This window comes from Archangium sp. (genome assembly GCF_045802675.1).
Lineage (GTDB): Bacteria > Myxococcota > Myxococcia > Myxococcales > Myxococcaceae > Archangium.
Map to the genome: position 1 here is coordinate 1 of NZ_JBJMQO010000045.1, position 45960 is coordinate 45960.

The 45960-nt window shown below is 69.9% G+C and carries 37 protein-coding genes; 25 read left to right on the forward strand and 12 right to left on the reverse strand.

The features are described 5' to 3' along the window. Positions 1–570: SLATT domain-containing protein (locus ACJ8AN_RS13710; protein ID WP_407755777.1), on the forward strand; the 570-nt coding region annotated here is incomplete at its 5' end. Here ACJ8AN_RS13710 and ACJ8AN_RS13715 read toward each other — a convergent pair. Both ACJ8AN_RS13715 and ACJ8AN_RS13720 read right to left on the reverse strand, forming a co-directional pair. Continuing rightward, the gene (locus tag ACJ8AN_RS13715; RefSeq protein WP_407755778.1) at positions 567–2033 is read right to left on the reverse strand and encodes a hypothetical protein; all 1467 of its coding nucleotides are present in this window, start codon (positions 2031–2033) and stop codon (positions 567–569) included. The two genes, ACJ8AN_RS13710 and ACJ8AN_RS13715, sit on opposite strands and share 4 nt — an antisense overlap. Positions 2034–2147: 114 nt before the next feature. Next, positions 2148–3455: an OmpA family protein gene (locus tag ACJ8AN_RS13720; protein ID WP_407755779.1), complete on the reverse strand. Its 1308-nt coding sequence runs from the start codon at positions 3453–3455 to the stop codon at positions 2148–2150. A gap of 188 nt (positions 3456–3643) precedes the next feature. Between ACJ8AN_RS13720 and ACJ8AN_RS13725 the strand changes: the two genes are divergently transcribed. The 3 genes from ACJ8AN_RS13725 to ACJ8AN_RS13735 all read left to right on the forward strand — a co-directional run bounded on the left by ACJ8AN_RS13725 (position 3644) and on the right by ACJ8AN_RS13735 (position 9263). Continuing rightward, positions 3644–5029 carry a hypothetical protein gene (locus ACJ8AN_RS13725; protein ID WP_407755780.1) on the forward strand — a complete coding sequence of 462 codons (1386 nt, stop codon included), beginning with the start codon at positions 3644–3646 and terminating at the stop codon, positions 5027–5029. A 20-nt stretch (positions 5030–5049) separates the two neighbouring features. Then, the gene (locus ACJ8AN_RS13730; protein WP_407755781.1) at positions 5050–6432 is read left to right on the forward strand and encodes a hypothetical protein; all 1383 of its coding nucleotides are present in this window, start codon (positions 5050–5052) and stop codon (positions 6430–6432) included. A gap of 230 nt (positions 6433–6662) precedes the next feature. Continuing rightward, the gene (locus ACJ8AN_RS13735; RefSeq protein ID WP_407755782.1) at positions 6663–9263 is read left to right on the forward strand and encodes a response regulator; all 2601 of its coding nucleotides are present in this window, start codon (positions 6663–6665) and stop codon (positions 9261–9263) included. 28 nt (positions 9264–9291) lie between these two features. Here ACJ8AN_RS13735 and ACJ8AN_RS13740 read toward each other — a convergent pair whose 3' ends face one another. Then, complete coding sequence (locus ACJ8AN_RS13740) at positions 9292–10971, reverse strand: pseudouridine synthase (protein WP_407755783.1); 1680 nt, start codon at positions 10969–10971, stop codon at positions 9292–9294. 139 nt (positions 10972–11110) lie between these two features. Here ACJ8AN_RS13740 and ACJ8AN_RS13745 point away from each other — a divergent pair, with 139 nt between their 5' ends. Continuing rightward, positions 11111–11830: a 4'-phosphopantetheinyl transferase gene (locus ACJ8AN_RS13745; protein WP_407755784.1), complete on the forward strand. Its 720-nt coding sequence runs from the start codon at positions 11111–11113 to the stop codon at positions 11828–11830. A gap of 20 nt (positions 11831–11850) precedes the next feature. On the opposite strand, the gene ACJ8AN_RS13750 is transcribed toward ACJ8AN_RS13745, so the two are convergent. Then, entirely contained in the window at positions 11851–12645 is a 795-nt protein-coding gene (locus ACJ8AN_RS13750; protein WP_407755785.1) for a hypothetical protein, read from the reverse strand. Positions 12646–12719: 74 nt separating this feature from the next. Between ACJ8AN_RS13750 and ACJ8AN_RS13755 the strand changes: the two genes are divergently transcribed. Together ACJ8AN_RS13755 and ACJ8AN_RS13760 are read left to right on the forward strand one after the other, a co-directional pair. Next, positions 12720–13142, forward strand: a complete 423-nt coding sequence (locus tag ACJ8AN_RS13755) for a hypothetical protein (protein WP_407755786.1) — start codon at positions 12720–12722, stop codon at positions 13140–13142. Between the two features lie 126 nt (positions 13143–13268). Next, positions 13269–13724 carry a hypothetical protein gene (locus ACJ8AN_RS13760; RefSeq protein WP_407755787.1) on the forward strand — a complete coding sequence of 152 codons (456 nt, stop codon included), beginning with the start codon at positions 13269–13271 and terminating at the stop codon, positions 13722–13724. Positions 13725–13924: 200 nt separating this feature from the next. On the opposite strand, the gene ACJ8AN_RS13765 is transcribed toward ACJ8AN_RS13760, so the two are convergent. After that, on the reverse strand, positions 13925–14317 hold the full coding sequence (locus ACJ8AN_RS13765; RefSeq protein ID WP_407755788.1) for a hypothetical protein: 393 nt from the start codon (positions 14315–14317) through the stop codon (positions 13925–13927). Positions 14318–14614: 297 nt separating this feature from the next. Between ACJ8AN_RS13765 and ACJ8AN_RS13770 the strand changes: the two genes are divergently transcribed. The 5 genes from ACJ8AN_RS13770 to ACJ8AN_RS13790 all read left to right on the forward strand — a co-directional run bounded on the left by ACJ8AN_RS13770 (position 14615) and on the right by ACJ8AN_RS13790 (position 20424). After that, positions 14615–15568 carry a hypothetical protein gene (locus tag ACJ8AN_RS13770; RefSeq protein WP_407755789.1) on the forward strand — a complete coding sequence of 318 codons (954 nt, stop codon included), beginning with the start codon at positions 14615–14617 and terminating at the stop codon, positions 15566–15568. Positions 15569–15646: 78 nt separating this feature from the next. After that, positions 15647–16636 carry a tRNA dihydrouridine synthase gene (locus ACJ8AN_RS13775; protein ID WP_407755790.1) on the forward strand — a complete coding sequence of 330 codons (990 nt, stop codon included), beginning with the start codon at positions 15647–15649 and terminating at the stop codon, positions 16634–16636. 82 nt (positions 16637–16718) lie between these two features. Beyond that, positions 16719–18083, forward strand: coding sequence for an MBL fold metallo-hydrolase (locus ACJ8AN_RS13780; RefSeq protein WP_407755791.1), 1365 nt, complete (start codon positions 16719–16721; stop codon positions 18081–18083). A 69-nt stretch (positions 18084–18152) separates the two neighbouring features. Continuing rightward, positions 18153–19334 (forward strand): acyltransferase family protein, encoded by a 1182-nt coding sequence (locus ACJ8AN_RS13785; RefSeq protein WP_407755792.1) that lies wholly within the window; start codon positions 18153–18155, stop codon positions 19332–19334. 13 nt (positions 19335–19347) lie between these two features. Beyond that, a complete protein-coding gene (locus ACJ8AN_RS13790) occupies positions 19348–20424 on the forward strand; it encodes a hypothetical protein (RefSeq protein ID WP_407755793.1) in 1077 nt (358 codons plus the stop codon). Positions 20425–20484: 60 nt separating this feature from the next. Here ACJ8AN_RS13790 and ACJ8AN_RS13795 read toward each other — a convergent pair whose 3' ends face one another. Further along, entirely contained in the window at positions 20485–22068 is a 1584-nt protein-coding gene (locus ACJ8AN_RS13795; protein ID WP_407755794.1) for an acyl-CoA carboxylase subunit beta, read from the reverse strand. A gap of 75 nt (positions 22069–22143) precedes the next feature. Here ACJ8AN_RS13795 and ACJ8AN_RS13800 point away from each other — a divergent pair, with 75 nt between their 5' ends. Both ACJ8AN_RS13800 and ACJ8AN_RS13805 read left to right on the forward strand, forming a co-directional pair. Beyond that, a complete protein-coding gene (locus tag ACJ8AN_RS13800; RefSeq protein ID WP_407755795.1) occupies positions 22144–23196 on the forward strand; it encodes a hypothetical protein in 1053 nt (350 codons plus the stop codon). 557 nt (positions 23197–23753) lie between these two features. Continuing rightward, on the forward strand, positions 23754–24554 hold the full coding sequence (locus ACJ8AN_RS13805; RefSeq protein WP_407755796.1) for a hypothetical protein: 801 nt from the start codon (positions 23754–23756) through the stop codon (positions 24552–24554). 53 nt (positions 24555–24607) lie between these two features. Here the strand turns inward: ACJ8AN_RS13805 and ACJ8AN_RS13810 are convergent, their stop codons facing one another. Next, on the reverse strand, positions 24608–25150 hold the full coding sequence (locus ACJ8AN_RS13810) for a hypothetical protein (RefSeq protein ID WP_407755797.1): 543 nt from the start codon (positions 25148–25150) through the stop codon (positions 24608–24610). A gap of 6 nt (positions 25151–25156) precedes the next feature. Beyond that, complete coding sequence (locus ACJ8AN_RS13815) at positions 25157–26707, reverse strand: ChaN family lipoprotein (protein ID WP_407755798.1); 1551 nt, start codon at positions 26705–26707, stop codon at positions 25157–25159. Positions 26708–26812: 105 nt separating this feature from the next. Between ACJ8AN_RS13815 and ACJ8AN_RS13820 the strand changes: the two genes are divergently transcribed. After that, positions 26813–29737: a TonB-dependent receptor domain-containing protein gene (locus ACJ8AN_RS13820; protein ID WP_407755799.1), complete on the forward strand. Its 2925-nt coding sequence runs from the start codon at positions 26813–26815 to the stop codon at positions 29735–29737. Further along, positions 29737–30579 carry a 5'-nucleotidase C-terminal domain-containing protein gene (locus ACJ8AN_RS13825; protein ID WP_407755800.1) on the forward strand — a complete coding sequence of 281 codons (843 nt, stop codon included), beginning with the start codon at positions 29737–29739 and terminating at the stop codon, positions 30577–30579. The genes ACJ8AN_RS13820 and ACJ8AN_RS13825 overlap by 1 nt, the downstream gene beginning before the upstream one ends. A gap of 24 nt (positions 30580–30603) precedes the next feature. Here ACJ8AN_RS13825 and ACJ8AN_RS13830 read toward each other — a convergent pair whose 3' ends face one another. After that, positions 30604–30822, reverse strand: a complete 219-nt coding sequence (locus tag ACJ8AN_RS13830; protein ID WP_407755801.1) for a TIGR04563 family protein — start codon at positions 30820–30822, stop codon at positions 30604–30606. Between the two features lie 5 nt (positions 30823–30827). Continuing rightward, on the reverse strand, positions 30828–31040 hold the full coding sequence (locus tag ACJ8AN_RS13835) for a TIGR04563 family protein (protein ID WP_002628981.1): 213 nt from the start codon (positions 31038–31040) through the stop codon (positions 30828–30830). A gap of 450 nt (positions 31041–31490) precedes the next feature. On the opposite strand from ACJ8AN_RS13835, the gene tilS reads away from it, so the two are divergent. The 9 genes from tilS (at position 31491) to ACJ8AN_RS13880 (ending at position 42710) form a co-directional block, all read left to right on the forward strand. Next, entirely contained in the window at positions 31491–32861 is a 1371-nt protein-coding gene (tilS, locus tag ACJ8AN_RS13840) for a tRNA lysidine(34) synthetase TilS (protein WP_407755802.1), read from the forward strand. 181 nt (positions 32862–33042) lie between these two features. After that, complete coding sequence (gene ftsH / locus ACJ8AN_RS13845) at positions 33043–34962, forward strand: ATP-dependent zinc metalloprotease FtsH (RefSeq protein ID WP_407755803.1); 1920 nt, start codon at positions 33043–33045, stop codon at positions 34960–34962. Positions 34963–35052: 90 nt separating this feature from the next. Further along, entirely contained in the window at positions 35053–36309 is a 1257-nt protein-coding gene (folP, locus tag ACJ8AN_RS13850; RefSeq protein ID WP_407755804.1) for a dihydropteroate synthase, read from the forward strand. Positions 36310–36501: 192 nt separating this feature from the next. Further along, positions 36502–37896, forward strand: coding sequence for a phosphoglucosamine mutase (glmM, locus tag ACJ8AN_RS13855; RefSeq protein ID WP_407755805.1), 1395 nt, complete (start codon positions 36502–36504; stop codon positions 37894–37896). A gap of 90 nt (positions 37897–37986) precedes the next feature. Then, positions 37987–38712, forward strand: coding sequence for a pyridoxine 5'-phosphate synthase (locus ACJ8AN_RS13860; RefSeq protein WP_407755806.1), 726 nt, complete (start codon positions 37987–37989; stop codon positions 38710–38712). 27 nt (positions 38713–38739) lie between these two features. Beyond that, the gene (locus tag ACJ8AN_RS13865) at positions 38740–40272 is read left to right on the forward strand and encodes an NAD(P)H-hydrate dehydratase (protein ID WP_407755807.1); all 1533 of its coding nucleotides are present in this window, start codon (positions 38740–38742) and stop codon (positions 40270–40272) included. Next, positions 40269–40754, forward strand: coding sequence for a tRNA (adenosine(37)-N6)-threonylcarbamoyltransferase complex ATPase subunit type 1 TsaE (tsaE, locus tag ACJ8AN_RS13870; RefSeq protein ID WP_407755808.1), 486 nt, complete (start codon positions 40269–40271; stop codon positions 40752–40754). The genes ACJ8AN_RS13865 and tsaE overlap by 4 nt, the downstream gene beginning before the upstream one ends. Then, on the forward strand, positions 40754–41380 hold the full coding sequence (locus tag ACJ8AN_RS13875) for a YigZ family protein (RefSeq protein WP_407755809.1): 627 nt from the start codon (positions 40754–40756) through the stop codon (positions 41378–41380). Before tsaE ends, ACJ8AN_RS13875 begins: the two co-directional genes overlap by 1 nt. Before the next feature lie 133 nt (positions 41381–41513). Beyond that, positions 41514–42710, forward strand: a complete 1197-nt coding sequence (locus ACJ8AN_RS13880; protein ID WP_407755810.1) for an alpha/beta hydrolase — start codon at positions 41514–41516, stop codon at positions 42708–42710. A gap of 9 nt (positions 42711–42719) precedes the next feature. On the opposite strand, the gene ACJ8AN_RS13885 is transcribed toward ACJ8AN_RS13880, so the two are convergent. Both ACJ8AN_RS13885 and ACJ8AN_RS13890 read right to left on the reverse strand, forming a co-directional pair. After that, entirely contained in the window at positions 42720–44096 is a 1377-nt protein-coding gene (locus ACJ8AN_RS13885) for a cytochrome P450 (protein ID WP_407755811.1), read from the reverse strand. Between the two features lie 112 nt (positions 44097–44208). Next, positions 44209–45735, reverse strand: coding sequence for a glycosyltransferase family 39 protein (locus ACJ8AN_RS13890; protein ID WP_407755812.1), 1527 nt, complete (start codon positions 45733–45735; stop codon positions 44209–44211). Positions 45736–45960 lie beyond the last annotated feature (225 nt).

Sequence of the window (45960 nt, forward strand, 5' to 3'; positions counted from 1 at the left end):
GGGGCCTCGTCCGGGTGGATGCGCTACGTGTCCGCCTATCAGGAGCTCAACTCGCGGCTGGAGGCGTTGCAGCTCGGGTGGGTCCGGCTGGCGATGGCGGGTCCCGCGCTGAGCAAGGAGCAGCGCCTCTCCTCGCTGATGGATCTGCTCCAGGGCTTCATCACCAGCGTGGGGGAGATCATCAAACAGGAGACCCAGGACTGGATGGCCGAGTTCAAGGGCCACCTGGCGGTGCTGGAGCAGCGGGCCGATGCCCAGCGCACCGCCCTGGCCACGGCGCCCTCCGTCATCTACGGCGCGCTCAAGGTCCTGGTCGAGGGCACGGACACGCTCCGGGAGGGCAGGTGGACGGTGGTGCTCGGCACGGGGCGGGACCTCAGCGGAACCGGGAGCAACGCCGCGGTGGCCACGGCGCTGGGCCCGGGGCTGTTGGGACTCCGCCTCGAGGCCGTGCTGAAGGACGGCACTCCCTGGGTGACCGAGGATGTGGCGACGATCAAGCCCAGCGAGGTGACGACGCACGTCTTCCGCGTACCCGGCCCAAGGCCTGACGAGCCAGGCCATGGCTAGAAGACGCGGACGCCGTTGGCCGCGTCCCAGAGCATGTAGCCGCCCTGGAAGTTCTGGCGCGTGCCCGAGCCGTAGGCGAACTCGTCGCTGGTGGGGAACTGCAGCCGGGTGTGATTGCTGCCCTGCAGGTACGTGGTCCAGAAGCCGTTGCGCACCTGGAAGGTCCCCGCCGAGCTGCTCATGATGGCATTGCGGCCGGCGGAGCCACCGTCGAGGTCCTGCACGTAGCCGTAATCCCAGGAGTGGACCCAGGCCGTGCCCCCGTTGTCATAGGGCGAGCCGTTGGTCGCGATGCCCCCGTGGCTGTTGTAGTAGTTCAGGATGCCCGTGTGGGTCGTCAGGTCGGAGTAGCGGCCCTGGTAGGACGTCGCGTTGCTGTAGTTGGTGTAACCCGTCTTCCGGTCCGTGCTGTTCAGCCCGGAGGAGCGGTAGATGCCGTAGTTCAGGCCGGGCGCGTCCTGCAGGTAGAACCAGACGGCCGAGCCGACATACGACGTCCCGCGCATCACGTTGTAGGCGGTGGTGATGTTGCTGGCCTGCACGCTCTCGCTGACCGAGTCAGTCGTCCAGCCAAGCTCCGTCTCGAAGATCTTCTTGGGCGTCGTGCTGCCCTCGTAGGCCACGTATGCGTTGCGGATCCACCCCAGGTACTGGGTGAGCGTGTTGCTGTTCACGAGGCCGCCCTGGTCCACGTACAGGTGGTGGCCGATGTGGTCGAGCGGGTAGCTCCCGGCGTTCGCGCGGATCCAACTCCAGGAACTGACGTTCACGCCCGTCGAGTAGGTATTGGACAGGTAGGTGGCGCCCGCGCTGTCCGCGTTGTTGCCGTACAGGTTGTGGCTCAGCAGCCCGCCGCTGATCACCTGCACGTCGAAGCGGTTGTAATACTTCATCTGCGTGTAGGCGTGGCCGAGCAGCGCGGCGAAGTTGGACGGGTAGATGTATGAGCAGCCCTCGTAGCGGCCCGGCGACGGAGACGTGGAATAGCAGTTGGGCTCGTTCCAGAGCTCCCAGTATTTGATCTTCCCGTTGAAGTGGCCCGCGACCCGGCCCGCCATGTAGCCGAACTGGTCGATGTAGGCGTTGTAGCCGCTGCCGCCCGTGTTCTCCCAGTTGTTCTCCTGCCATTGCCACTGGGCACCGGGCCAGGACTCGTTGGACAGCAGGCCAATCACCTGCAAGCCCTTGGAGCGCAGCCGGTTCACGATGGTGTCGTAGGTGCTGTAGAACTGGGCCGTATCCGAGCCGTAGGGCCCAAGCCGGAAGTTGACCCGGACGAACCCGGCTCCGCTGTTGGCCATCGCCGTGGCCACCGCGTCCGTGAGCAGGATGTTGCCCGCGTCATCGATGGGCGCCCCGGCCTGGATTCCCTGGGGACCGGCGGCACTCGCGCTCCCGGCGAGCATCAAGAAGGGCAGCAACAACAGCGTCCGGACGGCTCCCCGCAGTCGAGACTGGTGCATGCGGCTCTCTCCGAGCTTTCTCTTGAATCGTGAGAAGCCGTTAATACACGTATTCCACTGGACCCGCAATGGGCATGAAAGTCCGTTTCCGGACAGTCTTTGGGGCGCGGCGCGTCAGTGCTCGAGGATGACGAGCTCCACGCGGCGGTTGAGATCCCTGCCGCGCGGCGTGAAGTTGGGGGCCTTCGGGCGGGTGCCGCCGAGGCCCACCGTCTCGATGCGCGAGGGCTCCACTCCGGCCTCCACGAGCAGCTCCGCCATCGCGCGGGCGCGGGCCTCGGAGAGCTGCTGGCGCGCGCTGTCCTCACCGCCCTCCTGGCTGTCGGTGTGGCCCTCGATGCGGATGCGCCGGGCAGGGCGCCGCACGAGCGTGTCCACGAGCTCCTGGAGGAACGCGCCGCCGCCCGGCAGCGGTGTCGGCTTGCCCTCGGCGAAGCGCGGCGGCTTCACCAGCTCGAACCGGTCTCCCTTCTCCGTCAGGAGCTTCTTGCTGGGCGCGCGCGCCAGCGTGAAGTCCAACGGCTGCGCGGCGCCACCGGAGAGCCGCACCTGGCGCGTCTGTGCGAGGAAGCCGGGGGCGAACACGTCCACCGTGTAGTTGCCCGGAGCCAGCTCCACCGCCAGGGGCGCCCGCGCTCCCTTCTTCAGCGCCACCGTCTGGTTCGAGGCTCCGCGCACGGAGAGGGTCGCCGCCACGGCCTTGCGGCTCGCCAGCGCGCGCACCAGCAGCTTCGCCTTCTGGGCCTGGGCGGTGGGCGCCGGGGCGGTAGGCGTCTGGGTGGTGGCGGCCGGCGGCGGCTCCACGGGGCGGGTGGGCTCCGGCGCCGGAGTCTTCTGGGCGAGCGGCACTCCAGCATCGGGCGGGGCGGCGGGAGCGTGGGGCTCGAGCGTGCCGTCCTCGAGCTTCGCGATCATCTCCGCCGTCACGTCGTGCGCCACCTTGATTTTCAGCCGCGGATCCTTCGCCTCTGGCAGCACGAAGGCCATGGCCTTCACGTCCACGCGCAGCCCGCGCTGGGCCTGGAAGTTGAGCGTGGAGGTCACGTTCCACAGCAGGCCGGAGGTCGGGCTGAACATGTTCCACGACGCGTCCATGTAGACGATGTTCGTCACGAGCGTGTGCGGGCCGTCCTTCACCTGCCGCGTCGTCAGCACATGGGGGCCGGGCGAGGTGAGGTCCTCCACGTCGGGCACCTGGAGTGACTCGCCATCCAGCATGAAGTGGACCTCGGCGAGCTTGTACTCGGTGGGGTCCAGGCCCGCGAAGAGCAGCCGCACCTCGGGCTCCGGGCTCTTCACCAGCTCCTGCAATTGCCGGTCGAGCTCCGCGCGCACCTGATCGACGGACGGAGCCTCCGCGGCGCGTGGGGCGCCAGCGAGCAGCAGTACCGTGAACAGGCCAAGCTTCTGCGGGGAATCCAAGAGAGGGGTCCGGACCGGGGGGCGCCCACAGCATCGCATACTGGCGCCGAAGCGCCCGTTTCGCGCCGCGCTCGCCTCCCTGGTGCCCAGGCGCGAGGGCATGTCAGTTCTCCGCTTATTCTGGTATAGCCTTTGTTCCGGCCTTGAAGCGGAGGCCGGCCTACCCCCCAGTCCTCAAGGAGGTTTCCATGCACTTGTTCCCCAGGTCAGGCCTGGCGCTCGCCGCGGCCTGCGCCGTGGTGCTCGGCGCGAGTGGTGAGGCCCGCGCCGCCGTCGGCGTGGTCTTCGTCCACGGCACGGGCGACCAGACCCAGAGCTCGGCCAAGAGCGGTTACTGGACGCAGAGCTCTCTCGACACGATGCGTAACGGGTTGCCCTATCTGGTCGTGGGCTATCCCGGTGCCACCTGCGCCGGCTTCAGCCAGTGCAGCTGGGGCTCCATCGTGGATCAGATCGTCCCGTGGGCGAATGCCAACGGCATCACCAGCTTCACCGTCATCACCCACTCCAATGGCTCGAGCCCCGTGCGCTACATGCTCGGCCATACGGGAGCGGTGAGCGCCAACGGCAACGCCGTCAGCGCGGTGACGAGCAAGATTTCCCAGGTCATCTTCGGCGCGCCGGACCTCACGGGCACGCCGCTGGCGAACCAGGTGACGACGAGCGGCTCGTTCCTCAACATCGCCAACAGCGTCGTCGAGTTCTTCGGCGGTGGCAGCTACAACAACCCGGCCGTGGTGCAGCAGCGCACGGACAACATGAGCGTGTACAACTCGAACGGCACGTTCGCCGGCGGGCTGGGCGCGACCACGGTGGGCGGCAAGCCCGTGTCCGTGGTCCGTGGCAACAAGGTCTACGCCAACCTCTTCTCCAGCGACGCGCACTGCGCCGGCTACCTGTACACCATCGGCCTCAAGGCGGCGGCGCTGCTCGGCTGGGGCAGCTTCAACGCCAGCACGGACGGCTTCATCGGCACGGACAGCTCGGGCTACTTCGGCAACATCATCATCGACGACAGCCGCCTGAACCACAATCAGTCGCGCCGCAGCTGCCACAACAGCGGCGACATCATCAAGCAGAAGGTGGCCAACGCCCCCATCCCCGCGCCCTCGCAGCAGACGTGGACGCCCGAGACCAACGTCCAGGCCGCGGCGCTGGCCTGCAACAACTACTACTCGGGCTACGCCACGGACTACATGACGGATGACACCGTCTGGAAGTACGGCTGCACCACCACCCAGCTCAACGACGGCTCCATCCAGCCCGACTGCCTCATCTCCTACGGCTACTCGAGCAGCTACAAGATTCCCAGCACCGCGAGCTGGAACCCCTTCATCAACCCCGCCTACTACCCGACCTGGAGCGCCAGCGACGTGTGCCCCGACTCGTGGCAGGGCGATGGCATCTGCGACGCGTGCCTGGTGGCCAAGTACGGCTTCGACGCCACCACCGGCTCGTCGGGCTCCAATGATTGCGTGCAGGCGCCTCCGGGCGGCTCCAACTGGTGCGGGGACCTGGCCTGGGACACCTGGTATGGCTTCCACAACTACGCCGTCGTCCAGGCGCTCCACTGAGAGACAGAGAGAGAACGAACATGAGCTTCCATCGTCCCTTCGTGAAGTCCGCCGGCATGGCGCTGGCGGTCGTCCTCCTCGGGGGTTTCACCCAGGAGCCCGCCGTGTCCTCCACGCTGCGCAGCGCCTCGGGCGCCCCGCTGGCCCCGGGAGACGTCGCCCCCGGCCGGCTGTACTCGCGCGATGCCACCGAGAACCTCGGCAAGGGCCTCGTGTCGGTGTCCAACCCCGCTTCCCCCAAGCAGCCGCTCCCGGCGCCGATCGCGCCCGAGACGCGGCGCTCCAAGTCCACCGTGCTCCACGTGGCGCCCCGCTCGGCGGCCACCGAGCTGGTGCTCCCCATCGACACGCCCGAGGACGCGTGGGTGATGGTCATCCCCAAGGCCAATGACCCCAAGGTGGGGGAGGAGGCCCTGCGCGACGTGAAGATGTTCGACGCGCGTGGCCTGCGCGCGGACCAGCGCGCGGCCCGTGCCGGCAAGGATCAGCTGGGCATGGACGCGGCGCGCACGAAGGCCGAGGCCATCTCCGCTCCCATCGCCATGATGCGTCTGAACAAGGAGATGGGCCGCGGCGGCTACAAGCTGCAGGTGGGCGCCAAGGCGGCCGCGGTGGGCATGGCCGTCGAGGTGCGCGTGCCCTCCTCGTCCATCGAGCTGTCGCTCACGTCGTCCGCCATGCAGCTCTTCCCCGGCGATGACGGCTACGTGACGGTGGGCCTGCAGTCGGCGGAGAAGGTGGACCACGTGCGCTACGAGGCCACGCTCTACACCCCGCGCTTCGAGCGCGACCGCACGGTGCCCGTGGTGAAGGTGGGCAACGAGTACCGCGCCCAGGTCTCGCGCGCGATGAACGAGAAGGACGAGCCGGGCGCGTGGGTGCTCGAGGTGCGCGCGGTGGGTTCCGCGGGCGGCGTGGACTTCGATCGTCTGGCGCAGACGGCCTTCGGCTTCGCGGTGCCGACGGCGCGCATCGCCTCGGCCGGCAAGGCGCGGCTGGTGCGTGAGCCGGGCGGCAAGGTGACGGCGCTCGAGCTGGACGTGGTGCTCGACAGCGTGGCGCTCGACCGTTACGAGGTCTCCGGCACGCTCGTGGCGGCGGATGCCCAGGGCGTCGAGCGCCCGGTGGCCGAGGCGCAGGTGACGGACCTGCTCGGCGCCGGCACGCACACGCTGACGCTGCGCTTCGAGGCGGGCCACGCGGGCCTGTCCAAGCTCGACGGCAGCTACTCGCTGCGCGGGCTGCAGCTGTACTCGCTCGGCACCAACACGCTGTACCACCGCATCGGCAAGGGCCTCGACCTCCGCATGCCGGCGGTGCGCGCCTCCGAGCTCGCGGCCGCCGAGCTCACCCCCGCCATCGAGAGCATGAAGAGCGCGGGCGAGTTCGACCTCGGCCAGTAGCCTTCGCCGTCTCCACGTCTGCTCTGGCCGTACGGCCGCTCGTTGTGTTCACGAGCGGCCGTGCGGCCATCTGCTTTTGAAGGGGGCAGGCGGCGAGGCTTCCGGGTTCGAACATCCGGCTCCGTCGAATGTTTGTAGACCAGCGCCACACCGCCGATACATCCGGAGCTCATCACCCCGGATCCATCAGGCGAGCCAGGGAAGGGGAGGGCGCTCAACCGTTGATCACCATGCCGGACACCATCGATTTCAAGACGCTCTTCGAGCTCTCGCCCAATCCCTACATGCTGCTGGACCGGGAGCTGCGGTACGTCGCGGCCAACGAGGCCTATCTGCGCGTCACGGCGAGCCGGCGCGAGGAGCTGCTCGGGCGGGGCATCTTCGATGCATTCCCGCATGACCCCGAGGATCCCAACAACCGCAGCGCGCGCATGCTCCGGGAGTCCTTCGAGCGGGTCCTGAAGAAGCACGTCCCGGACACACTGGCGTTGATTATCTACCGGGTCCCGCGCCAGACGGACGCGGGCGTGGTCGTCGAGGAGCGCTACTGGAGCGCCACCCATACGCCCGTCCTCGACGGCCAGGGCGAGGTGGCCTTCATCCTCCAGCACACGGTGGACGTGACCGAGCTGCAGCGGCTCAAGCAGGCCATGCGGGCCGCGGAGGTGGCCCGGGAGCCGGCCGTGCCCGCGGAGCAGGTGGAGGCGGGCATCCTCCAGCGCGCGCGGCTCGTCCAGGAGACCAACACCACCCTGGATGCCGAGCGGCGTCACCTGCGCCGGCTGTTCGAGCAGGCGCCCGGCTTCGTCGCCTTCCTGCGCGGGCCCGAGCACGTCTTCGAGCTGGCCAACCCCGCCTACTATCAGCTCGTCGGCCACCGGGACATTCTGGGCAGGCCGCTCCCCGAGGCCATTCCCGAGGTCCGGGACCAGGGCTTCATCGAGCTGCTGGATCGGGTGTTCACGTCGGGAGAGCCCGTCGTGGGCCGGGGCGAGCGGCTCTTCCTCCAGCGGCAACCCGGCGCGCCGCTCTCGGAGGTGTATGTCGACTTCGTGTACCAGCCCGTCTTCGAGACCGACGGAACGGTGTCGGGCATCTTCGCCCAGGGCCACGACATCACCGAGCAGAAGCGCGCCCAGGACGAGCTTCGCCGGTACCGGGAGCACCTCGAGGAGCTGGTCCATGAGCGCACCCGCGCGCTCGAGGAGAGCGAGTCCGAGCGGCGTCAGGCCGAGGCCGCGTTGCGCCAGTCCCAGAAGATGGAGGCGGTGGGCAAGCTCACCGGCGGCGTGGCGCACGACTTCAACAACCTGCTCCAGGTCATCGGCGGCAATCTCCAGCTCGTGCTGGGGGACGTGGCCGGCAACGAGCGGGCCCAGCGGCGTTTGCGGACCGCTGTCAGCGCCGTCGAGCGCGGTGCGAAGCTCGCCTCCCAGTTGCTTGCCTTCGCGCGGCGCCAGCCGCTCGAGCCGGTAGCCATCAACCTGGGCCGCCGGGTGCGCGGCATGGGGGACCTGCTGCGCCGCGCCCTGGGCGAGGGCATCGAGATCGAGACGGTCATCGCCGGGGGCCTCTGGAACACGTTCGCCGATCCCAACCAGCTCGAGAACGTCATCCTGAACCTGGCCATCAATGCCCGGGATGCCATGGAGGGGGAGGGCAAGCTGACCATCGAGGCCGGTAACGCCATGCTCGATGACCACTATGCCCAGCTTCATTCGGAGGTCGAGCCGGGCCAGTACGTGCTCCTGGCCATCTCGGACACCGGCAGCGGCATGTCACCGGAGGTCATGGAGCGCGTCTTCGAGCCGTTCTTCACCACCAAGCCCGAGGGCCGCGGCACGGGGCTGGGCCTGAGCATGGTGTATGGCTTCGTCAAACAGACGGGCGGTCACATCAAGATCTACAGCGAGGTCGGGCACGGGACGACGATGAAGATCTACCTGCCGCGCTCGTTGCAGGCCGAGGTGGTGGCCACCGAGACCGTGACGGCCCCCGTCGAGGGAGGCACCGAGACCATCCTGGTGGTCGAGGACGATCCCGAGGTGCGGGCCACGGTCGTGGAGCTGTTGACGGAGCTGGGCTATCGCGTGCTCAAGGCCTCGGACGGACAGAGCGCGCTGGCGGTCATCCAGAGCGGCCTGCACGTGGATCTGCTGTTCACCGACGTGGTCATGCCCGGACCGGTCCGCAGCCCCGACCTTGCCCGGCGGGCCAAGGCGCTCGTGCCGGACCTCGAGGTGCTGTTCACCTCGGGCTACACGGAGAACGCCATCGTCCACGGGGGCCGGTTGGATGCCGGCCTCAGCCTGCTGAGCAAGCCCTATCGCAAGGAGGACCTGGCGCGGAAGCTCCGCCACCTGCTGCGCAACCGGCAGCAGCGGAGCGCCGCCCGGGAGGCCCGCGCCGCCGGAGTGCGCACCGCGCCCGAGCGCCCTCCCGTGCCACCGAGGAGCTCCGCCCTGCGCATCCTGCTGGTGGAGGACGATGAGGACATCCGGGAGTCCGTGTGCGAGCTGTTGGAGTCGCTCGGGCACGACGTGCGGGCCGTCCCGAGCGCGGAAGCGGCCCAGGAGGTGCTCGCCTCGGGCGGCGGCCTCGACGTGTTGTTCACGGATGTGACCCTGCCCGGCATGTCGGGAGTGGAGCTGGCCCAGGAGGTGCTCCGCCAGAGGCCCGGGCTGCGCGTCATCATCGCTTCCGGCCATGGCGCCGAGGTGACCGCCGGGGCCGGCGATGCGTTGGCGGGCGCCGTGCTGCTGCCCAAGCCCTACGTCCTCTCGCAGATCCAGAGCGCGCTGGAGCAGCCGGAGGTCTCCGCCTCGCCTTGATGGGCGAGTGAGCGGTCTGGCGCGTGGCTCAGAAGGGCGCGGACCGCTCGAAGGAGACGCGCCGTCCCGTCTCCGGATGCAGGAAGGAGAGCGACTCCGCGTGCAGCATCAGGCGGCCGTCCGGGTGTCCGTAGAGGCGGTCCCCGACGATGGGGGCGCCGAGGCCGAGCGGATGTGCCGCATGGACTCGCAGTTGGTGGGTCCTCCCGGTGAGCGGAAAGAGGGCCACGCGGGTGCGCTCCCCCCGCCGCTCGAGCACCTGCCACCGGGTGACCGCGGGCTTTCCGTGCACCGGATCATGAATCTGCCGGGGCCGGTCATCGAGGTCGACGCGCATCGGGAAGTCGATCGTCCCCTCCTCTCCCCGGACAGTGCCGTCGAGCCAGGCCACGTAGCGCTTCTGGACGTCGCGGTGGAGGAACTGCCGCTGAAGGGCCGCGTGCGTCCGTGAATCCAGCGCCGCGACGAGCAGGCCCGAGGTGTCCAGGTCGAGCCGGTGCGCGAGGAGCGGGCCCTCCGCGTGGGGATGGCGCGCTCGCAGCCGGGCGAGCACCGAGTCCGTCACCGAGGTGTCCCTGCCGGGCACGGAGAGCAGCCCGGAGGGCTTGTCGACCACGATGATCCACGCGTCCTCGAAGACGATGGACAGGTCTTCGTTCACCACGGCCGGAGGTGAGAAGGCCCTCGGGGCGGCGACCCGCAGGCCCTCCAGCATGAAGGGGAGGAGGGGAGCGCACTTGTCGCGGCAGGCGGCGTAGAACGCGCCGGAGACGCGTCCGCCCGAGGACGGTGGAGCGCCCCACCAGAACTCGGCGAGCGCCAGGGGACGCAGGCCGTGCGTGAAGGCATGGGCGAGCAGCTTCGGTGCCGCGCAATCGGCGGCGCCCGAGGGCGGCTCACCGGGTGCGAAGAGGGCCCGCAGGGGACCGCGCTCGCCCCGTGCGTTGGGTACTTCGTAGGTGTCGTGGAGCCGCTTCATGAGCGCGCGGCAGACGATCCGCCGCAGACGCTCGAGGGCCTGGAGCCGTCTTTCGAGCCGTGCCCGCTTCGGCTCGAGGGCCCGCCGTTCCTCGTCCTGGGCCGCGTCCAACCGGCGCCGCTCCGCCTTGTCGCCCCGGCTCTCCTGGTCGAGTGCGTGGAGGGCCTCGCGCCGCGCGGCTTCCGTGAGCGAGCCCGACGCCGTGAGCCCGGCCCGCAGGGCGTGGCGCCGCTGCTTGCGCTGTTCGTGCCGGGCGCGCATCGCCTCGCGCTCCTCCGCGTGGCGGACCTTCTGGGCCTCATGCGCGGTCCGCAGCGAGACGAGCTCCGGTGAAGTGTCGAGCGCCTCGGCACGGGCGAGCAGGCCCTTCACCACGGCCTCGCCCGCGGGCTCCACCCGGGTGCGTGCCTCGCGGTCGAAGAGCGGCGGGACGAAGCCCGGAAGCTCCCATTGCCCGGCGAGCATGCCGGAGAACGAGCGGAGGAACCCGATGCGCCCGTCGGGCCGCTGAACGACGAGCACGCCGAACATCTTGCCGCCCTCGGGGCCGTCGAGCGTCGCGGAGGGAATCCCCGGGACGATGAAGCCCGCCCGGAGCTCCGCCTGCATCACCTCCGCGGCCCGGCGCGCCAGCGCGTGGGGACCGGGCTCATCGAAGGGGCTCGGGAAGGCCTCCGGGATGCCGTGAGGGGCCGGCTGCGGCTCGATGGGGGTGATCCACGTCTCCACGGCTCTCCGGTAGCACGAAATCGCGGCGTCGAGACAACCCGCTGGTGGCGGGGTTCCCTGGAACCCACCTGCTCGGATGCCGGGCGGGCGCCGGGCTGGATCGTTCTCCACCCCTCTGGATGGTAAAGCAGGGCCCGCCATGGACCTCCTGTCCCCGAGCAGCCCCTTCACCGTCGCATTCGAGCGCACGCTCCCGTATGGCTGGTGCGTGGGGGTCTGGCTGGGCCCGGCCTCCGGCGAGGGCTGGGACGCGGCCGTGTCCCGGCTGCACGCCGATGAGCGCCACCACCTCGCCACGCTCGGCGCACGGCGTCAGAGCAGCTGGTTGGGGGGACGCCTCGCCCTGCGGCGCGCGCTCGAGGGCCTTGGGGTGCTCGCGCCCGGGCCGCTGTTGTCGACGGCGCGCGGGGCCCCGCGACTGCCTCCGGGCGTGGTGGGCTCCATCACCCACAAGGACAGGCTCGCCGTCGCGCTGGTGGCTCGCGACGAGGGCTGGACGATGGGCGTGGACCTGGAGGAGGAAGGGGCGCGCGGCTACCTCCACCTGGCCCGGCGCATCCTGACGGAGCGCGAGCAGGAGCAGGTGTCTGCCCTCGAACCGGCCGCGCGCGAGCGCGAGTTGCTCCTGCGCTTCTCGGGAAAGGAGGCCGTCTACAAGGCCATCGATCCCTTCGAGCAGCGCTACGTCGGGTTCCACGAAGTGGAGCTCGAGACGCGCCCCGGAGGAGGCTTCGCCGTGCACCTGCTGCTCACGAGCCAGGGGACTCCCCTCACGGTCGAGGCGGGCTGGAGCGGTGGGGACGAGCTCGCGCCCTTCCTCCTGACCTTCGCGCGAGCGGCGCCTCGGCGCCACGGCTGAAGCCCGCGGGGAAGGGCAGCCTACGCCCTTCCATGGGCCCACTGCTCCAGTTGGCTCCGGACGGCCTGCACCGCCCGGGCCGGATAACGCTCCATCCGGTGCGCGAGCTGCTCCTCCGCGAAGCAGAGGAGTTGCCGGGCACAGAGGCCCGGCTCCAGCAGCAACAGGTGGTGGAGCGTCCGCGCCTGCTCCGGGAAGACCCGTTCGAAGCGGCGGTAGGGGTCGAGGTTGTCGAGCTGCGCCTCGTTCTCCTTGGGCAGACAGTGCGTCAGGAGCCGCAGCAGATGGCTCAGCGCATGCCCCTTGATGAAGGAGGACCCACTGAGCACCTCGCCGCGCGCGGTACGTCCCGCGCCGACCAGCACCGCCGACAGGAAGAGCGCGAAGGCGTGCTCCACGTCGACGGAGGCGGCCTCGGCGGCGGAGCTCGCGCGCAGCTGCCGCAGGTCGGCCTCGACGTGCGCGCGATCCAGCAGCACGCGGTAGTCGTTCACCCGGGCCAGGTGCAGCTCGGCTTCATCGAAGAGGGCGAACTCCAGCAGGTGCCCATCGTCATAGAGCACCTTGAGCCCATGCGCCGTCTCGCGCACCCTCAGCACGATGCGCTCGCTGTCGGGCAACCAGCCCAGGTCCTGGCGGAACGGCTCCTGCGCCCCCGGGACCGTGATCACGAAGAAGTCATGGTCCGACCACGCGTCTGGCGTCCGCCCCAGCTCGGCCATCGAGCCCACCGCGACCAATCCCAGTACACGCCCATCCGCCTCCAGCCGGGCTCGCAATCTCTGGGTGAAGGAGCGGTAGAGGTCCAGGTCCATGGCGGCTACCCCATCGACAACGGCGGGAAGAGGCCAGCATACTGTGCCGCGTCAACTTCACCCCCGAGGTTCGAATGAGCAACCCCAGTGACATCGAGCAGCTCGACGCCCCCCCGCCGATCTCCGCCGCGCTGCGCGCGAAGATCCTCGCCGATCCGAACGTGGCGAAGATGGCCGCGGAGCTCGAGATGGAGCTCGACGAGTTCGTCAACACCGTCGGCTACTACATGAACAACCCGGGCGTGGAGCCCGCGTTCCTCGTCGTCAGCGACGAGAACCTCAAGAAGATGGGCGTCAACCCGCCCTCCCAGGAGGCCATCGAGGCCAACGTGCGCGCCAGCGTCGAGGCCATCAAGGCCGGCCAGGCCCCCAGCGGTTTCGATGACTCCCGCAAGAAGGGCGTGGACCTGACGGGCGCGAGCGGCGAGGCCGTGAAGACCCGCGCGGACGGCCTCGATGACGCGCTGAAGAAGGGCCGGAGCAACGTAAAGCCCTGATTCCACGGGGGTTTCTGGAAAAAGCCCGAAGAAATTCATCGGCAGGAAACTTCCAGCGGCGGCCCCCGATAATCAGTTCAAAGCAGCATTCATCTCCCACTCCACAAAAAAACAGAGGGTACGTCCATGGGCTTTCTCGGTGGCATCGGCAAGGTCTTCAAGTCGATCGGTAGCTTCGCGAAGAAGGCGGTTGGTTTCGCGAGCGGCATCCTCAACGGTCCCCTCGGGAAGATCGCCTCGTTCATCCCGGGCATCGGGCCCTTCGTCGCGGGCGCCGCGAAGATCGCCGGCATGGCGAACAGCGTCCTCAACGGCGGCGGCCTCAAGGGCATCATCGGCGGCCTCGTGGGCAACCTCGGTGGCGGCCTCCTGGGCCAGGCCGGCTCGCTCCTGAGCAAGACGGGTCTCGGCTCCGTGATCGGCCTGGGCTCGCAGGCCAACAGCACCGGCGGCGTCCTGGACATGGTCTCGGGCCTGATGAGCTCGCGCAAGGGCAACACCACCCCCGCGGCGCAGGGCGACAAGTACAACCTCGCGCAGTTCGCGGCCTTCAAGGTCGCCGACCTGCTCAAGGCCGCCTGATCAGCTCGCTTCCGCTTCAATCCACGGGGTGCACGTCCACGGGCGTGCGCCCCGTTTTCTTTTCCAGCCCCGGCGCCCCGCCGCGAGGACGGCTTTTCCTCCAGCAGCCGGCCTGGCGCCTCGCCGAGACGCTCGGGCTCATCGACGACGCCGGGAAGATGGCGACCTGTCGGGACTGGTGAGCCGCGCGCCGCGAGCCTCTAGAGGGAGAGACTCTGGGAGACCCGGGTGCCCTCGAGGATGACGGCGCCCTCGGGAGCGGGCATGGCCTCCAGCCGCCGGGGGGCGAGTCCCCCCTCGGGCAGTGCGTAGTCCTGATCCACCACGCGCAGCTCGAGCGGAGTCCCCGCCGGAAAGCGCAAGGTCAGCTCCACGCCCTCGGCGGGAGGCGCCCAGTAGCGGAAGACCGAGGCCTCGCCCTCGCTGAGCGGCCCGAGCTCCGGTCCCGTGGGCAATTCAGCGGCGGAGAAGGCCTCCGGGGGCGTGTCCTCACCGCGCGGCGCTGGCGGGTTCTGGGAGCCGAGGGCCAACACCCACCCGGCCCCCAGCACCAGCAGGCCGAGGACCCGGGACCACACGTCTCGCTGATTCACCGCGCCAGCTCGCAGGACATGTCCCCCAATCTACCGGGAGCTCGACGCGTCCGGGGAGCGGTGAGTCAGGGCTGTACCACCCGCGACCCGGTGACGGCGTGCAGCCGCTGGTACGCCCCCATCCCGCGAACAGGGGGAGGAAGCGGCGGAGCGAGGGCTGGTTGAAGGCGGGACTGAACTGACGAGAGTCGAGTTTGACTTTTGTACGGCCGTGGTATGGCCAACATGTTTTCCGTTCCCGACGTATCTTGATCGGCCCCCGCACCCCTGGGGACCTTCCGAACCTAGGAGACCTGCATGCCCGTTACCGCCACTCCGACCCTCTTCACGCTCGAGAGCCAACCTTCCTGGGGTCGTGCGACCCTGCTGGAGGATAAGGACGGCAAGCTCGTCCTCTTCTTCGAGCACGGGGGGCGGCGCGTCTTCATCAAGTCCCAGGTAAAGGGGCTCCAGGCCGTCGAGCTGAGCGCGGAGGAGGCTCGGACGGTGGATGCCCGGCTGCGCGGGAAGCGCCCGCAGGGGGCCGTGGCGAAGAAGTCAGCCAAGGCCAAGGCGGCGCGCCCGCTCGTCGCCGTGTACCCCTCCTTCGAGGCCCAGGTGCGCTGGTTCGAGACCTTCTTCCCCGGTGGCTTCGCGGGGGAGAAGTTCGTCTCGGAGGAGAGAGGAGCCCCCGAGGCCAAGGGCAAGAAGGGGTACAAGACCGCCGCCATCAAGCTCGCCCAGGAGCAGCTCTCGCCCGCGCGACTGGCGAGCGCCACGCCTGAGGAGACCTTCGAGATTTCCAAGAAGTTGCTGGGCTTCACCAACCTCGTCTTCCCCATGGAGGGCCCCATCCCCTTCACCACCATGAAGGAGGAGGACCGGGCCGCGTTCGTGGCGGCGCTGGGCGAGTTGCTGCACGGAGAGGGCGCGTACGGGCCGCGCTTCGAGAAGTTCGCGGGCTCGGTCCGCATCTGGGACGCGGACGGGCGGGGCCGCAAGGTCACCTGGCCCCTGGCCACGTTGCTGCAGGCGCTGTACGCCCCCGCGCAGCACACCTTCGTGAAGCCCACCGTCTTCGAGCAGCAGGCGCTCCTCTTGAATCTCACGGCCGACAAGCACGCATCCGTTACCAGCGCCGCCTACGAGCGTTTCCTGGACGTGGCGCGCAAGACGTCGGAGCGGCTGACGGCCGCGGGGCATCAGCCTCGCGACCTGATGGACGTCTATTCGTTCATCTGGCGCTCCCATAAGGAGAAGCCCGCCGCGTAGTCCAGGATGCCTGGTCACCGAGCCACGGTGCTGCACCGTGAGCCCTCTGCCCGGGTGCACCGGGCACGAGGCTGTGGCATGCAGTCGACTCGAATGCCGTCCGACACCTTCTCCACGCTCTTCGCTGCCCGGCCCGTCCTGCTCGCCCCGATGGAGGACGTGAGCGATCCCATCTTCCGGCGCATCTGCCGGGGGCTGGGGGCGGACGCGTGCTACACCGAGTTCGTCAACGTGGACTCGCTGTTGCTGGGCTGCCAGCGCAACAAGCGCAAGCTGGTGCTGGCGGAGGACGACCGGCCCACCGCGATTCAAATCTATGGAGCGGATCCCGCGCGGCTGGTGGAGGCGGCGCGGATCGCCGAGGCGGCGGGGCCGGCCTTCATCGACATCAACTGCGGGTGCTGGGTGCCACGCATTGCCCGGAGGGGCGCGGGGGCGGGCTGGCTGCGAGATCCAGAGGCGATGGTGGCCATGGCGGAGCAGGTGGTGCGAGCGGTGTCACTGCCGGTGACGGTGAAGACGCGCATCGGGCTGGGGCCGGAGGACCAGATGCCCATCGTGGAGCTGGCGAGGCGGCTGGAGGACGTGGGGGTGCGAGCGCTCACGGTGCACTGCCGCACGGCGAAGATGGGCTACACGGGCACGGCGGACTGGCGGTGGGCGGCGCTGGCGCAGGAGCAGGTGCGCATGCCGGTCATCGTGAACGGGGACATCCGGACGGCGGCGGACATCCAGCGCGCGCTGGCGGAGACGGGCTGCGCGGGCACGATGCTGGGACGAGGCGCCATCGAGCACCCGTGGGTGTTTCGCGAGGTGAAGGAGCTGCGCGCGGGCCGTCCCCCGACTCCCCCGACTCCCACGGAGCGACTGGGCCTCTTGCGCGAGCACCTGCTGGCCAACGCGGCCACGCGCAAGCCGGGCTGGGGGGTGACGTACACCCGCCGCTACCTGGCGGGCTACCTGCGCGAGGTGGAGGGCGGCCCCGAGCTGCGCGCGTACCTCAACACCTCGGATCAGCTCGACGACTGGCTGGAGCGCATCGCCGCGCTGGAAGCACGCGTGGCCTAGCGTCGCGCCGGGGCATACGGGAAAACCCTCGGCCATGCGCTGGCTTCGCTTTTGAGGGGGGCCGTGTGCAACCCTTGCCCGCATGGGTATTGCCGAGAGTGTCGCGAGGTTGGAGTTCCTGGGACACGCCGGGTACGTCGTCGAGCGAGGGCCGCTGTACCTCGTGGTGGACCCGTGGCTGGACGGCACGGCGTTCAACAACGGCTGGGACCCGCTCGTGCCGGCGGCGCGCTTCGATGTCCGGCGGGTGACGCACCTGTGGTTCAGCCACGAGCACCCGGACCACTTCAGCATCCCCGCCGTGAAGTCCATTCCCCCGGAGCGCCGGGCCGGGCTCACCGTCCTCTTCCAGGAGACAGCGGACAAGCGCGTGGTGAACTTCCTGCGCGGCAATGGGTACGGCCGCGTCCTCGAGGTGGCACCGGGCCAGCGGCAGGAGCTGGGCGGCGGCGCGGTGCTGACGACGGTGACGGCGCGGGACGGCGACTCGTGCCACCTGCTGGAAGTGGGCGGCGTGCGCCTCCTCAACTTCAATGACTGCTTCTACAACTCCGTGGCCGAGGTGGAGGACGCCATGCGGGCGCTCGGCGTGAAGGCGGGCGAGGTGGACCTGCTGGCCACCCAGTTCTCCTACGCCAACTGGGTGGGCAACCCGGGCGAGCAGGAGCGGCGGCGGCAGGCGGCGCGGCGCAAGCTGGAGCACCTGGCCATGCAGGCGCGCACCGTGCGCCCGCGCTTCGTCATGCCCTTCGCGTCCTTCGTGTACTTCTCGCACGAGGAGAACGTGTACCTGAATGACGCGGTGAACCTGCCCTCCACAGCCGTGGCGCGCGTGCGCGAGGAGGGCTTCTCCCCCGTCATGCTGCGTCCCGGCGACACCCTGGAGCTGTCCCCGGCGGGGCTCCAGGCGGCGGCGGAGGCCACCGAGGCGCGCGCGAGGGAGCTGGATGGCTCCGTGGAGGCGGTGCGCCGCGGCGAGAAGCCCCTGCGCAAGAGCGCCCCGGTACCGCTGGAGGACGTGGTGGCCACCGTCCGGGACGGGCTCGAGCGCCTGCGCAACGGGGCGTCCCGGCTGGACAGGGCGCTCATGCGCCTGCGCCTGCCGCGCGTGGTATTCGAGCTGAGGGACCACCGCGCCCTCATCGTCATCCAGCTGCTGGAGCACGTGCGGGTGGCGCCGCTGGGGACAACTGCCGCGGACGTCGTGCTGTCGAGCGAGGCGCTGCGCTTCGCCTTTACCCAGGACTTCGGCTTCGACACGCTGCTCGTCAACGGCCGCTTCCACGAGGCCCGGCTCGGGGGCGCGGATGCGGTGACGACGCTGTGCGGCCAGTTCGGCTACGTGCGCCGCAAGGTGTCCCTGGCCGCCTCCTTCCTCCGCCGGCGCCTGGTGGAAGCGCCCCGGCTGACGCTGGAGCGGCTGCGTAACCGCGCCCTCGCCCCGTAGCCCCTTGTGCGTTTTGGAATGAAGAGTCTTGCCGCCACCTCTCGGCGGGTCACGAAGCCGGAGACCTCCTTGTCCGTCCCTGCTGTTGCGTCTGGTTCCGTCGAAGAGAGCGGGCTTCGCCACATCCCGGCGCTCGATGCACTCCGCGGCGTCGCCGTCTCCGCCGTGTTCCTCGATCACGCGCTCGCCTTTCCGTTCTGGGCGAGCCTCGTGCGGATTCCCGGTTTCCACTTCACCCAGACACAGACGCTCGCCGTCAAGGTCGCCGAATGGCTGGCAGGGGGCGTGGACCTGTTCTTCGTCCTGTCCGGTTTCCTCATCACCCGCATCCTGCTGCACACGCGGGAGAACGCCGGCTACTACCGCGCGTTCTACGTGGCACGCGCCTGCCGGATCTTCCCGTTGTACTACCTGTTCCTCGCCGTCTGCTTCGCGCTCCCGTTCTGGCCCCTCCCGCCGCTCCAGGACGTGCCGTGGTACCTGGCGTATCTCTCGAACTTCCTCATCTTCACGCGCGGCGCCTGGCAGTCGCCGATCCTCGACCACGCGTGGACGCTCGCGATTGAAGAGCAGTTCTACTGGGTGTGGCCGCTCGTCATCGCGCTGTTGCCGCGCCGCGCGATTGCGTACGTCGCCGCGCTCGTTGCCGTGGGCAGCCTCGCCCTCCGCTTCGAGCTCATCCTCTCCGGCGCGGCGGAATCCGTCGTCCGCACGTTCACGCTCTCGCACCTCGACGGCATCATGTACGGCGCGCTCCTCGCGTGCGTGTCGTCCTCGCGTCGTCGCGCCACGCAGGCCGGCGTCGTGTTCGCCGTGCTCGGTCTCGCGGTGGCGGTAGGGCTCGCCGCGGCGGGTCCACGGGGAACGCACCTGGCGTTGAGCTGGACAATGGCGCTGCCGCTCGTGTGCGGTGGGCTGGTGGGGTTGGCCATCGGCCGGCCGGATTCCGCGCCGGGGTCCGCGCGCCCTCCGCTCCAGGCGGCGTTTTCGTTTCTCGGCAAGTACAGCTACTGCATCTACCTGTTGCAGCAGCCGGTGCTCTGGATGCTGGCCTGCTACCTCGCGGCTCCCATCTACACCTCGACGGGCAGCCTGCCGCTCGTGTGGCTCGCGATGCTCGCCGCTTCGGTGCCTCCCGTCATCGGCCTCGCGATGCTCTCCTACCGCTTCTACGAAGCGCCCTTTCTCCGGCTGAAGTCGCGGCTCTCGAGCGCGCCAATCGCGCACGCCTCGCAAGGCCACTTCCGATAGAGTCCGGCGGCACATGCTGATGCTCCGGACTCTTCCCGCGGCAGTGCTCGCCCTTCTCCTCATTCCCTGGCAGCTCGAGGCCGCTACGCCTCGAGCCAATCCCCAGGAGAACCCCTGGGTCATCATCCTCGGCAGCAAGCCACGGCCCGCCGAGGCCCAGGCGCTCCTCGAGTCGATGACGGAGAAGAAGCCGCTCCAGTGGCTGAAACCCGCCGCCGAGGGCTTTCCGAAGCTCGTCGAGTCCGCGTCACTGCCCGGGCTCGCGCCGGGGCTGCACGTGCTGGTGCTGGGCGTGTGCGGCACGAGGGAGACGGCTCTCGCCGCGCGAGCCCGCGTGCTGCCCATGGTGCAGGACGCCTACGTGAAGCAGCTCACCGGCCCCGCCCCGCTGGCCTGCCCCACCCCCATCCCGCTCAAGGCCAGACTCCCCAAGGGCGCCGTGCAGCTCGCCTCCGTGCCCTTCAAGCAGGACAAGGCCCTGGTGCTCTCCATCTACAAGGTCAACGAGCGCTCGGTGATGGAGTGCAAGACGAACGACCTGCTCATCCGCCTGGAGTACGGACGCGAGGTGCTCACCCAGGAGTCCATCGAAGGCGACTGCCGGGGGGTCTGCACATCGGGAGCGAAGCAGGAGGGCGAGGCGCGGCTCGCGGAGATCCGCGCGCGCATCGAGAAGGAAGAGGGCAGCGAGAGCGAGCTCGACTACAACTTCGTCGATTGCCTGTCGTTCACGCCGAAGTTCCTGGGCGTGCTCGGCGGATACGAGCGACCGCTGTTCTTCGTGTCGACGGAGCACCTGGCCCATCACGATGTGGTCAAGAGCTACGTCCACGCTGTCGGAGCCCTCTGCGGGAAGATCTCCGTGTCGCCGTACAACGATGAACCGGGCCCCTACTCCCATCCCGTGGAGTATTTCGAGCATGCCGAAGCACGTCGCTCGACCCCGGAGGACGCCGACGACAACACGTTCGACATCGGCGTGCGGGAGCAGGGCCCTGCCGCGGACAAGAGCGCGACCCCACTCTGGAAGAAGGTGGCCACGCTCGATGATGGTGGCTGCGGCTTGGATCTGTCGGTGGAGGAGCGGTGAAGCTTCCCATTCGCCCCATGCGTCAGCGGATGGGTCTCCGGTTTGGAGACGGGGAGGGGATTACACGGGGGAGATCTCCCGGCGGCGGAAGGGGCGCTCCACCTTCTTGTTCGCCGTGCGCTTGAGGGCGCGCGCCAGCAGGCGCCGCGTGTCGCGCGGGTCCACCACGTCGTCCACCATGGCCATGGCCGCCGTGCGCTCAATCCGGATGTGCTGGCGCAGCCCGTCGGCCAATTCCTTCTTCATCGCCTCGGCGGCCTCGGGGCTCTCCGCGCTCTGCAACAGCTTGCGCGCCGCGATGGACACCATGCCCTCCGGGCCCATCACTCCAATCTCGGCTCCCGGCCAGGCGATCAGCAGGTCCGGCTCGAAGGCCCGGCCGTTCATCACGTAGTAGCCCGCGCCATAACCCTTGCGCACCACCACCGTGAGCTTGGGCACCGTGGCGCTCGCCACCGCGTACATCATCTTCGCCCCGTGCCGGATGATGCCCTGCTGCTCCACCTTCGTGCCCACCATGAAGCCCGGCACGTCCTGGAGGAACACCAGCGGGATGTTGAAGGCATCGCACAGGTTGATGAACCGCGCCGCCTTGTCCGCCGCGTTCACGTCCAGGATTCCCCCCAGGAACATCGAGTTGTTCGCCACGATGCCCACCGGCCACCCGTCAATCCTCGCCAATCCCGTAATGAGATTGCGCGCGAAGCGGGGCTTGAGGGGGAAGAACTTCCGGTCATCCACCAGCGACAGGATGACCTTGTGCATGTCGAACGCCTGCCGGGGGCTCTCGGGCACCACCTTGAGCAGGTCCTCGTCCCTCCGGTCGAACGGATCCGCCGACGGCTTGCGCGGCGGCTTGTCCTCGCAGTGCGAGGGGAAGAAGGACAGGTACTCGCGGATGGCCGTGAGGCAGGCCTTGTCGTCCGCGTACTCGGCGTCCGCCACGCCCGAGATTTCGTTGTGCACCTTCGAGCCGCCCAGCTCCTCCTCCGTCACCTTCTCGCCCACCACGGACTCGACGAGGTAGGGGCCGCCAATGGCGATGGAGCTCGTGCCCTTCACCATCGGCACGAAGTCCGCCAGCGCCGGGATGTAGGCCGTGCCCGCCGCTCCGGGGCCCACCATCGCCGCCACCTGCGGCACCACGCCGCTCATCACCACCTGCTCGCGGAAGAGGTACCCCGTGTCCGCGAAGCCCGCGATGCGCTTGGGGTCCACCTCGCCTCCCGCCTCCAGCCGCGCCCCCGCCGAGTCCACCAGCCACACCATCGGAATCCGGTTCTTCAGCGCCAGGTCTCGCATCCGCGCCACCTTGCGCTCGCCCACCGTCCCGATGGAGCCGCCGAACACCGTGAAGTCATACATGGCCGCCGCCACCGGCCGCCCGTCGATCTCCCCCACGCCGGTGAGCACTCCGTCCGCGGGAGAGGGCTTGCTGGGGTCCTCCTCCTCGGGGAGGTTGCCGTCCGCTCCGGCCAGCAGCCCCAGCTCCTCGAAGGTGTTCTCGTCGAAGAGCAGCTTCAGGCGCTCGCGGGCCGTCAGCTTGCCCCTGGCGTGCTGGCGCTCGATGCGCTCGGGGCCGCCCATGCCCTCGTTGCGGCGGCGCTGCTCCTCCAGCTTCTCCACCCGGTCCTTCATCTTCATGCCGTGGTCTCCCAGAAGAGTCGGGGCGCTACCTTGCCAGAGCCGGGAGCACGCCCGGAAGGCTAGAGTGGGGCTGTGTCTTCCATCGTCTTCCGTGCCCTCGCCTCGACGCTCGTGCTCGCCGGCTGTGCCGTGCCTCCGTCCTCGGAGCCCCGGCGCGAGGCCCGCGTGGAGGGCCAGGTCACGCTGGCGGGCCCCGCCGTGGGCAATGCGTACCTGTTCCTCTTCGCTCCGGACGAGGCGCCTCCGGAGCACAGGGGCGAGCCTCTCTACGTGGCCGCCGTGCCCGAGGTGCGGCTGACCGCGGGGGACTCGCGCTTCGGGTTCTCCGGGGTGGGCCCCGATGTGTACCGGCTGTGGGGCTTCCTCGATGCGAATGGGGATGCGGACCTCACCGTCGACGTGCTCGCGCAGCCGGGGGCGGGAGATTGGGTCCCCGAGTCCTCTGTCGAGCTGAACGTGCAACCGGCGCAGACGCTGCCGGTGGAGCTCGCGTTGCCGCGCCGGGTGCGGCGGCCGCCTCCCGCGTTCCAGGTGGTGGAGCAGGGCGAGGCGGGCGTGGTGACGTTGACGGACTCGGCCACGGCGCTCACCTCGTTCACCGTGCGGAGCGACGGCTTCGGGCTGCTGCGCGGGGACGCGCCCCGGTTCTTCGTGCGGCTCGCGGACGCCGATGGGGACGGGACGGCGGATGATGTGAACGGGGATGGCGTGGTGGACCTGTGGCCCCAGTTCTTCCTGCGCTTCGTGCCCAGGCCCGGGCAGACAGGGCCGCTCGATAGCCAGGGGCGGCCCGCGCAGGTGCTCGTGCCGCTGTTGCCCAATGCGACCGCGTTCCTCGGCACTCTTCAGGGCGACCCGAGCCAGGAGCTCGCCCTCGAGTCCCTGCAGCTCTTCGTCATCCCGCGGGCCCAGGCGGTCATCGAGGAGCCGGGGAAGGGGAGGGTGGTGAGCACGCTCGGAGCCATTCCCGTCGGCGAGTACGAGCTGTGGGCCGTGAACGAGGAAGGCGGCTTCTGGTTCGTTCCCAATGACCTGGGGCGGCGGACCGTGGAGCCCGTGCGGAGCCAGGCGCAGCGGTTCCGCGTGGTCCACGCGGACGCGGATGCGGGAACGGGCTCGCCGTAGTTGTTGGAATCCAGGAGGCGTTTCACATGCCAGTCCGAGCGTTGGGGTCTCTTGTCCTGGTGGCACTCGTGGTCGCATGTGCCGGGTGCTTCTGCATTCCCTGGCCGCGCTGCACTCCGACGACCTGCACCGAGGCCCGGGTCAATTGCGGCGAGGTGCCGGATGGCTGCGGCGGCACGCTCTCGTGTGGGACGTGCACGGCGCCCCAGTCATGCGGGGGCGGGGGTACGCCGAATGTCTGTGGTTGCACGCCGGCGAGCTGTGCAGACCGGGGCGCGAACTGTGGTGTCGTGGATGACTGCGACGGCAAGCTCGACTGCGGAACCTGCACCGAGCCCCTGACGTGTGGTGGAGGCGGAAGGCCGAATGTCTGTGGTTGCACGCCGACGACCTGTGCCGCCTCGGGAGCCAACTGCGGGTCGCTCCCGGATGGTTGCGGGGGCGTGCTCGATTGCGGCACATGCCGGGCGCCGTGGACGTGCGGAGCGGCGGGACGGGCGAATGTCTGTGGTTGCGTCCTGACGACCTGTGAGGACGAGGGCGCCAACTGCGGGACGGTGTTGAATGGCTGTGCCGAGCCGCTCGATTGCGGCACGTGCACGGCACCCCAGACCTGCGGAGGGGGAGGCACGCCGAACGTCTGTGGTTGCACGCCGACGACCTGTGCCGCCTCGGGTGCCTCCTGCGGGGTCATTCCCGATGGCTGTGGGGGAACGATCGACTGCGGCCCGTGTGGTCCCCAGTGCGGCAACGGCCGGCTTGAGACGGGCGAGCAGTGCGACGATGGCAATACCGTCAATGGAGATTACTGCGACGCGACCTGCCAGATTGAAGCCGTCTGTCCGCCCGTTCCGGATGCGCCCACGACGGGGCTCACGCCCGGCACCGCCACGGGCCGTATCACCGTGAATGTACCGAACCCCACCAGGACCATCGACTGGCTCACCGCGGCCTTCGTGCCCATTCCCGGGAAGACGAAGTTCCAGGTCATCCTCTCGAACGATCCCGGGCTCTGCGACACGCTGGTCAACACCAATCAATACCTGGAAACGGATCGATGCCCGGCTGATTACTGCTCGCTGTGTCCTGGATGCTTCGGCAGGTCGAACGGGTACGCCTATCTCGCTGGAGAGTTCGAGCAGTCGTCGCCCGCGGGAAGTGCCGTCACTGGGTTCTCAATCTTCGACAGTCAGGTCAACACGGGGTGGGGGCTCCGGATGGCGGTGGATGACGAGCTCACCCCCAGCTCGACGGCGCTGACCGGCCAGCTTGAGGTCTGCAACGCCAAGTACGGCGCTACCGGAGTGGGCCGGTTCCACGCGACCCTGTGCAACGGAGGGCTGCCCATCTTCTACTAAGCGGGCGACCGGCTTCCGCGCCCCGGTGTTCTCCACGCCCGAGCCGTAGAGGCTCACGACGGCTCTGGACGGACCGGGGTCTGCTCGAACCGCCGGAGGAGCCGGAGCGAGGGCAGGTCGAGCGCGGAGATGAAACGGCCCCCTCGGATGACGATCTCCGAGGGGCCCATGACGGAGTAGAGGGCCTCCCAGGAGAAGCCGGGGCCGACGAAGCACCAGCTGTCCCCGTCGGGCAGCAGCCCCACCCACCACGCGGGCATCACGTAGTGCTTGTAGCCCCAGAGCCGATCGCGGCTCAGGCCCTCCTCGAAGCGCACGTGGTGGTGGAAGAGCAGGGGAGGGTGGTGGTCCTCGGGATCCACGACGGCGAGGTGCGCTTCCGGAGGCGTGAGCTTCCGGAACGCCTCGAGCACCCGCTGTTGGAGCTCGATGATCTCATCGGCGAGCGCCTCGTTGTAGGGGCCGAAGCCCGCTGGGATGCGGTAGCGCACCACCTCGCCGCCGTCCTCCCGCTGCTGCAGCGCCGCCAATACCGACAGCGCCGGAGCGACCGTCGGATCATCGAAGTCGAGCTGATTCCAGGCCTTGGCTCTCATGTGTCATCACCGGGAAAGGCGGCGGACCCACTCGAAGTACGTGGCGCGCGGGTCTTCCAGTGGTTCGCGGAACAGCGCGCGGAGCTCCGCTCGGTCCACCTGGTCCCCATCGAAGCCCCGGTAGAGCGCGTCCCCGAGCTGGTAGCCCAGCGCGTGGCTGACGCCGTGGAAGAGCCGATCCTTGCGCAGGGGCAGCAGCTTCACCGCCTCGTCGGGCACCTCCACCTCGGCCGCCTTGTGCGCCAGCACGAACGCGGCGATCTGCCGGTCCACGCCTCGCGCCTGGGCGAAGCGCAGGGCCCACTCGCCCGGCCCCAGGCAGGTGCGCCGCGGGTTCACCAGCTTCGAGCCGAAGAAGCCCAGCGCCTCCTCCATGCACCGCGCATAGAAGGCATCCGAGGCCCGCCGCGGCGCCTCCATCGCGTCGCCCACCGCGCAGTGCCGTACGAAGTGGGCTGCCTCCTCGGCCGCGTGGTTGAGCGACAGCGACGCCAGGTACGCCATCCGCGCCCGGGGGATGTAGCAGCTCTCCCGCGAGAGGATGTGCCGCCGCAGTTGCAGCAGCTCGCCCTGCGTGAAGCGGCCCCGCTGCTGGATGCGCCCCAGCGAGTCCTCGTCCGCCGCCGTCACCACCTCCACCTCGTCCAGCCACCGGCCCACCGGCACTCCCGCCAGCCGGCCGATGAGGCTCGCCATCTCGCGGAAGCGCTCGGCCGCGCCGCGCTCGCGCAGCAGCGAGTCCCCGGACTCGGCCTCCAGGTAATCCAGGAAGCTCTGCTGGCACATCACCGGCGAGGCGTTGAGCAGGCACAGCGCGCCGTCCGGCAGCTCCACCGCCTGCGACATGCCCACCTTGCCCTCGCGGGCCAGCCGCCAGTAGACGCCCTCGGCGTTCTGGTACACCACCAGCCCGCGCGAGCCGTTGCTTTCGCCGAGCGCCCGCTCCACCTGCGCCGGCAGGTGGCAGGGCGCCACGTGGTACTGGCCCACCAGCACCATCACCCGCGGCCTGTCCTCCGCGCGCACCGCCCGGGCGATGCGCTCGGCCGCGTACGCGTCCCGCAGCTCGAGCGAGCGCTCACCCTGGGCGCGCCGGTCGATGCCCACCACCTGCAGCCGATGACGCTTCGCGTAGGCCAGCAGCGCGCGCGGACCGGCTCCGGAGCCCTGGCCCGCGCCATGACCCAGGCGAGCGAGCAGCGAGCGCTCCGCGAGCCGTCCCGCGAGGTAGGCCTCCACGGATGCCTGGTGCCTGCCCTCCACGCACTCGAGCGCCAGCACGACGCGGCGGCCCGACTCGCGCACGCCCTCGACGAGCTCCAGGTACGTCTCCTGGGACAGCGGCAGCGTGTGGTAGTCGCCCACGTACACCACGTCCGCCGCTTGAATCCGCTGGGACACCGTCGAGGCGGGCAGCACCCGCCGGTACTCGGAGGTGCGCCGGCGGTAGCGGGCCTCGTAGGCCCGGAAGGCGGCCGACTGCCCTTCGACGGCCCGGGCGATCTGGGCCTTCTGGCGGCGGAACAGGGCGAGGTGGAGGGCGAGCGACGCGCGCATGGGCAAGCACAAGTCGCATGCGCTTGCCAGCCCGGCAAAAATTCGGCCCCGGGCCCCCCCCTTCCTTGACGTGCCGATCCCCTCGGAGGACCATCCGGGCTACCCGTGAAGTCCGTCCTTTCGAGCCCACGCACCGTCGTCCTCGCGCTCGTGTTCCTCGCGGCGCAGCCCGTCCACGCGCAGGAGCAATCGTCGCTGCTCCACACCGCGCCCGCTCAGGCGGAGCCCGGGGTGGCGCTCGTGGTGGACGGGGTGCTCACCGGGACGCAGCGCATCATGCGCATGGTCGTCCGCTTCCGCGGGCCCGGCGAGCCCTATTCCGAGGCGCCCATGGAGTTGCAGTACGGCGACCTCTACCGGGGCACCATCCCGGCGATGAACCTGGTCCCACCGGGAGTCGAGTACTACGTGGAGGGCTTCACTCCGGGTGGAGAGCGCGTGCCCCTCTTCAAGAGCGCCACGCGTCCGGCCCGGGTCGTCGTGGTGGGGCAGGTGCCCTCGAAAATGCCCTCGTCGCTCTCCCCGTCACGGCCCGCTCCGGAGCCGCCGCCCACCCGCGAGCCACCGCCCACGCGCGAGACGTCGCGCACCTCCCGGACGCCGCCCGAGCCCGCGCCGAGGAACGAGCCTCCCGCGAAGACGGAGCGCAAGCCCGAGTCCGGCCGGAGGGGTGAGCCGGCTCCGAAGGTAGAGCCCGCGCCGAGGAACGAGCCCGCGCCGAGGAACGAGCCCGCGCCGAAGGCCGAGCGCAGGCCCGAGCCCGCCCCTGCCCGGAAGTCCGAGTCCGACGAGGCGATGGCGGCCCTGACGGCCGACGTGCCCCGGGAGGGGGAGCCCGCCGCCTCGCATGCGGCCCCCGCGCGGCCCTCCCGCTCCGCCGAGCCCGCGCAGCCCGAGCCGGTGCGCTCGCAGTTCGAGGAGGACCTCGCCCTCTACACGGCCGAGGACACGCTGGCGCTCGCCACCCGGCACGAGGAGAAGGTGAAGAAGGTGCCCGCGATCGCCGCCTCCTTCGGGCGCGAGCAGATCCGCGCGCTCGGAGCCCGCACGGTGGCGGACGTGCTGGACGTGGTGCCCGGCCTCACCATCAGCCGCGACGTGCAGGGCTTCCATCGCGTCGCCGTGCGCGGCCTGCGCAACGACGCCGAGGTGCTCTTCCTGCTCAACGGCCAGCGCCTCAACAGCTTCTTCGATGGCAAGGCGCTGATGAACCTGCCGGTGGAGAACCTCGAGCGCGTCGAGGTCATCCGCGGGCCCGGCTCGGCGCTGTACGGGGCCGGGGCCTTCCTGGCCGTGGTGAACATCGTCACCCAGCGGGCCGAGGGCTTCCTCGCCGCCGTGTCGGGGGGCGGCTTTCCCCGGTTGGATGACCGGCTCGCCACCACCTTCGATGGCCACGCCTCGGGGGCGCACACCCTCGACCGCTTCAAGCTCTTCGGCGACGCGGACGTCTGGTACCAGGCGGGGGGCTCGGTGCCCATCGAGAAGGACGCGCTCGACGCGGAGACGATCGCCCAGAAGATGAGGGATCCGTTGGACCCCGTCGGCTACACCCAGGACGATCGCTTCCTGCTCAACCTGGGCCTGGGCTTCACCTACGAGGTGTCGCCCAAGAGCCACCTCACCCTGTCCACGCGGATGATCTCCGAGGATCGCGCGGCCCTGGTGGGCCTCTTCGACACGGTGGGCCCGGGCTCGCGGCTGGGGTGGCGGGTGTTCCTCGGTGACCTCACCTACGAGCACGAGCTGAGCGACCGGGTCCGCCTGCGCGCCCGCCTCTACGGGGACCAGCAGGGCACGGACCGGCTCTTCCAGATCGGCCCGGACAACTTCCGCACCGGCCCGGAGGACAACCAGCTCTTCCCCGACGGCATGCTCGAGCAGACGCGCGTCACGGTGCGCTCGCTCGGGGCCAGCGTGGACTCGGACCTCACGCTCTTCGAGGGCAACCGGCTCTCGCTCGGCGCGGTGACCGAGCTGCAGATGCTGGGCGCCTACAGCTACGAGACGAACTACACGCTGGACAGCCGGCGCCGGTCCTCGCTGGCCACGCCCGAGGGAGTGGTGGACATCCTCCAGCTGGCGGACGGAGCGGCCGCGAGGCGCCTGTCGCTCGGGGCCTTCGCGCAGGACCAGTGGACGGTGGTGGAGCCACTGACGCTCACCTTCGGCGTGCGCGTGGATGCCACCCAGCTGCCCTCGGTGAACGACACCAACGCCATCACCGGCACGCAGCTGGTGCCGAGCATCAACCCGCGGGTGGGGCTCGTCTTCTCGGCCACGGACTCGCTGGTGCTCAAGCTGCTCTACGGCCGCGCCTTCCGTCCGCCCACGCTCCAGGAGCTGGTGGAGACCATCCCCAACACCACCTACAACCAGGGCCGTTTCGAGGGCTACGCGGCGCTGCAGCCCGCGGTGGTGAACACGCTCGAGGCGGGCGCGGACCTCATCCAGGCCGCGGGGGACGCGCGCGTGCGCCTGCGCACCAACGCCTTCTTCGAGAGCTTCTCCAACCCCATCATGGCCGTGGACACCTCGGGCAACATCGTCCCGGTGCGCAACCGCGAGCTGGGGGTGCTCGTCTACGGCGTGGAGGGCGAGGCCCGCCTGGAGGCCTCCAAGCGCGCCAACGCCTGGGTCAACGCGAGCCTCTTTCGCGCCGAGGACCAGGAGCTGCCGGCCAACCACAAGTACCTCACGGACACCCCGCAGGCGCGCTTCAACGCCGGCGTGTCCATGCCCATCGGGGACTTCATCAACTTCGACCTGGTGGTGCGCTCGGGCGCCGAGCGGCGCAACAACACGCGCTCCGTGCTGGAGCTCATCCGCCGCTACAAGATTCCCGCCTACAGCCTCATCACCGCGCAGGTGCGCACCGAGCCCATCGCGGACCACTTCGAGCTGGCCGTGGTGGTGCAGAACGTCTTCGACTCGGACATGCGCGACGACGTGCCCCGGCCGGACCGCATGCCCGGCCTGGTTCCGCGCGATGGCGTCTCCGCCTTCCTCACCCTGAGGGCCCGCAACTGATGTCCCGCACGCTCACCGCCGCCATCCTCGCCGCCGTGGCCCTCGCGCCGGGCCTCGGCTGCCTGCAGTACAACGACCAGTGCCGGCCCCTGGTGGACGATCCGGAGGCCGTCGTCGGCTACCTGGCCAACGACGTCTTCCTCGACAAGCCGTACACCCGCCACGACAACCATGCGCTGGGGCAGCTCTCCGCGGACGCCTTCCGCCACGCCGAGGACGCCTCCAAGGCGCCCGCGGAGCTGGGCATCATCAACGGCGGCTCGCTGCGCGCCGAGGGCCTGTGCGTCACCCGCACCCTCCTGCCCAAGGGCGCGCTCGAGAACGGCCTGCTGCACGAGGTCCTCCTCTTCGAGAACGCCGTGGTGACGGTGGACCTCACCGAGCAGCAGCTGGTGGCGATGTTCGAGCACTCGGTGGAGGGGCTCTCCCCGGTGGGCCAGCCCATCGTCTCGCCCAGCGGCGCCTTCCTGCACGTGTCCGAGGGCACCACGCTCACCGTGGACTGCGAGCGCCCCGCGGGGCAGCGCGTGGTGGGGCTGGAGGTGAACGCGCGCACGGTGCCGCTGCCGCCGCGGGCGGACGCGAGCATCCGCTACCGCGTGGCCATGTCCGACTTCCTCCTCAGGGGAGGAGACGGCTACGACACCATCTTCAAGGACGCGGCCACGGACCTGTCGCGCAACCCCGTCACGGCCACCCGGGCCGAGGGCAAGGCCACGGACGCCAACCTCACCGAGGCCTATATGCGGGCGAAACACCCGACGGAGACCCAGGCCCTCCAGGAGGCTGGCCGCGTGGTTTTCAAGAACTGCGCCCGGCCCGGCCGGCCCGTGGTGCAGTAGGGCCGGCGGCGGGGGGCGCGTGCTTCAGGACTGCGACTCGCCCGGCCCGTTCGGCTGGGTGGGCGTGGGCCCGAAGACGTCGTTGGGAGATGGCATCTTGCGCAGCTCGCCGCGCGCCACCTTCCACGCCTGCTGGACGATCCACGAGAGCGAGCGATCCTGCCGCGTCGCTTCCCGCTGGATTTCGTCCAGCATGTCCTCGGGGAAGTAGAGGGATTGCTTGCGATGGTCTGTAGCGGCCATGAAGCTTAGGACCTCCCCTCTTCACGGGGGTCCTGGCGCTCGTCACCGGTCACGTCGTTCACCGCGGGGAACGACTTGATTCGGTCTCGAGCGATCTTCCAGGCCTGCTGCACCACCCACGAGAGGGAACGATCCTGGCGATTGGCCTCCTCCTGGATCTCCTTCAGCATCTCCTCGGGGAAGTAGAGGGACTGCTTACGCTTGTCGGTGCCTGCCATCCTGGATCTCCGGAGCGGATACGAGGTGACGACCTGAACACACCGGAGCGGTTATCCGACAGACGCCCCGACGGGTCAACGGTTTCGGAGGACTCTCGTACCGTATGCAGCCGGAGCGGCCTTGGCCGCGAAAAAAACCCGCAAAAGGGAACGCCCCGGGTCCTTGTAAACAAGAACCCGGGGCGCTCCGGAAAGAAGGACCGCCAGGACTCATCCCGGCGGCCCCGTGGGCCCAGAGGGGGAGGGGGGGGACCCCTAGGCCCAACTCCGTCGAAAATTCACGTTCAAAACACCTCGAGTCGCGCCACCCATTCCCCTCGGGAGCTTCCATCCCCGACCAACCCGTCCACCGCGACCTGCGTGACGATCATAAGAATCGTCGTCGGCCCCTTCAACCGGCCGCATCCGGTGTAACCGGACTCGCCCGATTCTGATTCCTTACCGTGTTCAATGCCCTCCACTGCTGACGCGAGCGTCCTGTTTTCGACGACCCTGGAGGTTGCCTACCGGCAATTCGGGCTGGTGGGTGGCTCGGTGCTGCTGGCCGTGTCGGGGGGAGCGGACTCGTGCGCGCTGCTGGTGGGCACCGCACGGGTGTGCGAGCCGCTCGCGCTCCGGGTGGAGGTGGCCACGCTCGACCATGGGCTGAGGCCGGAGGCCCGGGAGGAAGTGGAGGCGGTCGCCCGGCTGGCCGCCCGCTGGAAGCTGCCCTGTCATGTAAAGGCGTTGCATCTGCCACCGGGTTCCGGAGTGGAGGCGCGGGCGCGCGAGGCCCGGTACACGGCGCTGGAGGCACTGCGGCGCGAGCGGGGGCTTCAGGTGGTGGCCACGGCGCACACGGCCTCGGACCAGGCGGAGACACTCCTCATGCGGTTGGTGCGCGGCACCGCCCTGCGAGGCGCCGCGGGCATCCATCGGGCCCGCCCCTTCCTCGTCCGCCCCCTCATCGAGCGCACGCGCGAGGAGGTGGAGGCCTTCCTGGCCGAGCAGGGCGTCTCCTACGTGACGGACCCGATGAACGCGGACCCGGCCTATCTAAGGACGCGCATGCGCCATGAAGTGCTGCCGGTGCTCGCGCGGGCGGCGGGCTTCCCCGTGGTGCCGCGCCTGGCCGCCTTCGCCCGGCTGGCCGCCGAGGATGAAGCCCTGCTGAGCAGCCTGGCGGACGGGGCCTGGGGCCGGCTCGCGCTGCCGGAGGGAAGCCTGGACGCGATGGGGGTGCGCGCCCTGGAGCTGCCCCTGCGCCGCCGGGTGCTGGCCCGGTTGCTGTCCGAGGCGGGCGCGGAGGTGGATGAGGCCTCGCTCGCTCGGGCACTGAGCTCCGTGGAGACGGGCCGGGCGGTGACGCTCCGGGGTGGGGGCGTGCGCGGGGGCCTTCAATTGAGGACCACGGGCGGCCGGGTCCGCTGCGTTCGCCCCGACGCCCCTCGAGAGCCCTCCTCGCCCCTGGTGCTGGCGGGGGAGGGCGCCTCGGGAGTCCAACCCGGGACGGGCTGGGCCTTCCGGGTGGCGCGCGAGCCTCCGCCGCCGGGGAGCCTCGGCCTGCCGCTGCCCGAGGGGACGCGCTGGCCGCTCACGGTGCGTACGCGCGGAGCGGGGGACCGGGTGCGAGGGCCCGCCGGCTCGCGCAAGCTGCAGGATGTGCTGGTGGACCGGCGTATTCCCGCCGAGCGCCGCGACTCGCTGCCCGTGGTGGTGGACACCTCGGGGGCCATCCTCTGGGTGCCAGGGGTCTGGAATTCAACGTCCGCGGCGGCTGTATGCCTCTTTCTGTGGGCCTCACCACCGGGCACGAGCACGCCCGGGACCTCACCGTTATAGAGTCGACCACTCGAGGGAAGGTCGGGGTTTGGAACCCCCAAAATAGTTGAGGCGTTTTTGCTGTTGCTGATACCGTCCGACAAACGGGCAACACTCCCGGTGTCGTGACAAACGGTCGAAACTGCTGGGCATTTTTCGGCCGTGCCCTCATACCGCCGAGCACCGAAAGGGCAGCTGACACGTGCGTTCGACTTACAAGACCATCGGCCTTTGGGTCATCCTGATCGTCCTCTTCTTCGCCTTCTACAACTTCTTCTCCACCAACAACGATCAGGTACAGGAGCCGACCTTCACCGCGTTCCTGGCCAAGGTGGAGGACAAGAAGGTCCAGGCTGTCTCCGTCAAGGGGAACACCTACTCGGGCGTCTTCTCCGACACCAACGAGAAGTTCCGGACCACGGGCCCCGAGGCGGATGCGACCGTCCTCGAGCAGCTCCGCAAGAACAACGTGGACGTGAAGTACGAGCGCGAGGAGCAGAACAGCATCTGGCTGGCCGTCCTCGGCCAGTGGTTGCCGGTCGTCTTCCTCTTCCTCTTCTTCATCTTCTTCATGCGCCAGCTCCAGGGTGGGAGCGGCAAGGCGATGACCTTCGGCAAGTCCAAGGCGCGGCTCCTCAATGAGAGCCACAACAAGGTCACGTTCGCGGACGTGGCCGGCGCCGACGAGTGCAAGGAGGAGCTGGAGGAGATCGTCGCCTTCCTGAAGGACCCCAAGAAGTTCACCAAGCTCGGCGGCCGCATCCCCAAGGGCGTGCTGATGATGGGCCCTCCGGGTACCGGTAAGACGCTGCTGGCTCGCGCCGTCGCGGGTGAGGCCGGTGTGCCCTTCTTCTCCATCTCCGGCTCGGACTTCGTGGAGATGTTCGTGGGCGTGGGCGCCAGCCGCGTTCGCGACCTCTTCGAGCAGGGCAAGAAGAACGCCCCCTGCATCATCTTCATCGACGAGATCGACGCCGTGGGCCGTCACCGTGGCGCGGGCCTCGGCGGTGGTCACGACGAGCGCGAGCAGACCCTCAACCAGCTCCTGGTGGAGATGGACGGCTTCGAGTCCAACGAGGGCGTCATCCTCATCGCCGCCACCAACCGTCCGGACGTGTTGGATCCCGCGCTCCAGCGCCCGGGCCGCTTCGACCGCCGGATTGTCGTGCCGCGCCCCGACCTCAAGGGCCGCCTGGGCGTGCTGAAGGTGCACACCCGCCGCGTGCCGCTGGCGCCGGAAGTGGACCTCGAGGTCATCGCCCGCGGTACCCCGGGCATGACGGGCGCCGACCTGGAGAACCTGGTGAACGAGTCGGCCCTCATGGCCGCGCGTCAGAACAAGGAGCGCGTGGACACCAGCGACTTCGAGCAGGCCAAGGACAAGGTCTTCATGGGCCCCGAGCGCAAGTCCATGATCATGACCGAGAAGGAGAAGCGGAACACCGCCGTCCACGAGGCCGGCCACGCCCTCATCGCCAAGCTGCTGCCGGGCTGCGATCCGCTCCACAAGGTCACCATCATCCCGCGCGGCCAGGCCCTGGGTCTCACCTGGAGCCTGCCCACCGAGGACAAGGTCAACGGCTACAAGAAGCAGATCCTCGATCAGATCACCATGGCCATGGGCGGCCGCATCGCCGAGGAGCTCATCTACAACGAGATGAGCTCGGGTGCCTCCAACGACATCGAGCGCGCCACCGAGACGGCTCGCGCCATGGTGTGCCGCTGGGGCATGAGCGAGAAGATGGGCCCCCTGTCCTTCGGCAAGAGCGACGGTGAGGTGTTCCTGGGCCGCGACTTCAACTCGGCCAAGGACTACTCCGAGGACACCGCGCGGCAGATCGACGCCGAGGTGCGTGTCATCGTGATGAGCTGCTACGAGGCCGGCAAGCGCGTGCTGACCGAGCACCTCGAGGGCCTCAAGCGCGTGGCCGATGCGCTGGTGGAGTACGAGACCCTGGATGCCGAGGACGTGAACATCCTCCTGCAGGGGGGCCAGCTCACCCGCGAGCGTCCGCCTCCTCGCGTCGTGGCCCCGCCCACCAAGTCCACCGAGAAGAAGGACAAGCGGAAGATCCTCGACGCGCTCGAGGGGCTCCCCAACATGGAGCCGAACAAGGCGTAGCCTGAGCTTCGCTTCCGTGTAGAACCCGGGCCCTCTCCACTCTCGTGGGGAGGGCCCTTCTGCTTTTCGCGCCCCCGGAGCCGACCCGACATGATTCGCGCCCGTCCCGTCCGCCTCGACCGCCTCGCCGACCTCGAGCCGGCCTTCCTCCGCATGGGGCTGCCCACGCCCGCCCGCGAGTATCTGGCGGAGAAGCTGCCCGCCCTCCATGTGCTGCTCACCGGGCTCGAGCGCGAGCAGGGCCGCTTCCTCGCCGGCCTCTTCGCTGCCTCCGAGGCCCCCGGGCGCGAGGAGTTCCCCGCGTGGGTGGCGGGAGACCAGGGCTCGCGGCCCGGCACCGGGCTGCTCTCCGGGCGCAAGGAGCAGTTCGAGCGCGTGGTGGCCGAGGCGAAGGCCCGGCCGGAACTGGCGGAGCTCTCCGAGGCGCTGGCCCGGGTGCTGGAGGCCTCACAGCCTCCGGCGCCGCTGGTACTCGGCGGGCGGACCTTCACCTTCGGGGCGCGCACCCACGTCATGGGCGTGGTGAACGTGACGCCGGACAGCTTCTCGGATGGCGGGCGCTACTTCGGCATCGGGGCCGCCGTGGCCCACGGGCTGCGGCTCGCCGAGGCCGGCGCGGACGTGCTGGACGTGGGCGGGGAGTCCACCCGGCCCGGCTCGCCTCCCGTGCCCGCCGAGGAGGAGCTGGCCCGCATCCTCCCCGTCATCCAGGGCCTGCGCGCCCGCACGGACGTGCCCCTCTCCGTGGACACCACCAAGGCGGCCGTGGCCCGCGAGGCGCTGAAGGCCGGCGCGGTGCTCGTCAACGACATCAGCGGCTTCCTCTTCGACTCCGAGCTGCCCCGCGTCACCGCCGAGGCCGGGGCCGCCTGCTGCCTGATGCACATTCAAGGCACCCCCGAGACGATGCAGAAGGACCCTCGCTACGAGGACGTGGTGGACGAGGTGCTCGCCTTCCTGGAGGACGGGGTGGCGCGGGCGGTGGCCGCGGGCGTGCCGCGCGAGCGTGTGCTGGTGGACCCGGGCATCGGCTTCGGCAAGACGCTCGGACACAACCTCTTCCTGCTGCGGCGGCTGGACGAGCTGCGCGTGCTCGGGCTGCCCCTGTTGGTGGGCACCAGCCGCAAGGGCTTCCTCGGAAAGCTCACGGGGGGCAAGCCAGCGACCGAGCGGCTGGCCGCGACCCTGGGCTCGGTGGCCACCCTGGCCGCGGCGGGCAATGCGGACTTCGTGCGCGTGCACGACGTGGCCGAGGCCCGGGACGCGCTCGTGGTGGCCGACGCCGTGCGCACAGCCCTGGAGGGCGGGTCCCTCTACCAGCCCGCGCGGGGAAAAGTGCGCGATTGAGCGGGATTCTCCGTGAGGGAGGATGTACGAAGCGCGCCGACCCACCGCGGGGTGGGGCGGCCTGACTGGCCGCAAGCTTGTTTAGGGGGCTCGTACTCCCTAGCTTCGGGCGCTGTGGAGGGCACGGTATAAGCCCTCGGCGTCGGCGGTCCGGCTTCGCGGCCGGCCCAGGGAAAGGTGGAGCGGCACACTATGGCGTACAGAATGAACATGCCCCCCAAGGAAGAGCGGGCGTCTCAGCGGCTTTTCGGCACGGACGGTGTCCGGGGCGTCGCCAATGTCTACCCGATGACCGCGGAAGTCGCGATGCAGCTGGGTCGTGCGCTCGCGCACCTCATCCGCAACGGGCCGCACCGGCACCGCGTCATCATCGGCAAGGACACGCGCCTGTCCGGCTACATGCTCGAGCAGGCCCTCGCCGCCGGCATCATCTCCATGGGCGTGGACGTGGACCTGGTGGGTCCGCTGCCCACCCCGGGCATCGCCAACCTCACCACCTCCATGCGCGCCGACGCGGGCGCCGTCATCTCCGCCTCCCACAACCCGTACCAGGACAACGGCATCAAGTTCTTCTGGCGCGACGGCTTCAAGCTGCCGGACGAGACCGAGGCCAAGATCGAAGAGCTGGTGGCCAGCGGCGCCATCGACTCCATCCGCCCCACCGCGACCAAGATTGGCCGGGCCTTCCGCCTGGAGGACGCGCGCGGCCGCTACATCGTGTTCCTCAAGACGACCTTCCCCCGCGAGCTCACGCTGGAGGGGATGACCATCGTCGTCGACTGCGCCAACGGCGCCGCCTACAAGACGGCCCCCGCGGTGCTCGAGGAGCTGGGCGCCAAGGTGATTTCCCTCGGCGTGCAGCCGGACGGCAAGAACATCAACAACAAGTGCGGCGCGCTCTACCCGGAGAACCTGTCGCGCGCGGTGGTGAAGCACGGGGCCCACGTCGGCATCGCGCTCGACGGTGACGCCGACCGCCTCATCGTCGTGGACGAGAAGGGCAAGGTCGTGGATGGCGACGCCATCATGGCCATCTGCACCGGCGAGCTCGTCACGCGCAAGGAGCTCAAGAAGAAGACGCTCGTGTCCACGGTGATGAGCAACATCGGCCTGGAGCGCGCGGTGTCCCGCTGGGGCGTGAAGGTGGTGCGCACCAAGGTGGGCGACCGCTACGTCGTCGACGAGATGCGCAGGAACGGCTACAACATCGGCGGCGAGCAGAGCGGCCACCTCATCTTCCTGGACCAGAGCACCACGGGCGATGGCACCCTGGCCGCGCTCCAGCTCCTGGCCGTCATGTGCCGCCAGCAGAAGCCCGTGAGCGAGCTGGCCTCCATCTTCGAGCCCGTGCCGCAGACGCTCGTCAACGTGGTCGTCCAGAAGAAGCGCGAGCTGGGCGAGCTGCCCACCGTCATGAAGGCCATCCAGGACGTGGAGAAGAAGCTGGGCAAGGAGGGCCGGGTGCTGGTGCGCTTCTCCGGCACCGAGCCCAAGGCCCGCGTCCTCATCGAGGGCACCGACGCCGCGCGCAACGAGCAGTACGCCAAGGAAATCGCCGAGGCGCTCTCCAAGGCGCTCAACGGTTGACTTCCGGGCTCGGGCCGCGAATAGAAGGGCGCGCGCGGGCCGGGGCGAGGGATGCTCCGGCCTGATGCGCTCGCGAGGAGAGCGGCCGAGATGGGACAGCGACTGGGTGTGAATGTGGACCACGTGGCCACGCTGCGTCAGGCGCGGCGGACCCCGTATCCGGATCCGGTGACGGCGGCGGCGATCGCCGAGCTGGCCGGCGCCGGGCAGATCACCATCCACCTGCGGGAAGACCGCCGCCACATCCAGGAGCGCGACCTGCGCATTCTCCGGGAGACGGTCCAGACGCTGCTCAACCTGGAGATGGCCGCCACCCAGGAGATGGTGAAGATCGCCTACGAGCACAAGCCGGACGTGGTGACGCTCGTGCCCGAGCGGCGCGAGGAGCTCACCACCGAGGGCGGGCTCGACGCGGCCGGCCAGCGCGACCACATCGCCAAAATCATCAAGAACCTCAAGGACGGGGACATCCCCGTGTCGCTGTTCATCGACCCGGACCTGGACCAGGTGCGGGCGTCGCACAAGGTGAACGCGGACCGCATCGAGCTGCACACCGGGCGCTACTGCGAGGCGCGCAATGAGCGCGAGCGCTCGCGGGAGCTGGCCCGCATCGTGGACGCGGCCAAGGCGGCGTCCCGGCTGGGCATGACGGTGGCCGCGGGCCACGGGCTCAACTACGACAACGTGCTGCCCATCGCTCGCATCGAGGAGATCGACGAGCTGAACATCGGGCACTCCATCGTCGCGCGCGCGGTGCTCGTGGGCTTCGAGCGGGCGGTGCGGGAGATGGTCGAGCTGCTGCGCAACCCGGGGTAGGGCCAACCCCTCCCAAGGAGCCGAGCCATGCGCCGTGTCCTCACCGCCGCCCGGATGCGCGCGGCCGACCAGGCCGCCGAGTCCCGTTTCGGCATGCCGTCCCCGCTGCTGATGGAGAACGCCGGCCGGTGGTTGGCGGACGCGGCCCGCGAGCTGGGCACTCCCGGCTCGCGCTACGTGGTGGTGTGCGGGCCCGGCAACAACGGCGGGGACGGGCTGGTGGTGGCGCGCTTCCTCCACGCCCACGCCCTGCGCGTCACGCTGGTGCTGGTGGGCGACAGGGCGAAGCTGACACCCGAGTCCCAGCGCAACCTGCACGCGCTCGGGCCGTATGGCATCGAGCCCCAGGCGCTCGGCACGGTGGTGGAGCCGAGGGCCGGGGACGTGGTGGTGGACGCGCTCTTCGGCACGGGGCTCACGCGGGCCCCGGCGGGCGAGTTCGCCGAGGCCATCCAGGCCATGCTCCGCTGGCGCGCGGCGGGGGCGAAGGTGGTGGCCGCGGACATTCCCTCGGGGCTGCATACGGACACCGGCGAGCCCTTCACCCCGTGCGTCGAGGCGGACGTCACCGTCACCTTCGGTTTCGTCAAACAGGGGCAGGTGCTGGAGCCCGGCGCCACCCTGTGCGGCGAGCTGCGATGCGTGGACATCGGCATTCCTCCCGAGGCCGTCGAGGCCCGTGAGGGCGCGGAGTTGTTCCTCGTCGAGGAGTCCGATGCACGCGGGGCGATTGCTCCCCGGCGCTCGGACACGCACAAGGGCACCTACGGGCATGTGCTGGTGGTGGCCGGTAGCCATGGCAAGTCCGGCGCGGCGGCCATGTCCGCCCTGGGCGCGCTGCGCGGCGGCGCGGGGCTCGTCACCGTGGCCACCCGCTCCGAGGTCGTGGAGTCGGTGCTCGGCCATACGCCCGAGGTCATGGGGTGGCCGCTGGAGAACCGCGGGCCGCTCGGCATGGCGGACCTGGAGCCCTTGCTGGAGGCCGCGGACAAGAAGGACGTGCTCGTCATCGGCCCCGGCATCCCTCGGGGCGAGGAGACGGTGAAGCTCCTGGGTGAGCTGCTCTCGCGCGTGGATGTGCCCGCCGTGCTCGACGCGGACGCGCTCAACGCCGCCGCCACCGACCTGGACATCCTCAAGAGGGCCAAGGGGCCGCTCGTGCTCACCCCGCACCCGGGCGAGATGTCCCGCCTCTCTGGCGTGCCCACCCAGGAGCTCCAGAAGGCCCGCGTGGAGGTGGCTCGGGAGTTCGCTCGCACGCACGGCGTGACGCTGGTGCTCAAGGGCGCCAGGACGCTCATCGCGCACCACGATGGCTCCGTGTACCTCAACCCCACGGGCAACCCGGGCATGGCCACCGGCGGCATGGGCGATGTGCTCAGCGGCCTCGTGGGCGCGCTGCTCGGACAGGGCCTGAAGCTCCCCGAGGCCGCCTGGACGGCCGTGTACGCGCACGGGCTCTCCGCGGACCTGATGGTGGCCCGCCGCGGCCGCATAGGGCTCATCGCCACCGACGTGGCCAAGGGACTCTGCAACGTGTGGACGAGGTGGAACCGATGAGCGCTCCCACGTCGAGCCGCACGGTGCTCTCGGGCTCGCCCGAGGAGACGCACCGGTTGGGCGTGAAGCTCGGGCAGCTGCTCCAGCCCGGAGACTTCGTGGGCCTGGTGGGCGACCTGGGCGCGGGCAAGACGCACCTGGTGCGCGGCGTGGCCGAGGGCGCGGGCGTGGCTCGCTCGGAGGTGGCCAGCCCCACGTTCGCCATCGTCTACCCGTACCGGGGCCGCGTGCCGCTGTACCACGCGGACCTCTACCGACTGGCCGACTACGACGAGCTGTACGCCACGGGCTTCCTGGATCTGATCGGCGGAGACGGCGCGGTGCTGGTGGAGTGGTTGGACAGGATTCCGCAGGCCGCGCCCCGCGAGTACCTGCGCATCACCCTGCGAGACACCGGCGAGGAGTCGCGCGAGCTGGTGGCCGAGGCCTGGGGCTCGAGGCCCGTGGCGCTGCTGACGGCCTGGCTGTCCGCGGACCGCTGATGGCCGGGGACACGCGCTACCGCATTCCGGCGGGTCTCCACCGCGTGGAGCAGGAGATTCAACGCAGCCGTTTCATCACCACGATTGCGCCCTCCGCGACGGTGGAGGAGGCGAAGGCCTTCGTCGCCCGGGTCCGCGACGAGCTCCCCGATGCGAACCACAACTGCTGGGCCTACGTGGCGGGGCCGCCCGGCTCGACGGCGCTGGTGGGGATGAGCGACGACGGCGAGCCGCACGGCACCGCGGGCCGGCCGATGCTCACCGCGCTGCTGCACGGTGGGGTAGGGGAGGTGGCCGTGGTCGTCACCCGCTATTTCGGCGGCACCCTGCTCGGAAAGGGAGGGCTGGTGCGCGCCTATACCGGGTGCGTCCAGCAGGCGCTCGAGAGCCTGCCCACCACCGAGCGCGTCCAGAAGACCCGGCTCGCCGTCGAGCTGGAGTACGCGAGCATCGAGGGCGTGCGCCGGTTGCTCCCCGCCTACGAGGCCCAGGTCGTCTCCGAGGAGTACGCGGCCACCGTGGGCTATCGGCTCGAGCTCCCCGTCACCCACGTGGAGGCATTCCGCAAGGCGCTCCTCGACGAGACGAACGGACAGGTGCTCGTCGAAGTTGTCGAGCCGGAGTAACGGCGCGCTCCCGGCGGAGCGCTGATTGGCCAACATCGTAAAGCCCCCGCTCTCCCTGGGAGAGAACAGGGGCGAGGGTCGCCTTCCCGCTCGCTGTCCGGCGAGGCCCGGTCCGGGTCTATCCTTTCGCCCCATGCTCCTCTCCCACGCAGCGAAGTGGTTCCTGCTCGTCCCGCTCGCCAGCGCGGTGCTGGTCGGATGCGGGGCCCTCGAGCCGGCTCCCCAGCAGTACCCCCACGCCACCGTCTCCTTCGACGTGACGGTCCCCGCCGACACTCCGGCCGAGGTCGTCGTCACCGTGGTGGGCTCGGACGTGTCGCTCGGGGGTGAGAAGGCTCCCGGCTTCCGCCTGCGCCGCCAGGGTTCGCATTACACGGGCTCGCTGCGCCTCGCGGTGGGCGAGGACGTCTCGTTCGACCTCTGGCAGGAGGACCTCTGGGCTCCCGAGCTCTCCGCGGAGGGCTCGCCGGTGCCGCGTCACTCCTTCCGCGTGGAGGGCGACATGACGGTGAACGCCACGGTGGCCCGCTGGGGCGCGCCGGGCCGGGGTCCTCCGCTCCCGCAGGGCCTCACGGGCCTCCTCCGCTACCACCGCGGCGTGTCCTCCCGGTTCCTCACCCGGACGCGCGACGTCATCGTCTACCTGCCGCCCGACTACTTCGACAGCCCCGATCGCCACTACCCGGTGCTCTACATGCACGACGGGCAGAACCTGATGGACGGCTCCACCGCCAACTCCGGCGAGTGGCACGTGGACGAGACCGCCGAGCAGCTCATCCAGTCAGGCCAGGTCGAGCCCCTCATCATCGTGGGCGTCTACAACACCCCGGACCGCATCGCCGAGTACACGCAAAAGCCGGACCCCGAGTACCCCAGCGGCGGCAACGCGGATGCCTACGGCCGCTTCCTCGTCGAGGAGCTCAAGCCGATGATCGACGCGCGCTACCGCACCCGCCCCGCGCCCGAGGACACGGGACTCGCGGGCTCGTCGCTCGGAGGGCTCGTGTCGCTCTACCTGGGACTGAAGTACCCGGGGACGTTCACGCGGCTCGGCATCCTGTCGCCCTCGGTGTGGTGGGCGGACCACGACATCGTGAAGCAGGTGCAGGCGCTCGACAGCCGGCCGCCGCTGCGCCTCTGGGTGGACATCGGCACCAAGGAGGACACGGACGCCGTCCACGACACGGAGATGCTCGTCAACGCCCTCACCGCGAAGGGATGGACCTCGAGTGACCTGAAGTACGTGGAGGTCCAGGGCGCCGCGCACAACGAGGGCGCGTGGTCCTCGCGCTTCGGCGATGTGCTGAAGTACCTGTTCCCGGTGCGTTGAGACCGAGGCTCAGCGCGCGGTGATGGTGACCGGGAGTTCCCCGACGGGCCGCAACGTGAGGAGCGGCTCGGGCGCCAGCGTGTAACCCGCCACCAGCCTCGGACGGTGGCGCTGGGCGAGCGTCGCGATGATCAACGTGCCCTCCATCAATGCGAAGTTGTTGCCGATGCACTGGCGCGGCCCCCCGAGGAACGGGAAGTAGGCGAACCTCGGCCTCGCGGCGACCTGCTCGGGCGTGAAGCGATCCGGCTCGAAGCGCTCGGGGTCCGGCCAGAACTCGGGCAGCCGGTGCGTGACGTAGGGGCTCAGGTAGACCGAGGACCCGCCGAGCACCTGGTAGCCGCACACCGTGTCGTCCGCCACCACCTTGCGGCTGAGGGAGTAGACGGGCGGATAGAGGCGCAGCGCCTCGTCCAGCACCCGGCGCGTGTACACGAGCTTCGGCACCTCCTCCGCCGTCGGCAGGCGTCCCCCGAGCACGGTGTCCAACTCCTCGTGCAGCCTGGCCTCCGCGTCCGGATTCTGAGCCAGCAGCCCCCAGACCCACGAGAGCGCGTTCGCCGTGGTTTCGTGGCCCGCGAGCAGCATCGTCAGCACCTCGTTGCGCAGGTGCTCGTCGTCCATCTGCTCGCCCGTCTCCTCGTCTCGCGCGAGCATGAACATGGAGAGCAGGTCCCCCTGGTCCTCCATCCGCTCGCGGCGCTTCGTGATGACGCGGGCCACCACGTCCCGCAGGGACTGGTTGGCCTGGCGGAAGGCGCGGTCGTACGCGGTGGGCAGCACGGGAGGCAGCAGCCGGAAGGAGCGGAAGCGCTCGGTGGTCTGTTCGCTGATGACGCTGAAGGCCGCGGCCACGGCCTCGGTCTCTTCGCGCACGTCGCTGCCGAGCAGGGCCTCGCCGACGATGCGCAGGGTGAGGGACATCATGTCGCGCACACCGTACCTGGGCTCTCCGGTGCGCTGGGACGCGGCCCACTGTTCCGACAGCTCCGCCGTGGCCCGCACCATCTGCGCCGCCATCGCGGCGATGCGCGCCCGGTGGAAGGCGGGTTGTGCGAGCCGGCGCTGCTTGAGCCATGTCTCGCCCTCGCTCGTGAAGATGCCATTGCCGACGATGCGGCGGATCATGTCGTAGCCGAAGTGCTCCTTCGTGTAGTTCTTCACGTGATCCTGCAGCACGTGCTTGAGCCCGTCCGGATGCGACACGAGGTAGGAGCGCATGGGGCCGAAGCGGTACTGCGCCACGGGCCCGTACCCGGCCGCGCGCAGGTTCCAGCCCAGGACATCCCGCCGGATATCGAGCGCCACGCCGAGCAGGGGCAGCCCTCGAGGGCCGGTGGCGATGCGGGGCGGGGTGGGCCGAGAGGCCGCGGACGTGGCGGTCATGAGCGCGCTCCAGGGAGAGGTGGGCGCGCGCATCCTGGCATGGAGCGGGTTCGGGCACCGCTATGACATGCGTGGCCTCAGGGACGCGTGCGCACCCCGGCACGTCAGGTGCCTACTCGTAGTGCTTCACGCGCGGCCAGAGGGCGGCCAGCGGCAGCTTCAGCCCCGAGCACAGGTAGAGCGGGAGGTTGTTCTCGTAGGGCATGACGTAGGGGTTGGGCGGCACGCGCGCGGCGAGCTCGACGTGCGTGCACACGGGCTGGAGGTCCTCCAGCTCGCCGCCCACCACGAGGACATTCTCGGCCCCCTCGCCCGGCCCCCAGAGGAAGTAGTGGTTGTGGCCCGAGCGCGCCGGAGGCAGGCCGTGCTCCGCGCCGAGCCAGTCGAGTGCCCCGGCCTCCCCATAGTTCTGCGCGAAGAGGGCGGTGCGCGCCCGCGATTCGGACGGCAGGCGCTGATACACCTCCGCCACCGAGGCGACGAGCTGCTCCCATCCATGTTGGTCCGCGTAGTGCTGGGGCAGGACGCCGTACGCGTGGCGCTCCTGCTGGGCCGGCGTGATGCCCAGGGCGCGTTGATAGGCGATGAAGGTGTCCACGGGCAGCACGGGAAACGTCAGGGGCGCGAGCGCGGCGAAGCCCACGAGTCCCGGGACGAGCACCGCGGCGCGTGTCAGCGGGCGCTGGAAGAGGCGCTCGGCCTGCACCGCGCCCGCGGCGAGCAACATGGGGTAGGCGGGAGCGAGGTAGTAGTCCTTGGCGCGCATGAAGACGAACAGGCCGAAGAGCAGCACGTAGGCGAAGCCGAGCGCGCGGTAGGGCCGCAGGGCGGGAGCGAAGAGGAAGGCGCCGAGCCCGGCGAGCCACAGGGGCGCGGCGAGCGGGTTGAGCAGGAGGAACTGGCCGCGGACGAACTCGCCGAGCTGGAAGGGGGTGTTCTTGTAGAGCTGGCCGTTGCGCAGCAGCTCGAGCATGGGCCAGCCGTGCTGGTGCTGCCAGAGGAGGTTGGGCAGCACGAGCGCGGTGGCCAGCACCACGCCGAGGACGAGCCAACGGTTGGCCAGGAGCCTCCGCTCGGGCGTGAGGAGCAGGCCGAGCACGAGGCACACGGTGAAGAAGGCCATGGAGTACTTGTTGAGCATCCCCACGCCCGCGAGCGCTCCCAGGGCGAGCCACACACGCGTCTGCCCGGTGCGCACCAGATGCACCAGCAGCGCGGCGCAGCCCGCCCAGAAGAGGGGCTCGAAGGCATTCATGGTGAGGGTATGGCCCTCGAAGAGGAAGAGGGGGGCGAGCGCGGCGGGGAGGGCGGCGAGCGCCACGGCGAAGCCCGTGCCCCCGAAGCGCCGCGCGAGGTGGCCGGTGAGGGCCACGAGCCCCGCGGAGGCGAGCGCGGGCAGCACGCGCAGGCCCGTGAGCGAGTGGCCGAAGAGCGCGGTGGAGAGCCGGGCGGCCGCGGCGATGAAGGGCGGCTGGTCCACGTAGCCCCAGTCGAGCCGCTGGCCGCAGATGATGAAGTACAGCTCGTCCCGGAAGTAGCCGTAGCGGTGGGCGAAGAGCAGGTGCAGCGCCGCCGTGGCGAGCGCGAGCCCGGGCAGCAGCAACGAGCGGGCAGGGGCGCGGGGAGTCTCCGGGGTCATGGGGCGCGAGCCTGCCACGATTGCCCGGGAGGCGCGTGTCGGGAAGCGAGGCGCGCCGTGACCCGCTCCCGGTCAGTCGATGTGCTCCACGTCCCGCGGCAGTCCAGTCCACGGGTGCCGCCTCGCCTCGTAGACAGAGACCCTCGGCGGTGGGAAGGAGGGGTCGGCGAAGGCTCCCACCAGAACGGCAATCACCTCCGGAATGTCCTCGATGAGGTAGTAGAC

Bases quoted from the DNA above. Each gene is read 5' to 3' on its own strand.
- ACJ8AN_RS13715 (WP_407755778.1), bottom strand. From the start codon at position 2,033: ATGCACCAGTCTCGACTGCGGGGAGCCGTCCGGACGCTGTTGTTGCTG.
- ACJ8AN_RS13725 (WP_407755780.1), top strand. From the start codon at position 3,644: ATGCACTTGTTCCCCAGGTCAGGCCTGGCGCTCGCCGCGGCCTGCGCC.
- ACJ8AN_RS13730 (WP_407755781.1), top strand. From the start codon at position 5,050: ATGAGCTTCCATCGTCCCTTCGTGAAGTCCGCCGGCATGGCGCTGGCG.
- ACJ8AN_RS13735 (WP_407755782.1), top strand. From the start codon at position 6,663: ATGCCGGACACCATCGATTTCAAGACGCTCTTCGAGCTCTCGCCCAAT.
- ACJ8AN_RS13745 (WP_407755784.1), top strand. From the start codon at position 11,111: ATGGACCTCCTGTCCCCGAGCAGCCCCTTCACCGTCGCATTCGAGCGC.
- ACJ8AN_RS13750 (WP_407755785.1), bottom strand. From the start codon at position 12,645: ATGGACCTGGACCTCTACCGCTCCTTCACCCAGAGATTGCGAGCCCGG.
- ACJ8AN_RS13755 (WP_407755786.1), top strand. From the start codon at position 12,720: ATGAGCAACCCCAGTGACATCGAGCAGCTCGACGCCCCCCCGCCGATC.
- ACJ8AN_RS13760 (WP_407755787.1), top strand. From the start codon at position 13,269: ATGGGCTTTCTCGGTGGCATCGGCAAGGTCTTCAAGTCGATCGGTAGC.
- ACJ8AN_RS13770 (WP_407755789.1), top strand. From the start codon at position 14,615: ATGCCCGTTACCGCCACTCCGACCCTCTTCACGCTCGAGAGCCAACCT.
- ACJ8AN_RS13775 (WP_407755790.1), top strand. From the start codon at position 15,647: ATGCAGTCGACTCGAATGCCGTCCGACACCTTCTCCACGCTCTTCGCT.
- ACJ8AN_RS13780 (WP_407755791.1), top strand. From the start codon at position 16,719: ATGGGTATTGCCGAGAGTGTCGCGAGGTTGGAGTTCCTGGGACACGCC.
- ACJ8AN_RS13790 (WP_407755793.1), top strand. From the start codon at position 19,348: ATGCTGATGCTCCGGACTCTTCCCGCGGCAGTGCTCGCCCTTCTCCTC.
- ACJ8AN_RS13795 (WP_407755794.1), bottom strand. From the start codon at position 22,068: ATGAAGATGAAGGACCGGGTGGAGAAGCTGGAGGAGCAGCGCCGCCGC.
- ACJ8AN_RS13810 (WP_407755797.1), bottom strand. From the start codon at position 25,150: ATGAGAGCCAAGGCCTGGAATCAGCTCGACTTCGATGATCCGACGGTC.
- ACJ8AN_RS13815 (WP_407755798.1), bottom strand. From the start codon at position 26,707: ATGCGCGCGTCGCTCGCCCTCCACCTCGCCCTGTTCCGCCGCCAGAAG.
- ACJ8AN_RS13825 (WP_407755800.1), top strand. From the start codon at position 29,737: ATGTCCCGCACGCTCACCGCCGCCATCCTCGCCGCCGTGGCCCTCGCG.
- ACJ8AN_RS13830 (WP_407755801.1), bottom strand. From the start codon at position 30,822: ATGGCCGCTACAGACCATCGCAAGCAATCCCTCTACTTCCCCGAGGAC.
- ACJ8AN_RS13835 (WP_002628981.1), bottom strand. From the start codon at position 31,040: ATGGCAGGCACCGACAAGCGTAAGCAGTCCCTCTACTTCCCCGAGGAG.
- tilS (WP_407755802.1), top strand. From the start codon at position 31,491: ATGCCCTCCACTGCTGACGCGAGCGTCCTGTTTTCGACGACCCTGGAG.
- folP (WP_407755804.1), top strand. From the start codon at position 35,053: ATGATTCGCGCCCGTCCCGTCCGCCTCGACCGCCTCGCCGACCTCGAG.
- glmM (WP_407755805.1), top strand. From the start codon at position 36,502: ATGGCGTACAGAATGAACATGCCCCCCAAGGAAGAGCGGGCGTCTCAG.
- ACJ8AN_RS13860 (WP_407755806.1), top strand. From the start codon at position 37,987: ATGGGACAGCGACTGGGTGTGAATGTGGACCACGTGGCCACGCTGCGT.
- ACJ8AN_RS13865 (WP_407755807.1), top strand. From the start codon at position 38,740: ATGCGCCGTGTCCTCACCGCCGCCCGGATGCGCGCGGCCGACCAGGCC.
- tsaE (WP_407755808.1), top strand. From the start codon at position 40,269: ATGAGCGCTCCCACGTCGAGCCGCACGGTGCTCTCGGGCTCGCCCGAG.
- ACJ8AN_RS13875 (WP_407755809.1), top strand. From the start codon at position 40,754: ATGGCCGGGGACACGCGCTACCGCATTCCGGCGGGTCTCCACCGCGTG.
- ACJ8AN_RS13880 (WP_407755810.1), top strand. From the start codon at position 41,514: ATGCTCCTCTCCCACGCAGCGAAGTGGTTCCTGCTCGTCCCGCTCGCC.
- ACJ8AN_RS13885 (WP_407755811.1), bottom strand. From the start codon at position 44,096: ATGACCGCCACGTCCGCGGCCTCTCGGCCCACCCCGCCCCGCATCGCC.
- ACJ8AN_RS13890 (WP_407755812.1), bottom strand. From the start codon at position 45,735: ATGACCCCGGAGACTCCCCGCGCCCCTGCCCGCTCGTTGCTGCTGCCC.